The 54919-nt window shown below is 60.0% G+C and carries 62 protein-coding genes and 1 tRNA gene; 34 read left to right on the forward strand and 29 right to left on the reverse strand.

Translation table 11 applies throughout. The features are described from left to right. Window positions 1-496: ParB N-terminal domain-containing protein (locus tag CAG25_RS26705; protein WP_158090096.1), on the forward strand; the 496-nt coding region annotated here is incomplete at its 5' end. Further along, window positions 493-921 carry a hypothetical protein gene (locus CAG25_RS26710; RefSeq protein WP_085613477.1) on the forward strand — a complete coding sequence of 143 codons (429 nt, stop codon included), beginning with the start codon at window positions 493-495 and terminating at the stop codon, window positions 919-921. The genes CAG25_RS26705 and CAG25_RS26710, both read left to right, overlap by 4 nt. A gap of 28 nt (window positions 922-949) precedes the next feature. Here CAG25_RS26710 and CAG25_RS28705 read toward each other — a convergent pair whose 3' ends face one another. From CAG25_RS28705 to CAG25_RS26725, 4 genes are all read right to left on the reverse strand, one after another. Next, window positions 950-1114 (reverse strand): hypothetical protein, encoded by a 165-nt coding sequence (locus tag CAG25_RS28705; protein ID WP_169429543.1) that lies wholly within the window; start codon window positions 1112-1114, stop codon window positions 950-952. A 122-nt stretch (window positions 1115-1236) separates the two neighbouring features. Then, window positions 1237-1659, reverse strand: a complete 423-nt coding sequence (locus tag CAG25_RS26715; RefSeq protein WP_039769957.1) for a YMGG-like glycine zipper-containing protein — start codon at window positions 1657-1659, stop codon at window positions 1237-1239. Between the two features lie 138 nt (window positions 1660-1797). Then, the gene (locus CAG25_RS26720; protein WP_007952176.1) at window positions 1798-2166 is read right to left on the reverse strand and encodes a glycine zipper domain-containing protein; all 369 of its coding nucleotides are present in this window, start codon (window positions 2164-2166) and stop codon (window positions 1798-1800) included. Window positions 2167-2477: 311 nt separating this feature from the next. Continuing rightward, entirely contained in the window at window positions 2478-2666 is a 189-nt protein-coding gene (locus CAG25_RS26725) for a hypothetical protein (protein WP_039769953.1), read from the reverse strand. A 242-nt stretch (window positions 2667-2908) separates the two neighbouring features. On the opposite strand from CAG25_RS26725, the gene CAG25_RS26730 reads away from it, so the two are divergent. Then, entirely contained in the window at window positions 2909-3187 is a 279-nt protein-coding gene (locus tag CAG25_RS26730) for a hypothetical protein (protein WP_064594653.1), read from the forward strand. 42 nt (window positions 3188-3229) lie between these two features. Here the strand turns inward: CAG25_RS26730 and CAG25_RS26735 are convergent, their stop codons facing one another. After that, on the reverse strand, window positions 3230-3550 hold the full coding sequence (locus CAG25_RS26735; RefSeq protein ID WP_039769949.1) for a YbjQ family protein: 321 nt from the start codon (window positions 3548-3550) through the stop codon (window positions 3230-3232). Between the two features lie 151 nt (window positions 3551-3701). Continuing rightward, window positions 3702-3791 (reverse strand) — tRNA-Ser (locus CAG25_RS26740). A 307-nt stretch (window positions 3792-4098) separates the two neighbouring features. Between CAG25_RS26740 and CAG25_RS26745 the strand changes: the two genes are divergently transcribed. The 3 genes from CAG25_RS26745 to CAG25_RS26755 all read left to right on the forward strand — a co-directional run bounded on the left by CAG25_RS26745 (window position 4099) and on the right by CAG25_RS26755 (window position 6833). After that, window positions 4099-4788: a crotonase/enoyl-CoA hydratase family protein gene (locus CAG25_RS26745; protein WP_085613478.1), complete on the forward strand. Its 690-nt coding sequence runs from the start codon at window positions 4099-4101 to the stop codon at window positions 4786-4788. Between the two features lie 216 nt (window positions 4789-5004). Then, on the forward strand, window positions 5005-5727 hold the full coding sequence (locus tag CAG25_RS26750; RefSeq protein WP_085613517.1) for a 1-acylglycerol-3-phosphate O-acyltransferase: 723 nt from the start codon (window positions 5005-5007) through the stop codon (window positions 5725-5727). A gap of 134 nt (window positions 5728-5861) precedes the next feature. Beyond that, entirely contained in the window at window positions 5862-6833 is a 972-nt protein-coding gene (locus tag CAG25_RS26755) for a magnesium and cobalt transport protein CorA (RefSeq protein ID WP_064594647.1), read from the forward strand. Between the two features lie 42 nt (window positions 6834-6875). On the opposite strand, the gene CAG25_RS26760 is transcribed toward CAG25_RS26755, so the two are convergent. The 3 genes from CAG25_RS26760 to CAG25_RS26770 all read right to left on the reverse strand — a co-directional run bounded on the left by CAG25_RS26760 (window position 6876) and on the right by CAG25_RS26770 (window position 11061). Beyond that, window positions 6876-7598, reverse strand: a complete 723-nt coding sequence (locus CAG25_RS26760; RefSeq protein WP_085613479.1) for an amidotransferase — start codon at window positions 7596-7598, stop codon at window positions 6876-6878. Window positions 7599-7693: 95 nt separating this feature from the next. After that, window positions 7694-9838, reverse strand: coding sequence for a 3-hydroxyacyl-CoA dehydrogenase NAD-binding domain-containing protein (locus CAG25_RS26765; RefSeq protein ID WP_085613480.1), 2145 nt, complete (start codon window positions 9836-9838; stop codon window positions 7694-7696). 17 nt (window positions 9839-9855) lie between these two features. Further along, the gene (locus CAG25_RS26770) at window positions 9856-11061 is read right to left on the reverse strand and encodes an acetyl-CoA C-acetyltransferase (RefSeq protein ID WP_085613481.1); all 1206 of its coding nucleotides are present in this window, start codon (window positions 11059-11061) and stop codon (window positions 9856-9858) included. 284 nt (window positions 11062-11345) lie between these two features. On the opposite strand from CAG25_RS26770, the gene CAG25_RS28530 reads away from it, so the two are divergent. Continuing rightward, complete coding sequence (locus CAG25_RS28530) at window positions 11346-11549, forward strand: hypothetical protein (RefSeq protein WP_143491825.1); 204 nt, start codon at window positions 11346-11348, stop codon at window positions 11547-11549. Window positions 11550-11686: 137 nt separating this feature from the next. Continuing rightward, on the forward strand, window positions 11687-12466 hold the full coding sequence (locus CAG25_RS26775) for a cytochrome c (protein ID WP_085613482.1): 780 nt from the start codon (window positions 11687-11689) through the stop codon (window positions 12464-12466). A 109-nt stretch (window positions 12467-12575) separates the two neighbouring features. On the opposite strand, the gene CAG25_RS26780 is transcribed toward CAG25_RS26775, so the two are convergent. From CAG25_RS26780 to CAG25_RS26830, 10 genes are all read right to left on the reverse strand, one after another. Then, on the reverse strand, window positions 12576-13379 hold the full coding sequence (locus CAG25_RS26780; protein ID WP_085613483.1) for a transglutaminase family protein: 804 nt from the start codon (window positions 13377-13379) through the stop codon (window positions 12576-12578). After that, window positions 13376-14326 (reverse strand): alpha-E domain-containing protein, encoded by a 951-nt coding sequence (locus CAG25_RS26785; protein WP_007959974.1) that lies wholly within the window; start codon window positions 14324-14326, stop codon window positions 13376-13378. The genes CAG25_RS26780 and CAG25_RS26785 overlap by 4 nt, the downstream gene beginning before the upstream one ends. Before the next feature lie 12 nt (window positions 14327-14338). After that, on the reverse strand, window positions 14339-15748 hold the full coding sequence (locus CAG25_RS26790) for a circularly permuted type 2 ATP-grasp protein (protein WP_039769936.1): 1410 nt from the start codon (window positions 15746-15748) through the stop codon (window positions 14339-14341). 476 nt (window positions 15749-16224) lie between these two features. Continuing rightward, on the reverse strand, window positions 16225-16572 hold the full coding sequence (locus CAG25_RS26800) for a ribonuclease E inhibitor RraB (protein ID WP_007959978.1): 348 nt from the start codon (window positions 16570-16572) through the stop codon (window positions 16225-16227). Window positions 16573-16782: 210 nt separating this feature from the next. Then, window positions 16783-17016 (reverse strand): hypothetical protein, encoded by a 234-nt coding sequence (locus CAG25_RS26805; protein WP_085613485.1) that lies wholly within the window; start codon window positions 17014-17016, stop codon window positions 16783-16785. Between the two features lie 215 nt (window positions 17017-17231). Then, window positions 17232-18107 (reverse strand): polyamine aminopropyltransferase, encoded by an 876-nt coding sequence (speE, locus tag CAG25_RS26810; protein WP_011333216.1) that lies wholly within the window; start codon window positions 18105-18107, stop codon window positions 17232-17234. Between the two features lie 134 nt (window positions 18108-18241). Beyond that, window positions 18242-18433 (reverse strand): PLDc N-terminal domain-containing protein, encoded by a 192-nt coding sequence (locus tag CAG25_RS26815; RefSeq protein WP_007959984.1) that lies wholly within the window; start codon window positions 18431-18433, stop codon window positions 18242-18244. Window positions 18434-18504: 71 nt separating this feature from the next. Next, the gene (locus CAG25_RS26820; RefSeq protein ID WP_085613486.1) at window positions 18505-19035 is read right to left on the reverse strand and encodes a hypothetical protein; all 531 of its coding nucleotides are present in this window, start codon (window positions 19033-19035) and stop codon (window positions 18505-18507) included. Between the two features lie 90 nt (window positions 19036-19125). After that, window positions 19126-19644, reverse strand: coding sequence for an ankyrin repeat domain-containing protein (locus tag CAG25_RS26825; RefSeq protein WP_039769928.1), 519 nt, complete (start codon window positions 19642-19644; stop codon window positions 19126-19128). Window positions 19645-19740: 96 nt separating this feature from the next. Beyond that, on the reverse strand, window positions 19741-21579 hold the full coding sequence (locus CAG25_RS26830) for a long-chain-acyl-CoA synthetase (RefSeq protein ID WP_085613487.1): 1839 nt from the start codon (window positions 21577-21579) through the stop codon (window positions 19741-19743). A 389-nt stretch (window positions 21580-21968) separates the two neighbouring features. Between CAG25_RS26830 and CAG25_RS26835 the strand changes: the two genes are divergently transcribed. Continuing rightward, a complete protein-coding gene (locus CAG25_RS26835) occupies window positions 21969-22247 on the forward strand; it encodes a DUF3509 domain-containing protein (protein ID WP_039769924.1) in 279 nt (92 codons plus the stop codon). Between the two features lie 78 nt (window positions 22248-22325). On the opposite strand, the gene mtnC is transcribed toward CAG25_RS26835, so the two are convergent. From mtnC to aroC, 5 genes are all read right to left on the reverse strand, one after another. Then, on the reverse strand, window positions 22326-23009 hold the full coding sequence (gene mtnC, locus CAG25_RS26840; RefSeq protein WP_085613488.1) for an acireductone synthase: 684 nt from the start codon (window positions 23007-23009) through the stop codon (window positions 22326-22328). Between the two features lie 4 nt (window positions 23010-23013). After that, a complete protein-coding gene (locus CAG25_RS26845) occupies window positions 23014-23559 on the reverse strand; it encodes an acireductone dioxygenase (protein ID WP_039770173.1) in 546 nt (181 codons plus the stop codon). A 91-nt stretch (window positions 23560-23650) separates the two neighbouring features. Next, a complete protein-coding gene (locus CAG25_RS26850; RefSeq protein WP_007959997.1) occupies window positions 23651-24277 on the reverse strand; it encodes a methylthioribulose 1-phosphate dehydratase in 627 nt (208 codons plus the stop codon). Continuing rightward, entirely contained in the window at window positions 24274-25419 is a 1146-nt protein-coding gene (locus CAG25_RS26855; RefSeq protein WP_085613489.1) for an MFS transporter, read from the reverse strand. The genes CAG25_RS26850 and CAG25_RS26855 overlap by 4 nt, the downstream gene beginning before the upstream one ends. Window positions 25420-25450: 31 nt before the next feature. Continuing rightward, window positions 25451-26542, reverse strand: a complete 1092-nt coding sequence (gene aroC, locus CAG25_RS26860; protein WP_085613490.1) for a chorismate synthase — start codon at window positions 26540-26542, stop codon at window positions 25451-25453. A 130-nt stretch (window positions 26543-26672) separates the two neighbouring features. Here aroC and CAG25_RS26865 point away from each other — a divergent pair, with 130 nt between their 5' ends. Next, window positions 26673-27626: an alpha/beta hydrolase gene (locus CAG25_RS26865; protein ID WP_085613491.1), complete on the forward strand. Its 954-nt coding sequence runs from the start codon at window positions 26673-26675 to the stop codon at window positions 27624-27626. Between the two features lie 96 nt (window positions 27627-27722). Then, window positions 27723-28514 carry a hypothetical protein gene (locus CAG25_RS26870; RefSeq protein WP_085613492.1) on the forward strand — a complete coding sequence of 264 codons (792 nt, stop codon included), beginning with the start codon at window positions 27723-27725 and terminating at the stop codon, window positions 28512-28514. Window positions 28515-28600: 86 nt separating this feature from the next. Here the strand turns inward: CAG25_RS26870 and prmB are convergent, their stop codons facing one another. Beyond that, window positions 28601-29509 (reverse strand): 50S ribosomal protein L3 N(5)-glutamine methyltransferase, encoded by a 909-nt coding sequence (gene prmB / locus CAG25_RS26875; protein WP_085613493.1) that lies wholly within the window; start codon window positions 29507-29509, stop codon window positions 28601-28603. Window positions 29510-29748: 239 nt separating this feature from the next. Between prmB and CAG25_RS26880 the strand changes: the two genes are divergently transcribed. The 5 genes from CAG25_RS26880 to CAG25_RS26900 all read left to right on the forward strand — a co-directional run bounded on the left by CAG25_RS26880 (window position 29749) and on the right by CAG25_RS26900 (window position 32518). Next, entirely contained in the window at window positions 29749-30339 is a 591-nt protein-coding gene (locus CAG25_RS26880) for a cysteine hydrolase family protein (RefSeq protein ID WP_011333204.1), read from the forward strand. 131 nt (window positions 30340-30470) lie between these two features. Further along, window positions 30471-30791 carry a hypothetical protein gene (locus tag CAG25_RS26885; RefSeq protein ID WP_007960009.1) on the forward strand — a complete coding sequence of 107 codons (321 nt, stop codon included), beginning with the start codon at window positions 30471-30473 and terminating at the stop codon, window positions 30789-30791. A 73-nt stretch (window positions 30792-30864) separates the two neighbouring features. Beyond that, window positions 30865-31422, forward strand: a complete 558-nt coding sequence (locus tag CAG25_RS26890) for a Smr/MutS family protein (RefSeq protein WP_039769915.1) — start codon at window positions 30865-30867, stop codon at window positions 31420-31422. A gap of 77 nt (window positions 31423-31499) precedes the next feature. Continuing rightward, window positions 31500-32045 carry a GTP cyclohydrolase I FolE gene (folE, locus tag CAG25_RS26895; protein ID WP_003204506.1) on the forward strand — a complete coding sequence of 182 codons (546 nt, stop codon included), beginning with the start codon at window positions 31500-31502 and terminating at the stop codon, window positions 32043-32045. Window positions 32046-32146: 101 nt separating this feature from the next. Next, on the forward strand, window positions 32147-32518 hold the full coding sequence (locus tag CAG25_RS26900) for a glutathione S-transferase N-terminal domain-containing protein (protein ID WP_085613494.1): 372 nt from the start codon (window positions 32147-32149) through the stop codon (window positions 32516-32518). A 34-nt stretch (window positions 32519-32552) separates the two neighbouring features. On the opposite strand, the gene CAG25_RS26905 is transcribed toward CAG25_RS26900, so the two are convergent. Beyond that, on the reverse strand, window positions 32553-33719 hold the full coding sequence (locus CAG25_RS26905; protein WP_085613495.1) for a PLP-dependent aminotransferase family protein: 1167 nt from the start codon (window positions 33717-33719) through the stop codon (window positions 32553-32555). Window positions 33720-33801: 82 nt separating this feature from the next. On the opposite strand from CAG25_RS26905, the gene CAG25_RS26910 reads away from it, so the two are divergent. The 4 genes from CAG25_RS26910 (at window position 33802) to CAG25_RS26930 (ending at window position 38243) form a co-directional block, all read left to right on the forward strand. Further along, window positions 33802-34245 (forward strand): MarR family winged helix-turn-helix transcriptional regulator, encoded by a 444-nt coding sequence (locus tag CAG25_RS26910; RefSeq protein ID WP_085613496.1) that lies wholly within the window; start codon window positions 33802-33804, stop codon window positions 34243-34245. Window positions 34246-34441: 196 nt separating this feature from the next. Beyond that, window positions 34442-35791 carry an NCS2 family permease gene (locus CAG25_RS26915; RefSeq protein WP_085613497.1) on the forward strand — a complete coding sequence of 450 codons (1350 nt, stop codon included), beginning with the start codon at window positions 34442-34444 and terminating at the stop codon, window positions 35789-35791. Between the two features lie 87 nt (window positions 35792-35878). After that, the gene (locus tag CAG25_RS26920) at window positions 35879-36508 is read left to right on the forward strand and encodes a LysE family translocator (RefSeq protein ID WP_085613498.1); all 630 of its coding nucleotides are present in this window, start codon (window positions 35879-35881) and stop codon (window positions 36506-36508) included. 142 nt (window positions 36509-36650) lie between these two features. Next, window positions 36651-38243: a hypothetical protein gene (locus CAG25_RS26930; RefSeq protein ID WP_143492999.1), complete on the forward strand. Its 1593-nt coding sequence runs from the start codon at window positions 36651-36653 to the stop codon at window positions 38241-38243. A 107-nt stretch (window positions 38244-38350) separates the two neighbouring features. Here the strand turns inward: CAG25_RS26930 and uraH are convergent, their stop codons facing one another. Next, window positions 38351-38704: a hydroxyisourate hydrolase gene (gene uraH / locus CAG25_RS26935; protein WP_011333195.1), complete on the reverse strand. Its 354-nt coding sequence runs from the start codon at window positions 38702-38704 to the stop codon at window positions 38351-38353. 429 nt (window positions 38705-39133) lie between these two features. Here uraH and puuE point away from each other — a divergent pair, with 429 nt between their 5' ends. From puuE to CAG25_RS26975, 8 genes are all read left to right on the forward strand, one after another. Next, entirely contained in the window at window positions 39134-40060 is a 927-nt protein-coding gene (gene puuE / locus CAG25_RS26940; RefSeq protein ID WP_085613501.1) for an allantoinase PuuE, read from the forward strand. After that, the gene (uraD, locus tag CAG25_RS26945) at window positions 40057-40572 is read left to right on the forward strand and encodes a 2-oxo-4-hydroxy-4-carboxy-5-ureidoimidazoline decarboxylase (protein WP_085613502.1); all 516 of its coding nucleotides are present in this window, start codon (window positions 40057-40059) and stop codon (window positions 40570-40572) included. The genes puuE and uraD overlap by 4 nt, the downstream gene beginning before the upstream one ends. 90 nt (window positions 40573-40662) lie before the next feature. After that, window positions 40663-41658 (forward strand): allantoicase, encoded by a 996-nt coding sequence (gene alc, locus CAG25_RS26950; protein ID WP_007960036.1) that lies wholly within the window; start codon window positions 40663-40665, stop codon window positions 41656-41658. Window positions 41659-41793: 135 nt separating this feature from the next. Then, the gene (locus CAG25_RS26955; RefSeq protein WP_027613342.1) at window positions 41794-42297 is read left to right on the forward strand and encodes an ureidoglycolate lyase; all 504 of its coding nucleotides are present in this window, start codon (window positions 41794-41796) and stop codon (window positions 42295-42297) included. Between the two features lie 51 nt (window positions 42298-42348). Beyond that, window positions 42349-43662: a urate hydroxylase PuuD gene (locus tag CAG25_RS26960; RefSeq protein ID WP_039769892.1), complete on the forward strand. Its 1314-nt coding sequence runs from the start codon at window positions 42349-42351 to the stop codon at window positions 43660-43662. 168 nt (window positions 43663-43830) lie between these two features. Further along, the gene (locus CAG25_RS26965; protein WP_064594592.1) at window positions 43831-45189 is read left to right on the forward strand and encodes a nucleobase:cation symporter-2 family protein; all 1359 of its coding nucleotides are present in this window, start codon (window positions 43831-43833) and stop codon (window positions 45187-45189) included. Window positions 45190-45348: 159 nt separating this feature from the next. Continuing rightward, window positions 45349-46134, forward strand: coding sequence for an outer membrane protein OmpK (locus CAG25_RS26970; RefSeq protein WP_085613503.1), 786 nt, complete (start codon window positions 45349-45351; stop codon window positions 46132-46134). Window positions 46135-46506: 372 nt separating this feature from the next. Then, window positions 46507-47292 (forward strand): outer membrane protein OmpK, encoded by a 786-nt coding sequence (locus CAG25_RS26975; RefSeq protein ID WP_064594588.1) that lies wholly within the window; start codon window positions 46507-46509, stop codon window positions 47290-47292. 123 nt (window positions 47293-47415) lie between these two features. Here CAG25_RS26975 and CAG25_RS26980 read toward each other — a convergent pair whose 3' ends face one another. Further along, window positions 47416-48588, reverse strand: a complete 1173-nt coding sequence (locus tag CAG25_RS26980) for a patatin-like phospholipase family protein (protein ID WP_085613504.1) — start codon at window positions 48586-48588, stop codon at window positions 47416-47418. A 36-nt stretch (window positions 48589-48624) separates the two neighbouring features. Then, complete coding sequence (locus tag CAG25_RS26985) at window positions 48625-49557, reverse strand: lipid A biosynthesis lauroyl acyltransferase (protein WP_064594584.1); 933 nt, start codon at window positions 49555-49557, stop codon at window positions 48625-48627. A gap of 117 nt (window positions 49558-49674) precedes the next feature. Here CAG25_RS26985 and minC point away from each other — a divergent pair, with 117 nt between their 5' ends. The 6 genes from minC (at window position 49675) to CAG25_RS27015 (ending at window position 54887) form a co-directional block, all read left to right on the forward strand. Then, the gene (gene minC / locus CAG25_RS26990) at window positions 49675-50412 is read left to right on the forward strand and encodes a septum site-determining protein MinC (RefSeq protein ID WP_085613518.1); all 738 of its coding nucleotides are present in this window, start codon (window positions 49675-49677) and stop codon (window positions 50410-50412) included. A 169-nt stretch (window positions 50413-50581) separates the two neighbouring features. After that, window positions 50582-51394, forward strand: coding sequence for a septum site-determining protein MinD (minD, locus tag CAG25_RS26995; protein WP_039769880.1), 813 nt, complete (start codon window positions 50582-50584; stop codon window positions 51392-51394). Continuing rightward, entirely contained in the window at window positions 51394-51648 is a 255-nt protein-coding gene (gene minE, locus CAG25_RS27000) for a cell division topological specificity factor MinE (RefSeq protein WP_007960071.1), read from the forward strand. The genes minD and minE overlap by 1 nt, the downstream gene beginning before the upstream one ends. A gap of 91 nt (window positions 51649-51739) precedes the next feature. After that, window positions 51740-52375, forward strand: a complete 636-nt coding sequence (locus CAG25_RS27005; protein ID WP_039769876.1) for an RluA family pseudouridine synthase — start codon at window positions 51740-51742, stop codon at window positions 52373-52375. A 45-nt stretch (window positions 52376-52420) separates the two neighbouring features. Further along, entirely contained in the window at window positions 52421-53521 is a 1101-nt protein-coding gene (locus CAG25_RS27010; RefSeq protein WP_085613505.1) for a hypothetical protein, read from the forward strand. Between the two features lie 76 nt (window positions 53522-53597). Then, entirely contained in the window at window positions 53598-54887 is a 1290-nt protein-coding gene (locus CAG25_RS27015) for a M18 family aminopeptidase (protein WP_085613506.1), read from the forward strand. Window positions 54888-54919: the final 32 nt, after the last annotated feature.

Consider the following 54919-nt stretch of genomic DNA (forward strand, 5'->3'; position numbering starts at 1 on the left):
GGCGGGTGGACTGAACCAGTACCAGTACGTGCCGAATCCGACGGGGTGGGTGGATCCGTTGGGGTTGACCTCCAATTGTCCGCCGCCGAACAAGCCGGGATGTACGGTGCCGGATAACGTTAGTGGCAGTATGGCAATCGAGGGCAACCCACCGTTGCCTATCGTTAATCACGGTGTTGACCCAAAATCTTTAAAGCGGACGCATGCGATTTCAGGAAAAACCTCAACTAAAGAAGTCGAGAAAATGGTGAATACAATGCGAAGCACGGGCTACGACAATCGATACCCCATAGACGTAGCGGAACACCAAGGCGAACTCTACATTTTGGATGGCCACCACCGCGCCGCCGCCGCTAGACAAACCTCCACCAACGTCAGTATTAAGCTAATAACAAATATTAGAGAGCACCACGGCACTCTAAACACCATTGAAGAGGTGTTGGAATCAGCACAAAGTATCGGAAACGACAGACTAGAGCACCGTAGAAGAAAATGACCAGACCTGAAATCACACTTGAAGATCTGATAACCGACTTCCTATCTAAAGTAGATATCGGCACGAAGCTATTAGAGGAAAAATTCGGCACCCGCAATATTCTGAGACTATGGCGCTCCAAACAAATAGAACGATGCGGAGAAATAAAGAATGGCGTTCAGTATGAGCTCCACGGCATTGGGTGCTTCATAATTTTTGCCACAGAGTCCGTGAATTTTGACTACGGGTCAGGCGATAGAATTGATGGATTTGATATTTGGCGCCTCTATTCATATGCCACCGACCGACCATTCAGATACAAAAAGTATTGTGACAAACAAACTCTCGAAAAAGAATTTAGAGAATATTTGTCCTCAAAAAAAATAGAAAAAATGTCTCCAATGGATGACCTGTATGTCCTGACAAGTCCTAATCAAACCCAATAAAACCCGGATGCGACAAGCATGCACCCCATTACTCATCATCATCAAAATCCTCATACTCAAGCTCCTCCTCACCCTCCATAAGCGGAACCGTCGCATCATCCATCAACGACCCCGGATCTTCATTCCCCGGATCATTGATAAACGGCAATCCGCTCGGGCCTTTTTCTTCCTTGCCTTCGGTTTCGGGGGTCATGGCGCACCTCATTAATCTCAAATGTGTAAACGTTCGAAAAGTATGGCCGCTAATCGTTCCAGCGCATGACGCGCAGGCGCAAAAAACCCGGCATAAAGCCGGGTTTCCGTAGAACCGATCACTCAACGATGACGATTCTTGTGTTTGTACTTGTGCTTATGACCACCGCCGGAGTGCGACTTGCCGCCATCGTCACCCAGGTTGTTGCCGACCGCGCCACCCGCCGCGCCGCCCAAGCCTGCGCCGATGGTCGAACCGGTGGAGCCGCCGAGGCTGTTGCCGATCACTGAACCGCCAGCGGCACCGAGGCCACCGCCAATGGCGGCTTCCGTGCGATTGCGTTTGTTCGCGCCGACGGCACTACCGGCCGCGCCACCAACGCCAGCACCCACCGCAGCACCGGTGCTGCCGCCGAGTTGGCCGCCAACCACGTTGCCCAGCGCGCCACCCAATCCGCCACCCACGGCGGCTGTGCCATCACCAGCGGCCATGGCGCCTTGGGCCACCAGTAATCCCAAAACCAATGCGGATAATGTCAAGCGCATACAGACCTCACAGGTCCCGGATCGGGACGGTTCGCCCGCGGAGGGGGGCTATGTGGCATTGGAGGCGAATTCGGGAAAAACGTTCAGCAACGAAAAGGCCCGGCATCAAACCGGGCCTTTTCAGACATGCGTTGGCAATCAGTGACGTTTGTGACCCTTGGACAGATTGCTGCCCACCGCGCCACCGGCTGCACCACCCAGACCAGCACCGATAGTGGCGCCCGTTCTGCCACCCAGGCTGTTGCCGATGACCGAACCGCCCGCCGCACCGACACCGCCGCCGATGGCTGCTTTGGTACGAGCACCTTTCTTGGCAGCCAGTGCACTGCCGGCCGCACCCGCTACACCAGCGCCAATCGCTGCACCGGTGCTGCCGCCCATTTTCTGACCAACCACGTTACCCAATGCGCCGCCCAGACCACCACCCAGTGCGGCAGTACCATCGCCAGCCATTGCACCTTGAGCAACCAGAAGCCCCAGAACCAGAGCAGGTAGAGTTAAACGCATGACGAAAACCTCAACAAAAGGAATTAAAAAAGGGCGCAGATTGAATGCTGTTGCCGCGGCGATGTCCAGCGTTGCAGCGCACTTGGCGCCGATTGGACAGCGAATACGGAAAAGGTTTAATGACGGGCAAAAAAAAGCCCGCTGGGGAGACGGGCTGGAGACTTGCTTTCTAACGGATGGCTTCACCCTACTCAGGCGGGTGTGAAAAGTTTGTGAAAAAACCGGACAAAAGCTTCAATCAATGTAGGACGCTTCTCTACCAGGCAGGCATAAAAAACCCCGTTCAATGACGGGGCTCTCCGGGATAGAACTCACTTTCTGGAGCGGGTGGTGACCTTGGGCAGAAACTTCGCCTTCGGGCCCTTGGGTGCCGTGGACTTGATCTTGCCGGTCTGCACCGGATCCTCGCCAAACCCGGCCTGATACTCCGTCTGGCCGCAGCGCACGCAATTGTTGAATGAAAATTCAGCCCCGTCGTCTTCGATGTACGGATCAGTCATCTTTGCTCCCCTTCTCAAATGCGGGCCGACACTGGCAAACCCTTTTGCCTGAAAAAATATCGACCTCCAAGGCTTTTGAGACTAGCCGGTCATTCCTAGACTTGTGGTTCAGACCACCCGGAGCCCGACGAATGGCCTACGGAAATTAAACACATTGGGGAACCGTTGGTCCCATGCGGCTAAAGATTTGCGGCGACCGGCCGCTGCCCTTTTTCCTACGCAATGAATCTCAAGGAGAGAACATGGAAATCAAAGGATTCCCGACACTGCCTGTTGTAAAACTCACGGATGAACAGATCGCCGCCGGCAAGGCCGGGGCGGAGAAACTCAAGGAAAAGATCGCTTCGGGTGAAATCGTCATCAAGCAGCCGACCGGACCGAGTCCGTTGCAGCCTGGCGTGATCTACCACCCGGACCCCGTTCAGCCAGTTCAACCCGGCGATACGCCGCCTCTCGTCGCGATCGACACGCCGCTGACCTACGATTCGAAAGGCACTATCCTGCTCAAACCGCAGGGCTGATTATCAGCACAGAGCCCATTCCGTTGAATGGGCTCACTAGCCTCAGCGCAACTTGACCGCCGTACCGGTCGCAAACACCACCACCATGCCACCCTTCCCTGCCGGCATGCTGATCTCGAAATCCACCCCGACCACCGCATCCGCCTGCAAAGCCCGCGCACGTTCCTTGATCTCGTCAGTCGCCTGGATACGCGCTTCCTTCAACGCCCGCTCCAGCGTCTGCGAACGCCCGCCAAAAAAGTCCCGCATACCGGCGAACATATCGCGAATCACATTCACGCCCTGCACCGACTCGGCACTGACGATGTCCAGATACGCCGTAATCTGCCGGCCTTCGATGGAGTGGGTGGTGGAAATGATCATGGAGGTCGTCCTTTTACATACCGGATAAAACCGCGATTGTAATGCCCTGGCAAAGGGAAGCCGAAGCAATCTCTGTGACCAAAAACCAGACGCCAGAATGCACAAAACCCCTGGCTTCTTTCGAAACCAGGGGTTTTGTTTACATCGAATTTGGCGGTGAAGGAGAGATTCGAACTCTCGATACAGTTTCCTGTATACACACTTTCCAGGCGTGCTCCTTAAGCCACTCGGACACTTCACCGTATCTCTTCAAACATGTTCTGTCTGTCGAGGCGCGCTAATGTAGTCGAAAGCTTTTCTGATGGCAAACTTTTTTTCAGAATTTTCATGCGGTTAAGCGAAAAAGCCGCGACCGCCATCGAGAGTCCATGACGATCCGGCCAATCTCGGGTAAACGCGGCCCTTCTATATAGGCGCGCAGGCGTCAGGCACCGGGCGCGTTGCAGCGCATCGGCCAGTAAACAGTGACTGGCGGGTCAGTCACAGTGCTTTACCTGACCGGCGACGGTGGGTAACGTCTGCCCATCTTTCTTATAAGGAATTGCGCCATGAGCGACCTGATTGCCTACCACCTCGAAGACGGTATCGCGACCCTGACCCTGAGCAACGGCAAGGTCAACGCCATTTCCCCGGACGTGATCGCGGCCTTCAACGCGGCGCTGGATCAGGCGGTGGCGGATCGTGCCGTTGTGATCATCACTGGCCAGCCGGGCATTCTCTCTGGCGGCTACGACCTGAAAGTAATGACCGCCGGCCCTAAAGAAGCCGTGTCTCTGGTGACTGCGGGTTCGACTCTGGCCCGTCGTCTGCTGTCGCACCCGTTCCCGGTGATCGTTGCTTGCCCGGGCCATGCCGTGGCCAAGGGCGCGTTCATTCTGTTGTCCGCCGACTACCGGATCGGTGTCGACGGCCCGTTCAGCATTGGTTTGAACGAAGTGCAGATCGGCATGACCATGCATCACGCCGGTATCGAGCTGGCTCGTGACCGCCTGCGTCGCTCGGCCTTCCATCGTTCGGTGATCAATGGTGAGATGTTTGATCCGCAAAGCGCAGTGGATGCCGGTTTCCTCGACAAGGTTGTAGCGGCCGAAGAGCTGCAAGGCACCGCCCTCGCCGCTGCGCGTCAGTTGAAGAAGATCAACATGACCGCGCACAAGAACACCAAGTTGAAAGTGCGCAAGGCGCTGCTGGAAGCCCTGGACAACGCGATCATTCAGGATCAAGAGCATCTGGGCTGATAGCCGGCTTGCACCGATTCAGAAAAGCCCGACCGTCGTGTCGGGCTTTTTCTTACACGCCCAGTTAAAAACTCTGCGGCAGCTCTAGGACGCCTCTGACCAACAAGTCGGAAACATGCGCTTAAACATCGCCCATCTCCGGACTCTATAGCGGCAATTGCCGAAAACAGTGCACATCCGTACACTGCGCCACCTTTTGTCCCGATGGGCCTGAAAATGCTGTTCGTGTTTCGTATGTTGTTGATGGGCCTGCACTTTATTCTGGCGGGAATCCTCGGTGTGATCCTCGGGCTGTGCCGCCCATTCAATCCGGACAACAGTCGCCTGTGCGCCCGTCTCTATGCACTGCCGGCCATGTGCATTTTGCGTTTGCGGGTGAAAGCCGATGTCGGGCCGTTGATGAACAAACCCGACAGCTGCGTGATCATCGCCAACCATCAGTCCAACTATGACCTGTTCGTGTTCGGCAACGTGGTGCCGCGCCGTACCGTGTGCATCGGCAAAAAGAGCCTGAAGTGGGTGCCACTGTTCGGGCAACTGTTCTGGCTGGCGGGCAACGTGTTGATCGATCGTGGGAACGCGCACAAGGCGCGTCAGTCGATGCTGACCACCACCGACACTTTGCAGCACAAAGACACCTCGATCTGGGTCTTCCCGGAAGGCACCCGCAACCTGGGTGAAGAACTGCTGCCATTCAAGAAAGGTGCGTTTCAGATGGCCATCGCCGCCGGGGTACCGATCGTTCCGGTGTGTGTCAGCAGCTACATCAAGCACATGCGCCTGAACCGCTGGCACAGCGGGAAAGTTCTCATACGCTCGTTGCCGGCGATTCCTACCGCTGGCCTGACCATGGATGACATGCCCATGCTCATCAACCAGTGCCGCGAACAGATGCGCGAATGCATCGATGCGATGGACCGGCAGCTGCAAGCTGCGTGAAAAAGAAGCCCGCCCTGTGCGGGTTTTCTTTTGCCCGGTGAACTGTGCAGATTTCACTGACTCTCAAGCAGCGACACGGCTAAGCTGAAGCCATGTCTCCCCTGCCATCTGCCAAGAAGAAGTGAATCACCACCATGGGTCGAGTTGTTGCTGCTGCGGTTTACAGCGCTGGTAAGAAAGTCACCAACATTTCCCTCGACGAAGGCGCGGCCTGGGCCGCCAAGACCGGCCACTTCGTCTGGATCGGCCTCGAAGAGCCGAGCGCCCAGGAACTGTCCAACCTGCAACGCCAGTTCAACCTGCATGAACTGGCCATCGAAGACGCTCTCGAAAAACACAGCCGGCCGAAGCTGGAAACCTTTGGCGACGCGCTGTTCATCGTCACCTACTCGCCGGTGCGCGAACACGGGATTCTGCAGTTCATCGAAACCCATATCTTCGCCGGTAACGGCTACATCATCACCGCCCGCAACGGTCATTCGGCGTCCTACGCCCAAGTGCGCCAGCGCTGTGAGGCACGGCCGCTGCTGCTGGAACACGGGGAAGATTTCGTACTGTATGCGCTGCTGGATTTCGTGATCGAGAACTATCAGCCGGTGGGCGAAGCGATCCACGCCGAGATCGATGAGCTGGAACGCAACGTGCTGTGCAGTGCGCTCAATGAACACGACATCCAGAAACTCCATGGCCTGCGCCGAGACGTCTTGCGTTTGCGCCGTTACGCGGCGCCGATGGTGGAAATCGGCGAGGAGCTGCAGAAGCTGAGCTTCCCCTTCATCGACAAGAACATGCGCCCGTATTTCCGTGATGTGCAGATCCATGTGACGCGGCAGATGGAAGACCTGACCACCTTGGCCGACATTGCAAGCCAGACCATCGAAATCGGCGTGCTGCTGGAAGCCTCACGACAAAGCGTGGTGCAACGAAAATTCGCTGCGTGGGCGGCGATTCTGGCGTTCCCCACGGCAGTGGCGGGGATCTACGGGATGAACTTCCAGAACATGCCGGAGCTGAGCTGGCACTACGGTTATTTCGGCGTGCTGGGCTTTATCACGGTCGGCTGCGTGAGCCTGTGGGCAAGCTTCAAGAAATCGGGCTGGTTGTAAGTTAAAAAAACGCCCCCGTGCAAAGCACGAGGGCGTTCGAATTCAAGCGGCGGTCGGCTTGTGCGACACGAAGCGCATCATCCATTCCGCCACGGTGGTGCCGTGGTGCTGATGCTCAAGGCTGGCCACACCCTTGCTGTACACCTGCTCGCCCAGCGCTTCCTGACGCAGATCCAGCAGCGCTCGCGAATAGTCGTGAATGAATTCCGGATGACCCTGGAAGCACAGCACCTGATCGTTGATGTGGTACGCGGCGAACGGGCAGAAATCGCTCGATGCAATCACCGTCGCGTTTTCCGGCAACGCCGTCACCTGATCCTGGTGGCTGATCAACAGCGTCAGCTCTTCACGCACCGGGCTCATCCACGGCGCCTTGGCCGCCAGTTTGTAGTTGTGGATGCCGACACCCCAGCCCTGCGTGGCGCGCTCGCTCTTGCCACCCAGCAGCAGCGCCAGCAGTTGATGGCCGAAGCACACGCCGAGCAGTTTGTCGCCGCGCTCATAGCGGTTCAGCAAGTATTGCTTGAGGGTCTGGATCCACGGATCGGTGCCGAACGAGTCGGCCTTGCTGCCGGTGACCAGGTACGCATCGAAGGTCAGGTCATCACTCGGATAATCGCCCTGCATCACGTTGTACACCGTGAACTCGGCGGCGATCGGCTGTTGCGAGAACAGGCGCTGGAACATCTGCCCGTAACCCTGATATTCATCGACCAGTTCCGGACGCAGGATGTCGGTTTCCAGAATGCAGATGCGTAGCGACATAAAAAATACCTGACACGTGATGGGAATAATGCACACGCCAGAGCCTGCCTTGAAACCACCCGGCAAGGCAAGCCCCGAAATGCGTCCCCGCCCCGTTAGAACAACTCGCCCTTCGCGGCTTTTTCCAGTAGCAACGCAGGCGGTGCGAAACGCTCGCCGTACTGTTCCGCCAGGTACTGCGCCCGCGCGACAAAGTCCTTCACGCCATATTGGTTGATGAACTGCAACGCGCCGCCCGTCCATGCCGCAAAACCGATGCCGAAGATCGAGCCGACATTGGCGTCCGCCGTCGAAGTCAGCACGCCCTCCTCCACACAGCGCACGGTTTCGATGGCCTGCACGAACAGCAACCGATCACGTACATCCTTCGGCGAAATCTGCCCATCGGCTTTTTCGAAACGGGTTTTCAGTTCGGGCCACAGATGTTTCTGCCCCCCCGCCGGGTACTCATAAAAACCGCCTCCCGCTGCCTTGCCCGGCCGCTTGTATTCGTTGAGCAGCAAGTCAATCACGGCGAACGCCGGGTGCTCAATCAGCGGTTTCCCTTCTGCCTGCAGGTCTTTGGCCGTTTGCTGACGGATATGGCTCATCAGGCTGAGGGAAACTTCGTCGGAGATCGCAAGAGGCCCGACAGGCATCCCGGCCTTGCGGGCTTCGGTCTCGATCATCGGCGCACTGACGCCCTCACCCAGCATGGCAATGCCTTCATTGGTAAAGGTGCCGAATACTCGAGAAGTAAAGAAGCCGCGACTGTCGTTGACCACAATCGGGGTTTTCTTGATTTGCAGTACGAAATCGAACCCGCGTGCGAGGGTTTCGTCGCTGGTTTGCGCGCCTTTGATGATTTCCACCAGCGGCATCTTTTCCACCGGGCTGAAGAAGTGCAGGCCGATGAACTTGCTTTGATCCGGCACTGCGGTCGCCAACCCCGTGATGGGCAAGGTCGACGTGTTGGAAGCAATCACCGCGTCGGCGCCGACCACCTGCTGTGCTGCTGCCGAGACCTTGGCCTTGAGATCACGATCCTCGAATACCGCCTCAATGATCAGATCGCAACCTGCCAGATCGGCGTCGCTTTCGGTCGGATGGATGCGCGCCAGCACCGCTTCACGCTGCTGCGCAGTCATCTGCCCGCGAGCGACTTTCTTGTCCAGCAATGCCGCCGAATGCGCCTTGCCCTTTTCCGCAGCCGCGAGGTTGACGTCCTTAAGCACCACGTCGATCCCGGCCACAGCGCTGACGTAGGTGATTCCCGCCCCCATCATTCCGGCGCCGAGGACGCCCACGCGCTTCGTCACATAAGGCGCAAAACCCTGTGGCCGCGATCCGCCGGCGTTGATTTCATTGAGCTGGAACCAGAACGTGCCGATCAGGTTTTTCGAGATCTGGCCGGTGGTCAGTTCGGTGAAGTAGCGGGTTTCGATCAGGTGCGCCGTGTCGAAATCCACCTGCGCGCCTTCCACAGCCGCGCACAGAATCTTCTCCGGCGCCGGCAACGTGCCCTGGGTTTTGGTGCGCAGGATCGACGGCGCAATCGCCAGCATCTGAGCAACTTTCGGGTTCGACGGAGTGCCGCCGGGAATCTGATAACCCTTCACATCCCAACGCTGCACGGCCGCAGGATTGGCCAGAATCCAGGCCCGGGCCTTGGCCAGCAGCTCATCGCGATCCGCCGCCAGCTCATCGATCAACCCGGCCTGCAACGCCTGCTGCGGACGGACTTTCTTGCCTTCAAGCAAATACGGCAAAGCCTTTTCGATGCCAAGCATCCGCACCATCCGCACCACGCCACCGCCACCCGGCAACAGGCCGAGGGTCACTTCCGGCAAACCGAGTTGCACCGATGCATCGTCCAGCGCCACGCGGTGGTGGCAGGCCAGGCAGATTTCCCAGCCGCCGCCGAGCGCCGCGCCGTTGATCGCCGCGACCACCGGTTTGCCGAGGGTTTCCAGGGTGCGCAACTGGCCCTTGAGGGTCAGCACCATGTCATAGAAGGCCTTGGCTTCGGGCTTGCCGACCTTGATCAGTTCATTCAGGTCGCCGCCAGCGAAGAAGGTCTTCTTGGCCGACGTGATGATCACCCCGGCGATCTCATCTTTTTCCGCCTGCAATCGGGCGACGCTTTCGGCCATGGCCTCGCGGTACACCGCGTTCATGGTGTTGGCGCTCTGGCCCGGCATGTCGATGGTCAGGAGGACGATGCCGTCCTGGCCTTTTTCGTAACGAATGGCTTGGGTCATGACAGGATTCCTTGGGGTCAGAGGCGTTCGATGATGGTGGCGATGCCCATGCCGCCGCCGACGCACAGCGTCGCGAGGCCGTAGCGCAGGCGTCGGGCTTCCAGTTCATCGAGCAAGGTGCCGAGGATCGCGCAACCGGTGGCACCCAGCGGATGGCCCATGGCGATCGAGCCACCATTGACGTTGACCTTGTCCGGATCTACGGCCATGTCCTTGATGAATTTCAGCACCACCGAGGCGAACGCCTCGTTGACTTCAAACAGGTCGATGTCTTCCACCCGCAGCCCGGCCTTGGCCAACGCCTTGCGAGTGGCCGGCGCCGGGCCGGTGAGCATGATGGTCGGATCGGTGCTGGTGACCGCCGTGGCGACAATCCGCGCCCGGGGTTGCAGGCCCAACGCGCGTCCCTTGGCCTCGGAGCCGATCAACATCAGCGCCGCGCCGTCGACGATCCCCGAGCTGTTGCCCGGCGTGTGCACATGATTGATCCGTTCGACGTGGCTGTAGACCCGCAGTGCCGTGGCGTCGAAGCCCATCTGGCCAATCATTTCGAAACTCGGTTTGAGCTTGCCCAGACCTTCAAGGGTCGACTCAGCTCGGATGAACTCATCGTGATCGAGCAGGATAATGCCGTTCTGGTCCTGCACCGGCACCAACGACCTGTTGAACGAACCGTCGGCCCGGGCACGGGCGGCTTTCTGTTGCGAGTGCAGCGCATAGGCATCGACGTCCTGCCGGCTGAAGCCTTCAAGGGTGGCGATCAGGTCGGCGCCGACGCCTTGTGGCGTGAAGTGGCTGTGCAGATTGGTCTGCGGGTCCAGCGCCCAGGCGCCGCCGTCGCTGCCCATCGGCACGCGGGACATGGATTCGACGCCGCCGACCACCACCAGCTCTTCGAACCCGGAGCGCACTTTCATCGCTCCCAGGTTCACCGCTTCCAGCCCGGAAGCGCAGAAGCGGTTGATCTGCACGCCGGCGACGCTGACGTCCCAATCGGCCACCTGCACGGCGGTCTTGGCGATGTCCGAGCCCTGATCGCCAATCGGCGTAACACAGCCAAGCACCACGTCATCGACCTGGCTGGTGTCCAGCGCCGTGCGTGCCTGCAAAGCGGTCAGCAGCCCGGCCACCAGGTTCACCGGCTTGACGCTGTGCAGCGAACCGTCGGCCTTGCCCTTGCCACGGGGCGTGCGTAACGCGTCGAAAATCAAAGCTTGGGTCATGACGTCCTCGAACCTGTGCGGTGAGTGAAATTCGTGCTGTCACTGTTGTCTTCGCAGGCGACGGATTCAATGACCACAGCGCTCAATGACGTTGACGCGCACGCTCAGACGGACGGTCATCCATGGCTTGGTTAACCGGTTCAGGTGCGCGAGCTGTCTAGCAAACGGGCGGCAAAGAAGCTGGCAATGGGCCTCATGCCTTTTTAATCGCGACCAGCAGCAAGTACATACGAAATGGATCTAAGCGAAGCGTGACGCGGGCCCTAAGGTGAAGATGTACGTTGTTGTCGTCGGGTTTTGCCGAGGCAGACGTTCTTCAACAGGAAGTGCAGCGCTTGCCATCATGGATATGCAGGCAGGCATCAGGAAATAACAAAAAAGGCGGTCAAGCCATGTTCAAACAACCGAAAGTACGGCAAGCAGGGCTCATTCTTTTCGCCACGACGCTGTTGTTGATTCTGCCAAACCTGACCAAGGTCATCGGCTGATTCAAGCGGCAGGTATTGTTTATCGCCACTGAAAATGTGACTGGCCCGCTACCCGGGCCAGCGTGGCTGTGCCAACCTTTGCGCACTTCCACGACACGGACGGCGATCACTTGAAAACGCTCATTCTATTCGGGGCCATGCTGCTGAGCATGCCTCTGTCTGCCGCGCAGCTGAACCTGGAGCTGGGCGCGAACAGCCGCACCTGGCAGACCGAGGAGCTGCTCAAGCATCCTCAGGTACAAACCCTCACGGTCAAGAATGATGTGTCCTACAAGAAGGACATGACTTATCGCGCCGTGCCGATGGCCGCGCTGCTGACCGGCATCAAACCGGACGATCACCTGCAAGCCGTAGCGCTGGACGGTTTCGCCGCCGAGCTGTCCGCCGCGCCGCTACTGAACAATAAAGGCTCGCGCGCCTGGCTGGCCATCGAGGATCCGGCGCAGCCCTGGCCGCCGCTGTCGGAAGGCAAGCACAGCGCCGGGCCGTTTTATCTGGTGTGGACCGATCCGCAGGCCGGCAATATCAGCCCGGAACAATGGCCATTCGAAGTGGCGAGCATCAAGCGCATGGCACCGGTGGCCGAGCGCTTCCCTGCCCTGTTGCCGGACCCTGCGTTGAAGGCCGATGACCCGGTGAATCAGGGGTTTGCGCTGTTCCAGAAGAACTGCCTGGCCTGCCATCGCCTGAATGGCGCGGGCGATGCGCAGTTTGGGCCGGATCTGAATATCCCGTACAACCCGACGGAGTACTTCGGCGCGGATTTCCTCAAGCGCTACATCCGCGATCCTCAAAGTCTGCGCCAGTGGCCGCAGGCGAAGATGCCGGGGTTTACCGCCGAGGTGTTGCCGGATGCGGATCTGCAGAAGCTGATCGGGTATTTGCAGCATATGGCCGGGCGCAAGGTTAAGCCTTGATGCCTTCCTTGTGGGAGCGAGCCTGCTCGCGATGCGGTGTCTCAGTCATGCACGTGCCGGCTGAAAGATTGCCATCGCGAGCAGGCTCGCTCCCACAGGAGTAGTGCGGTTATTGCTGCTGAACCGAGATCACAGGTGTCGGCGACACCAGCACTTTCGCGTGCATCTGCTCTGACCCGCCGCCCCGGCGCATGCCGCGCACCGGGCAGGCATCCAGATAATCCAGACCCACCGCCAGTTTCAGGTGCCGCTCCGGCCGCGCCAGTTCATTGGTCACGTCAAAGCTGTACCAGGCGTCATCGATCCAGGCTTCGGCCCAGGCGTGACTGGCGAGATGCTCGCAATCCTCGCTGTACAGATAACCCGACACATAACGTGACGGCACACCAAGGCTGCGCGCGCAGGCCAGAAATGCGTGAGCGTGATCCTGGCAAACACCCGCCCGCCCGGCAAACGCCTCGGCGGCGCTGGTATCGACTTCGGTGGCGCCCGGTTTGTAGGTCATGTGCTGGTTCAGCCCGTGCATCAGGTCGATCAGTGCATTGCGGTCACGTCGTTGCTTGCAGGATTTTTCGGCAAACGCGCGCAGCGCCTCATCAGCCTCGGTCAGCCGGGTGAAACGCAGGAACGGCAGCGCCGACTGACTCTCGTGCTCCGCTTCGCGCAACTCGTCGATATCAACCTGCCCCCGGGCGCCGATGATGATCGCTTCGTGGGGCTCGTCCATGGTCAGCACGTGCAGGATGTTGCCGAACGGATCGAGCTGGGCGCGCACCGGGCGCGGCAGGTCAAGCTGCCAGCTCAGCACGTGCTGACGCTCGCTGTCGTGGGGTGTCAGGCGCAGGTACTGGATGCTCGCGCGCACCTGATCTTCGTAGTGATAGGTGGTCTCGTGGCTGATGGAAAGTCTCATGCGGCCTCCAGGTAGGAACTGTGAATGGCGTTGCCCAACTGGCGCACCAGCGGGATGAATTCGGTGAGCCAGGCGTGCAGCCCTTCCTCGAGAATTTCTTGAATGCCGGTGTAGCGCAGACGCGCGTCCATTTCCGCCGCCAGTCGTTGCGCGGGACGACCGTTGGCCCCTGGCAACTGCGCCAGAATCTGGTCGATCTCTTCGGTGCAGGCCCGCAGCGAGCGCGGCACATCGGCGCGCAACAGCAGCAATTCCGCCACATGCCGGGCGCCGGGCGCGTCGCGATAGATCTCGGTGTACGCCTCGAACGACGACAGCGCCCGCAACAACGCACTCCACTGGTAATAGGCGTGAGCGGTGCCGTCGCTGACTGCTTCCGCCTGATCGCCAGCCATTTCGTAACGCGCATCGAGCAGGCGCAACGTGTTGTCAGCGCGTTCGATAAACGTACCCAGCCGAATGAAACGAAACGCGTCGTTGCGCATGATCGTGCCGTAGGACGCGCCCCGAAACAGGTGCGAACGCTCCTTGATCCACTCGCAAAAGCGGCTCATGCCGTAGCGGCTGAGGCCCTGATTGGCGATCCCGCGGATCTCCAGCCAGGTGGCGTTGATGTTCTCCCACATGTCGGCAGTGATTCGCCCGCGCACCGCGTGGGCGCTGGCCCGCGCCGCACCGAGGCAGCTGTAGATGCTCGCCGGGTTCGCCGCGTCCAGTGCGAAGAAATGCAGCAGTCGCTCGGCGTGCAGCTCGCCGTGACGTTCCAGGTAATCATCCAGCGTGCCGGTGATCAGCAGCGGCATCGCCAGTTCATGCAGACCGTCGCCACGGCCGTCCTGCGGCATCAGCGACAGCGAATAGCTGACATCGAGCATCCGTGCGAGGTTTTCCGCCCGCTCCAGGTAACGCGACATCCAGTACAGATCCGAGGCAGTTCTACTTAACATGGCAGGCTTCCTTCAATCCTCGACCACCCAGGTGTCCTTGGTTCCGCCGCCCTGGGATGAATTCACCACCAGAGAGCCTTCACGCAGGGCGACACGGGTCAAACCGCCGGGCACGACCCGGGTTTCGCGGCCGGACAATACAAACGGGCGCAGGTCGATATGGCGCGGCGCAATGCCGTTTTCGACAAAGGTCGGACAGGTCGACAGCGACAGCGTCGGTTGCGCGATGTACGCGTGGGGCTTGGCCTTGATCCGCTCGCGGAACGCATCGATTTCCGCGGTCGTCGCCGCCGGCCCCACGAGCATTCCGTAACCGCCGGAGCCCTGGGTTTCCTTGACCACCAGATCTGGAAGATTGGCCAGGACATGGGAAAGCTCGGACGGGTTACGGCATTGCCAGGTCGGCACGTTCTTCAGGATCGGTTCTTCGTCGAGGTAGAAACGGATCATCTCGGTGACAAACGGATACACCGATTTGTCATCCGCCACGCCGGTGCCGATGGCATTGGCCAGCACCACGTTGCCGGAGCGATAGGACGACAGCAGTCCCGGCACGCCGAGCATCGAGTCCGGGCGGAAGGCCAGCGGATCGAGGAACGCGTCGTCGAGCCGGCGGTAGATCACGTCCACCGCTTTCGGGCCGTCGGTGGTGCGCATGAAGACTTTGTCGTCGCGCACGAACAGGTCCGCGCCCTCCACCAGTTCCACGCCCATTTCCCGGGCGAGAAACGCATGCTCGAAAAACGCGCTGTTGAACCGTCCCGGTGTCAGCACCACCACGCTCGGGTCGTCAATCGGGCTTGAGCTTTTCAGGGTGTCGAGCAGCAGGTTCGGGTAATGGTCGATCGGGGCGATGCGCTGGGCCGCGAACAGCTCGGGAAACAGACGCATCATCATCTTGCGGTCTTCGAGCATGTAGCTCACGCCGCTCGGCGTACGCAGGTTGTCCTCGAGCACGTAATACGTGCCGTCGCCGTCACGCACCAGATCGACGCCGGAGATGTGCGAATAGATATCGCGATGCAAATCCAGCCCCTGCATCGCCAATTGGTATTGCTCGTTGGCCAGCACTTGTTCGGCGGGAATGATCCCGGCCTTGATGATGCGCTGCTCGTGGTAAAGGTCGGCGAGGAACATGTTCAACGCCTTGACTCGCTGAATGCAGCCGCGCTCGACAATCCGCCATTCGCTGGCGGGAATGCTGCGCGGAATGGTGTCGAAGGGAATCAGACGCTCTGTCCCCTGCTCGTCCCCGTAGAGCGTGAAGGTGATCCCGGCGCGATGGAACAGCAGATCGGCCTCGCGTCGCCGCTGGGCCAGCAGCTCGTCAGGTGTCTCGGCCAGCCAGCGGGCAAACTCCCGGTAATGCGGGCGGATCTGGCCGCCGGCATCGTACATCTCATCAAAATAGGTGCGGATCATGCCGTACTCCTTGTCACTCCGGACATACAGGCCTTCGCAAGGCCCGTGCCATCGGCATAAACGCTTTGATTTCAATCGGTTGGATATTCACGCCACACGCACCGCACCATTCCTGTGCGGCAAATGCTCCAACCTGATCGCCCCCGCTTCATTGCGACGCAGTCCCGTCGCCTATCACCAGCATAGTCAGAGTTGATTTCACTGCCCGCAGGCCACTGCGGATAATCCGCGCATCCGCTGCAAAAACGTCGTTGACGAAGTATGCAGCCTCACTGATCCGGCTTGCCTCGGCAGCCCTTTCGGCCGTAACCCTGACCGGTTTCCTCTCCTTCCGGTCTTCCCTTTCAGCCACCTTTTCAGGTGGCTTTTTTTTGCGCCGGTTTCTTGTTTCAGGGTTTTGCCATGCGCTTTCGGGCCATAGAAACGACAACGGCCGACCCGAAGGTCAGCCGTAGCTCGACGTGTTGCGAGAGTGATCAGTTCAAACGGTGCCGGTTGCGGATCTCCTGTTTCACGCCCCAGCCTTCGATGATGCCGCCCAAGGGCTCGACCACCGCCGAGAAGCCCTGCTCGAAATCGCCAATGTCGTCGTAGGTTGCGTACATCACCTTGCTCAATTCCAGAGACCAGGCGCCGTCGTCGCGCGCACTGACCTGGGCATTGATGGATTCACCGCGAAATTTGCCTGCCGCCCTGCGCGCCCGCTCCTCGTCCGGGAAAATGGCGTAGAACTCGATGGGATGGAATCGGGAAAAATCGAAACCGCCTTCTTTCATGCGGCGCAGCACGCTGCTGCTGATGTCTTCTTGATAGGCTGTGCTCATGAATCGTCCCCCTCGCATAGATGGATAGACTTTCCGTATTCCCTGCACTGGCCCAAAGGGCCCGGGTGCTTACGGCAACCGCGTTGCCGGCGGGAAACAAGCATGTAGCTGACAAGACCAGACCTTAGCGATCCGTTCGCTGATCTCGCTTGCAGAGTAGCCCCAAGATAGAGCTGCTGCCAAGGCTTGGTACATGAAGAAAATGAAGATTCAGATTGGGGTGATGCTGCGGATTTCGATGCTGTTCTGGGTTTTCAGGCTTTTTACGCCGGCATCGGCGGTGCGCCCTTCCAGATCGTTCAGGTCAAGCTCGGCGGCGACAGGAAGCAGTCGTTCCTTGATCAGTCGTGCGGCCTCATCGTCGCTGGGGCATTCCGCACGCTCGAAGACTTCATCGACAATTTCACCGTGATCATCCACGAAAGTGACTTTCCACTTTTGCATTGGAGCCTCCTCGAACAAACCCGCAAATGGGCTTACCTCTATCTCGACTTTTGTCAGGATTGATCGTTCAAAAGGTTTACATCCGCCGAACATGAAAAAAAGTTATCCATGTGGGAGCGGGCTTGCTCGCGAAAGCGAACGACCAGTCAACTCTACATTGAATGATCAGGCGCCTTCGCGAGCAAGCCCGCTCTCACAGGGGTTTTACAGTGCTTTTAGTCGTTGCTTGGCTTGTTCACCGCTTGCAGCACGTATTGCGGCAAGGCGAAAGCACCGATGTGGATTTCCGGGTTGTAGTAGCGGGTGACGATGCCGCTGCCGATGAAGCGCTGTTGCAGAACTTCGCGGCTCAGCTTGCGGTAGGCCGGGTTGGTCGAGCCCCAGGCGAAGGTCATCGAACCGCCGATGTAGGTCGGTACGGCCGCCTGATAGAAGTGCCAGTCCGGGAACAGGCTGCGCAGGCGCCCGGCAGTGGTTTTCACCTCTTCGATCTGCATGAACGGCGTGCCGTTCTGGGTCACGAGGATACCGCCCTCGTTCAGGCAGCGGTGGCAGGCCTGGTAAAAGTTTTCCGAGAACAGCACTTCGCCCGGACCGATCGGGTCGGTGGAGTCGGAAATGATCACGTCGAACTTTTCGGTAGTGGTCGCGACGAAGCGCATGCCGTCGTCGATCACCAGGTTCAGGCGCGGATCGTCGTAAGCACCGCTGGAGTGGTTCGGCAGAAACTCTTTGCACATGTCGACCACGGTGCCGTCGATCTCGACCATGGTGATGTGCTCGACGCTGGCGTGTTTGGTCACTTCGCGCAGCATGCCGCCGTCGCCGCCGCCGATGATCAGTACACGCTTGGCGGTGCCGTGGGCGAGGATCGGCACGTGGGTGAGCATTTCGTGGTAGATGAATTCATCGGCTTCGGTGGTCTGGATCACGCCGTCCAGCGCCATCACCCGGCCCATGCGCGGGTTCTGGAAGATCACCAGGTGCTGGTGTTCGGTGCGCACTTCGTGCAGCAGTTTTTCCATGCGAAAACGCTGGCCGTAGCCTTCGTAGAGGGTTTCCAGGTATTCGCTGGTCTTGGTGACGGTCATGGTGAAGTGCTCCGATGAATGCGCGGGCGCCAATCGTCAGGTTCGATTGCCCGGGAAAGGCGCGCATTCTACGTTGCCGAAGATGACAGGTCGAACCTCAGTTCATCGGTCCGACCCAATCACGGTGCGAACGGTCAGATCCGCACATTGCCCCGCGGCCCGGCAATCGCCCAGATAATCAGGCCCAGCACCGGCAGGAGGATGATCAGCAGTACCCAGAGGATTTTCATCCCGGTCTCGGCGCCGCTTTTCAGCACATTGATGATCGCCCAGATGTCGAGCGCAAGAATGATCAGGCCGACCAGGCCGTTGAACGTGGAACCCATGGTGTCGCTCCAGAATAGTGGCATGCACTTTTAGGATAGACGGTCGCGCACAGGGTTCCCTTTTATTGCGTTCAGACGTGAACGGCGACCTTCAGGGCTTCCAGCGACGGCGCGGCGGCAATGCCGACTTCGGCGCACAGTTCCAGTACGCGCGGCACATCGTTGCCGTAGACCAGCACCACTTGCAGCTCGTCGTCGAGCAACTGGCTGAAGTTCATCAACGTGTAACCGCCGTTTTCCTTGTTCAGGCTGCTCATCTGTACCTGGATGCGGTTGAGCGCGGTCAGCGCCTCGGTTTTGGCCAGTTGCTTGGACTTGAGGTTGAATTCGACGCCCGGGCCGAACGAGGCAACGATCTGCGCGAACAGGTCGGCGTAGGTGTCGGCCTGGAACAGCACGGTCTCCGGCAGGCTGCCGACCACGACCCACTCGCCCAGCGGAATCGGGAAAGTGTCGTCGTAGTTGATGTCCGGGTTGGCGGTCAGAAATGCATCGGCATCGGCGTAGGCCTGTGCCGCTTCGTCAGCGACCTTCAGGATCTCGTCTTCGCCCATGCAGCCGGAGCTGATTTTGCTGATGAGTTCGGCGAGTGCGGCTTTCATGGGGGCGGATCCTGTGGCGAAGAGAATTTTGAGGGCGCGAAGGATAGCGCATTCTCGCCTTCGCCACAGAACAGGTTCCGGCCAGCGGCCTCAGCCCAGCAGTTTTTCCAGCTGCGCGGTGGTGTCCACAGCGCCCATGGTGCGGGCCGCGTCCAGCGCGGTGACGCCATTGGCATCCTTGGCTTTCGGGTCGGCGCCCTGATCGATCAAGTAGTCGACGATTTCAACGCGGTTGAACATCGCCGCCATCATCAGCGCCGTGCGGCCATCGAAGGAGGCGCCTTCAATCTGCGCCCCACCCTCGACCAGGGCCTTGACCACGGCCAGATCACCCTTGAACGCCGCGCCGGCAATCGGGCTCTGGCCGTTGCCATTGCGTTGTTCCGGATCGGCCTTGTGCTTGAGCAGCACCTGCACCGCGTCCACGTGACCGTAATAGCTGGCGAGCATCAGCAGGGTGTCGCCTTTGCTGTTGGTCAGGTTCACCGGCAGACCGGCAGTGATCAGGCGATCGAGCATCACCGCGTCGCCCTCGCGCGCCTTGTTGAACACCTGTTCAGTGAATTCGGCGGCTTCTTCGGGGGTCATCTGGCGGCTTTGGTCAGACATGGTTCACTCCACTTTCGGTCAATCGGAAAGCCGATAGTTTCCCGAGCGCGGCGATAGCTGTCATCCCCTTTTTTCCAAGTCCGCCGATAGCCAATATCAATAGCGGTATTTGCCTGCCCGAATGTCGGCAAGAATTTCATCCGTCACCTGCACGTAGGTTTCGGTCCCCGGCAGCCAGGCATAAATCGGGTCATCCCCCGTCAGGCTGGGGTCGAAGCCTTCGTTTTTCAGGCGCGTCTTCTGGTACTTGAAGGTGCCGGTGGTTTCCATCTTGACCTTGACCCGCAGGAACAGCGGCACCGCGTAGGCCGGCATGCGTTGGCGGGCGAAGGCCAGCAATTCGGCGAAATCCAGGGTCGCTAAAGACTCGGCCGGGGTGATCGCCGCCATCCCGGCGCGACCATTGGTGTTGGGGATTTCCACGCCATAGGCCACGGCTTCGGAAATGTGCGGATGCTGGAGCAGCAGGTTTTCGACCTCGGTGGTCGAGACGTTCTCGCCCTTCCAGCGGTAGGTGTCGCCGAGGCGGTCGACAAACTGCGCATGGCCGAAACCGATGTTGCGCAGCAGATCGCCGGTGTTGAAGAAGCGGTCGCCCTTGGTGAACACGTCCTGCAACACGACCTTGGCGGTTTTCTGTGGATCGGTGTAGCCGTCCAGCGGTGCCTTGTCGTCGATCCGCGCCAGCAGCAGGCCCCGCTCGCCCCGGCCGACCTTGCGCATGAATCCGTCATCGCCGCGAATCGGCTCGCCGCTGTCCTGGTCATAGGCGACCAGTTCCCAGGCCATCAGCGAGAAACCGATGGTGTTGTCGAAATTGAGGATGTTGGTGAAGCCGATATTGCCGTCGCTGGCCGCGTACAGCTCGCAAATGTGATCCACGCCGAAGCGGGTCTTGAACTCGGCCCACGCGCCGGGCCTCAGGCCGTTGCCGATCATCTTGCGCACGTCGTGACGGCTGTCGTCGGCGCTGAGCGGCTGATCCACCAGATACCGGCACAACTCGCCGACGTAGCCGATGGTGGTAGCGCGGTAACGACGCACATCGCTCCAGAACTGGCGGGCGCTGAACTTGCGGCGAATGGCGAAACCCGACGCGCCATTGACCGCCGACCCCCAGCACACGCAAAGCCCGGTGGCGTGGTACAGCGGCAAGGTGCAATAGACGATGTCGTCCGGGCGCATATCGAGGGCGATCATGCCGAAGCTCGCCGAACTGCGCATCCAGCGTCCGTGCTTGAACACGCCGGCCTTGGGCAAACCGGTGGTGCCGGAGGTGTAGATATAGAAACAGGGGTCATCGAAAAAAATCTGCCGGCTGCTGGCCGGGTTATCGCCCGAGGCGTCGGCACTGGCGCTGATCAGATTGACGTAGCCTTCGGGCGCGATGCCCGGATGGCTGAAGGTATCCTGATCGGCAACGAACCAGGCGCGCGCTGCCGGGATCGACACTTGCTCGCGTACCGCCGCAAACGCCGGCAACAACTCTTCACCGACGACAATCGCCGCCGGCGTCACCAGATTGATACTGTGGATCAGCGTATCGCGGGTCTGCGAGGTATTGAGCAGCGCGCTGACCGCGCCGACCTTGGCCAGCGCCAGAATCGTCACCAGCAGTTCCGGGCGGTTTTCAATGAACACCGCCACCACATCGCCCTTGCCGATGCCCTGCCCGTTCAGATAGTGGGCGATGCGGTTGGCCCACTGGTTGACCTGTGAATAACTCAGCACCACCTCGCCTGACAGCAGCGCGGGGCCCTCGGGATTGCGCAGGGTCGCCTGCTCGAATGTCCAGCCCAGGCCACAGGTTTGGGTCGGATCCGTGACGTTGGCCACCTTCATGCCTTTCACCACCCGAGGGATGGCTTTGGCAATCATCGGTAGCTTGCGGAGCATCATGCCCCAGGTAATCGTGTCGCTCGGCGCGTGGCGCATAGCAGCTCCCGTTCGACCTTGACGTGCAGGCCGGATTTTTATTGTCGGGCAATCGGGTGACGCGACCGGCGCTTCTCGAGCGAGGGTCGAGGCCGAAAATACGTCAGGGCTTCTCAGGCTGTACACGCGGTTTTTGCAATGTTTTGTATCCGCCCGGCGCTGCAACGCACAGCGGGATTCCGGCCGCAGATATTGGTTCCATCGGATCGACAGTGATCCCGCAAAATGCAGGATGCACGATGGCCATTCATGCAGATTGCACGACGGGCAAAATTCTACTTAATCATAAGTCATTGATTTATAAAGATTTTAAAAAACATAAATGCTGGCACAATCGCTGCAACTCCCTATACATGCTTGCCATTCAAGTGCATACGGAGCTGAAAGACATGAACCTGATCCAAGAAAAATTTACCTCCCTGTTCTCCAACTTCGCCGTCACCACCCAGCCCCGTCCCGATGGCGGGATTCTGCTGACGCTGAAGAGTGCCGACGGCAAAGTGTTCAAGCGTGCACTCACCTATCAGCAATTGCATACCGGTGACCAACTGTCGTGGGCGATCAGCGCGATCCGTCGTGATCTGGCAGAACAAGCCAGCGAGCTGCCGCAGATCGGCATGTTGCAAAGCCAGCAGCGTTTCGCCCTGCCGACTTATCACTCGATGTAATTCGAACACCGTATAAACAGACAGGCCGTGGAGCTTTCGCTTCACGGCCTGTTTTTTTTGCGCGTCGATTGGATGTACTCAGAACGCTTCCGGTTCGATCCCGGTAAAGCTGTCGACGGTCACATGCCCTGCCAACTCCCCGCCTTCACGGGCCAGCCCGCAGGTTTGCAGGCCGGCAGCCTGGGCGGCATCGAGTTCCTGGACGATGTCGGACAGGAACAGGATCTCCTGCGGCTCGACCCCGATGGCCTGCTGGATGTTGCTGTACGACTGCGCTTCGCGCTTGGGGCCCGACGTGGTGTCGAAGTAGCCGCTGAACAGCGGTGTCAGGTTCCCTGCTTCGGAGCAGCCGAAAATCAGCTTCTGCGCCTGAATAGAACCGGACGAATAAACAAACAGTTGATAACCGGCCTGATGCCAGCGCTGGAGCGCTTCAACAGCGTCCGGGTAAACATGCCCCTTCAACTGCCCGGCCTGATAACCCTGCTCCCAGACCATGCCCTGCAACGCTTTGAGCGGCGTGGCTTTGCGGTCTTCGGCGATCCACGCCAGCAGAATTTCCACGACCCGCTCGACGTCAGCCTGCGGTTCGTTGCTGTCGCGGCGCACGGCGTCCAGTTGCTCGGCAACGTCGGCACGCTGGGAGTTCTGGCGAACGAAGTCCGGCAGATGTTTCGCCGCATACGGGAACAGCACGTCGAACACAAAACTCACCGCGCTGGTGGTGCCTTCGATGTCGGTGAGAATGACCTTGATCGACATCGGCTCAGTCCTCCAGACGCGGGAAGCGGCCGGCGATGTCTTCGCCAGTGAAGTTGGCGACCCAGCCTTCAGGGTTGTTGAACAGACGAATTGCCACGAAATGCGGGTTCTCGCCCATGTCAAACCAGTGTTTGGTGCCCGCCGGCACCGAAATCAGGTCGTTTTTCTCGCACAGCACGGCGTAGACGTAATCATCGATGTGCAGGGTAAACAGACCGCGACCGGCGACGAAGAAGCGTACTTCATCTTCGCCGTGGCGATGTTCTTCGAGGAACTTGGCGCGTAACTCGGCTTTTTGCGGGTGATCGCTGTTGAGGCTGATGACATCGACGGTGATGTAACCGCGCTCGGTCATCAGTTTATCGATCTGCTCTTTATAGGCACCGATCACTTCTTCCTGGCTGGCGCCCGGCTGGATCTTCGCGGCGGCTTGCCAGCGGTCGAAGCGCACGCCCTGCTCGGCCAGGGTCGAGGCGATGTCTTCGAAATGGGTCAGCACCTTGTTCGGAATTTCGGGGCTGGAAACGTGATAGACGGACAGGCTGCTCATGGGGCATTCCTCGGTATCGGCCTTGCCGTCCGGTTCTTTCAGACCGGTCGGGCACTGCATTCATCAGGCAATGGGGCTGGTTCTGGTGAAGTCAGCCTTGGCGGTTCATGACGCTGCGGGTCTTCAACTCGCATTCAAACAGGAATTCAAAGGCCTCGATCTGACGCAGCGCGTCACTCATCTGCGCGCCCCAGGTGTAGAGGCCGTGGCCGCGAATCAGATAACCCACGCAATCGGGATGGGCGTCGAGCCAAGGCTGCACCTTGGCGGCGAGGCGCGCAATGTCCTGATCGTTGTCGAAGATCGGCACGCGCACCCGGGATTCGTGGGTCGAGATGCCGCTGAAGGCTTTTTGCAATTCGTAATCTTCGAACTCGATGAAGTCTTGCGGCGTCAGGCGCGACAGCACCGTGGCGTTCACCGAGTGGGTGTGCAGCACCGCGCCGATCTCCGGGCGCCAGCTGTAGAGCTGGGTATGCAGGAGGGTTTCGGCGGACGGTTTTTTGCCGGGCTCCAGGCTGTTGCCGGACAGGTCGGTGGCGAGCACGTCGTCCAGGCCCAACTGGCCCTTGTGCTTGCCGGACACCGTCAGCAGCGCTTCGCTCGGCGACAGGCGCGTCGAATAATTGCTGCTGGTGGCCGGCGACCAGCCGCGACCATAAAGAAAACGCCCGGCGTCGACAATTTGCTGGGCAAGCTGTTCACGGGTAAGGCTCATGGCCTGTCCTCTTGCATTCGAATGGCAATGATAACGGCAGCGGCGAGCGCTGCGAGACTGGCAATACTAAAGGTCAATGTCGCGCCGAGGGCATTCCAGCTGTAGCCGGAATACAACGCGCCGAGCGCGCCACCGGTGCCGGCCAGCGCCGCATACAGCGCCTGGCCCTGCCCTTGCTGACGCGCGCCGAAGCTACGTTGCACGAATGCGATGGCAGCCGCGTGAAAGCTGCCGAACGTCGCCGCGTGCAGCACCTGGGCAAACAACAGGACCCACAGGAATTCGGCGAACGAACCTAGCAGCAACCAGCGCAACGCCGCCAGCAGAAAACTCGCCATCAGCACCCGCCGCAGGGAAAAACGCGCGAGGATCCGGCTCATGGCCATGAACATCAGCACTTCCGCCACCACGCCGACCGCCCAGAGCATGCCGATCACGCCACGGCTGTAGCCCAAGCGTTCGAGGTGCAGGGTCAAAAATGTGTAATACGGCCCGTGGCTCAGTTGCATAAGCGCCACGCAACCATAGAACGCCAGCACCCCGGGATGGCGCAACTGCTTGAGAAAGCCCTCGCCCGCCGGCCGGTTGCCCTGGGCCGGTTGCGCATTCGGCACCCACAGGCTGCTGAGCACGATGCCGGCCATGATCAACACCAGCGCCGCCGGGTAGATATCGAGGCTGAGCCACTCGAACAGGCGACCGAGGGCGACCACGGTGATGATGAAACCGATCGAGCCCCAGAGGCGAATCTGACTGTAGCGGGAGGTCTGGCCCTGCAAATGCGCCAGGGTGATGACTTCGAACTGCGGCAGCACCGCGTGCCAGAAGAATGCATGCAAGGCCATGACCATCGCCAGCCAGGCGTAGGTCTTGCTGACGAAAATCAATGAGAACGTCAGCAGCGTGCACACCGCGCCGAAGCGCACGATGGCCAGGCGCCTGCCGGTGTAATCGCCGAGCCAGCCCCAGATGTTCGGCGCCACGCAGCGCATCAGCATCGGGATCGCCACCAGCTCGCCGATGCGCGCGGCGCTGAATCCGAGATGATCGAAGTACAGCGCCAGAAACGGCGCCGTCGAACCGAGCAAGGCGAAATAGAACAGATAGAAACTGGACAGCCGCCAGTACGGGAGCGCCGCCACGGTCAGACCGCGGCGGCTTTGAGATCACCCATCAAAGCTGACCCAGCACCGGGGTGCTCACGCGCACATCGGCGTTCTGGCCACGGTGGCGCAGCAGGTGATCCATCAACACGATGGCCATCATCGCCTCGGCAATCGGCGTGGCGCGGATACCGACACATGGGTCGTGACGGCCCTTGGTAATGACATCGACCGGGTTGCCTTCGATGTCGATCGAACGGCCCGGGGTGGTGATGCTCGAAGTGGGCTTCAACGCCAGATGCGCGACGATCGGCTGCCCCGAGGAGATCCCGCCAAGGATGCCGCCCGCGTTGTTGCTGAGGAAACCTTCCGGAGTCATTTCATCGCGGTGCTCGGTGCCACGCTGGGCGACGCAGGCAAAACCGGCGCCGATTTCCACGCCTTTGACCGCATTGATGCTCATCAGCGCGTGGGCCAGTTCGGCGTCGAGACGGTCGAAGATCGGCTCGCCCAGGCCCGGCATCACGCCTTCGGCAACCACGGTGATCCTGGCGCCGACGGAGTCCTGATCGCGACGCAACTGGTCCATGTAGGCTTCCAGCTCCGGCACCTTGTCCGGGTCCGGGCTGAAGAAGGCGTTCTGCTCGACCGATTCCCAGGTCTTGAACGGGATTTCGATCGGGCCGAGCTGGCTCATGTAACCGCGAATGACGATGCCCTGGCTGGCCAGGTATTTCTTGGCGATGGCGCCGGCCGCGACGCGCATGGCGGTTTCCCGCGCGGAGCTGCGACCGCCGCCGCGATAATCGCGCTCGCCGTATTTGTGGTGGTAGGTGTAGTCGGCGTGGGCAGGGCGGAACAGATCCTTGATCGCCGAATAGTCCTTGGACTTCTGGTCGGTGTTGCGGATCAGCAGGCCGATGGAGCAACCGGTGGTGCGGCCCTCGAACACCCCGGAGAGGATCTCGACTTCGTCGGCTTCCTGGCGCTGGGTGGTGTGGCGGCTGGTGCCCGGCTTGCGACGGTCAAGGTCGCGTTGCAGGTCTTCAAGGGAAATCTCCAGGCCCGGCGGGCAGCCGTCGACAATGGCGACCAACGCCGGACCATGGCTTTCGCCCGCGGTGGTGACAGTGAACAGCTTGCCGTAGGTATTGCCGGACATGCAGGACGCTCCGTTAAATCGAACCCAGATTCGTGATGCGCGCCAGTATACGCAGGCTAACCGAGTAGTTCATCCTCGAACCTTAGCGGTGTGGGTGAGTCCAACCGGCACCTTGGCAAATGATGGCGTGATGATGCTGCGAGTTTTGATCTTGAGCCTTTCCCTGTTTACCGGCTTCGTCCAGGCGACTGTCCTGCAACGTCCGGTCACGTTGACGACTGACAACGGCGAACTTTTCGGCTCGCTGTTGCTGCCCAAATCCGACAACCCCGTGCCGGTTGTCCTGATCCTTTCTGGCTCGGGTCCTACCGATCGTGACGGAAACAACCCCGACGGTGGACGCAATGACAGCCTCAAGCGACTGGCCTGGGTGCTGGCCAAACACAACATCGCCAGTGTGCGCTTCGACAAGCGCGGCGTGGCCGCCAGCCTGGCGGCAACTCCGGACGAGCGAAACCTGTCGGTGGAAGCCTACGTGGCGGACGCCGTGGCCTGGGGGCAGAAGCTGAAAGCCGATCCGCGCTTCGGTCCATTGATTTTGCTGGGCCACAGCGAAGGTGCATTGATCGCCAGCCTGGCGGCGCCGAAGGTGGACGCCGCTGCGGTGATCTCTCTCTCTGGCACAGCCCGGCCCATTGATCAGGTGCTGCGTCGGCAACTGGCCCGCAGCCTCCCTCCTCCGCTGATGCTGCGCAGCAACGAATTGCTCGACAGCCTCAAGGCCGGGCATACCGACGACAATGTGCCGGCGCCGTTGCAGGTGATTTTCCGTCCGAGTGTGCAGCCGTACCTGATTTCGCTGTTCCGTCAGGATCCGGCGGCGGCCTTCGCTCAACTGCAAATGCCGGCGCTGATCGTGCAGGGCAGCAACGACATTCAGGTTCAGGTCGATGATGCGAAATTGCTCAAGGCTGCCAAACCGGACGCGCAACTGGCGCTGATCGAAGGCATGAACCACGTGTTGCGCATCGTGCCCAATGACGTGAAGCGGCAATTGGCCTCCTACAAGGACCCGAATTTGCCCTTGGCGGCTGAACTGGGGACACGCGTCCTTGAATTTATTGACGGACTTCGCACCCGTTAAGCTCTTTTACCCTCCAGTCTTGCAGAAAACGGCCGATAAGCCTTTGTCGCCAGCGTACTGGCTGGCGGCAAGCAGCTTGGACAGGATCTCGCCGTTATGACCGATACCCAGACTTCACCCGACACCACCGCTGAAAAAGACGCACCGCCAGCGGTCGAGCTGCCATGGGCGGATGTCCACGTCGAGCACCACAAGATGCTCCGCCTGGCGCCGTTGCAGACCGACCGCAACACCGGCGGGCGGCCGCTGCGTTTCGTTGAATTCGGATACGCCGAGCGCAACGGCAAAGAACACAGCCTGATGCGCATGGCGATCAAGTTGCCTGCTCAGCGTGTGCGCAAAGAACAGAATCATCTGGACGTGTGGGTCGATCACACGACCAAACGCGTGCATTTCGGCCCGGACAGCGGTCTGCAGATCGAACCGATGAACCGTGGCATCGGCCGCTTCATGGCCGCCCAGGGCATCAACTGGGCGAAAAAACGCTGGCCCACCTACACCGTCGACGGCATGGACTTGAACAACAAGGACGCGCTGAACGAAGACACTCGCTTGCGCCGCGATCACTTTTTGCGGGTGCATGGCTTTGATGTGGCTTACGCCGACGCCCAGCATTTGAAGGGCAGCGTCAAGGAAGTAAAGGTTGGTGACTTGCTGGGCGACTGGAACAGCGAAAAGCTGCAGATCGTCGAGATTCTTGAAGCCGCGCAGATGTTGCAACAGGCCGAGCAGAATCTGGCCGAGCAGGAAGTGAAGCTGAAGAAGCAGGAAGACAAGGTCAGCAAGTTCAAACGCGAAGACGCCGGTTTGCGGTTCACCATTACTTGTCTGGTGGCGTTTGCGGTGTTTCAGGCTGGGTTGCTGATCTGGATTGCAACGCACCGTTGATGGCTTGAGACCACGGTACCGCCATTCGCGAGCAGGCTCGCTCCCACAGGGGAATGCATTTCAGCTGTGGGAGCGATTCATGCCATTTAGACGCGGGAAGCGAACAGTGCCTGATGGGCGCGGCACTGTTCGGCGGTCAGCATGAACACGCCATGCCCGCCGCGCTCGAACTCCAGCCAGGCGAAATCGACTTCCGGGTACAGCGCTTCGACGTGTACCTGGCTGTTGCCCACCTCGATAATCAGCAAACCCTTCTCGGTCAGATGATCCGCCGCTTCGGCGAGCATCCGGCGTACCAGGTTCAAACCGTCGTCGCCGCAGGCCAGGCCCAGTTCCGGCTCGTGCTGGTATTCGTCCGGCATGTCGGCGAAATCTTCCGCATCGACGTAAGGCGGGTTCGACACGATCAGGTCGAAACGCTGGCCCGGCAGGCCATCGAAACCATCGCCCTGCACGGTGAACACCCGCTCATCGACGCCATGGCGCTCAATGTTCTGGTTCGCCACTTCCAGCGCTTCGAACGACAGATCCGCCAGCACCACTTCGGCATTCTGGAACTCGTAGGCGCAGGCGATGCCGATGCAACCGGAGCCGGTGCACAGGTCGAGAATCCGCGCCGGCTCGTCGCCGATCCATGGGGCAAAACGGTTTTCGATCAGTTCGCCAATCGGCGAGCGCGGGATCAGCACACGTTCATCGACGATGAATGACATGCCGCAGAACCAGGCTTCGCCCAGCAGGTAAGCGGTCGGAATGCGCTCTTCGATGCGGCGCTTGAGCAGGCGCTGAAGATTGACCAGCTCATCGTCCTCCAGCGCGCAATCCAGATAGCTGTCGGCGATTTCCCATGGCAGGTGCAAGGCACCGAGCACGAGCTGCCGGGCTTCGTCCCAGGCATTGTCGGTGCCATGGCCGAAAAACAGATCCTCCCCATGGAAGCGGCTGACGGCCCAACGAATGTGGTCGCGCAGGGTACGAAGTCGGGAAGTGATCACGGGGCAGAACTCCAGAAAAAACGACTGGCGATTCTAGCAGCCAAAACGCGCCGCGACGACGCAGGAAAGATCCCGGGGCGACGGTAGGACTCTTCCGATTTTCCCCTCGGCTATTGAACAGATCGTGTAACTTGACAAGGCTGCAGGCCAGCAACGACGGTGTCTACGATGGTAGCGATTCACAGAACCGCTCAGCCAGAGGACAATGTCGCAAAAGCCCCACCCGAAGGAGCCCCAGAATGTCCGTTCCAAAAACGATGTTTCAACTCAGCGGTCGCGGTTACGCAGCGGCCACGTTGAGCCATGCCACCGTGGTCATCATCGATGCCCAGAAAGAGTACCTCAGCGGCCCGCTGGCCCTGAGCGGCATGGACGCGGCTGTCGCGAACATCAAACAACTGGTTGCCGCCGCCCGCGCGGCCGGCCGGCCGATCGTGCATGTGCGCCACCTCGGCACCGTCGGCGGTCTGTTCGACCCGCAGGGCGAACGCGGCGAGTTCATCCCCGGCCTGGAACCCCAGGGCGATGAAACCATCATCGGCAAGTTGCTGCCGAGCGCCTTTCACGGCACCGAACTCTACGATCGTCTGCAAACCATCGGCTCGCTGGACCTGATCGTCTGCGGTTTCATGAGTCACTCCAGCGTCAGCACCACCGTGCGCGCGGCGAAGAACCTGGGTTTCCGCTGCACCCTGGTCGAAGATGCCTGTGCCACCCGCGATCTGCCATTCAAGGGCCGCGTGCTCAGCGCCGAACAGGTGCAGGAAGCGGAAATGGCGATCATGGCTGACAACTTCGCTACCCTCGCCCTGACCCAGGATCTGATCTGATCTTCCGTAAATGAGCGGCTCAGCCCGCCGCTCATCTGCAAAAACCTCGCATTTGCTTCAATTACCCTAGCCTCAGGAACAACCCGGTCAACTCCCGGTCGAAGGGCCGATACCCATTGAGGAAGGTCGGAATGAAGTTATCCGATGGATTTGACGCACGCCGCTTGCGGCCCAAAGGCCAAAGCAACTGGCGATTTCGATTCGGCGCGGCGATTGCGGCCATACTGGCGACGTTCGGCGTGCTGCTGGCGATGGCCGGGGCCGCCAGCCTGCTGGGGCGCCCACCGGCGCTCGGCGACCTGAACGCAACCCCGCTCGGCTCCGCAATCATTCTCGCAGTCGGCCTGCTGTTCCTGTATTTCGGCGTGGCCCTGTGGCGTCGTTGCCGGCGTCGCGCACGGCAATCGCGAGAATTGAACATGTCCCCGCACCTGATGAAAAAACACGATTGATCGACGGCCTGGCTTTTTGCCGGGCCGTTTTGTATCCGTTTGGGTAAACTGGCCGCCCTTCGCGGAGGCTGATATGCAAGACGACGATTTTTCCCTGTTCAAAAGTGCGATCCAAGGCGTCAAGCCGATCAAGCACGACCGCGCCGACACCGGCAAACCCAAGGCTGACCGAGACCGGATCGCCAAGCTGCGCCAGTCCGCCACCGTGCGCACCGACACCACCACCGTTGACGGCCTGTCCGATCAGTTCGTGATTGACGTCGGCCCCGAAGACGAGCTGATGTGGGCCCGTGACGGCGTGCAGGAAAGCCAGATGCGCAAGCTCAAGATCGGGCAGATCCCGTTCGAAGGCAGCCTCGACCTGCACGGCATGAGCGTAGAAAAAGCCCGCGAAACCCTCTGGGCGTTTCTCGCCGAAGCGACCAAATTCGAAATCCGCTGCGTGCGCGTCACCCACGGCAAGGCTGTGCGTCTGGACGGCAAGCGGCCGATGATCAAAAGCCACGTCAACACCTGGCTGCGCCAGCATGCGCAAGTGCTGGGTTTCTGCTCGTGCCAGGCGAAACATGGCGGCGCCGGCGCCGTGTATGTGATGCTCAAACGCACCATGATGGAAGGCCGCGACGAATAATCCCGTCACACCGAACTTGCAGGGTCGTGTCCGCCACCGTACCCTTGCCCTTTGCGAAAATCCCCACAGGTAGTTTCATGTCCCTGGAACAGAATTACACCGCGATTCTCGGCCAACTGGGCGAGGACGTCTCCCGCGAGGGCCTGCTCGACACGCCAAAGCGTGCCGCCAAAGCCATGCAGTACCTCTGCCGCGGTTATGAACAGACGCTCGAAGAGGTCACCAACGGTGCCCTGTTCAGCTCCGACAACAGCGAAATGGTGCTGGTCAAGGACATCGAGCTCTACTCGTTGTGCGAACACCACCTGCTGCCGTTCATCGGCAAGGCCCACGTCGCGTACATCCCGAGCGGCAAAGTGTTGGGCCTGTCGAAGGTCGCGCGGATCGTCGACATGTACGCCCGTCGCCTGCAGATTCAGGAAAACCTCAGCCGCCAGATCGCCGATGCGGTCCAGCAGGTCACCGGCGCGCTGGGCGTGGCCGTGGTGATCGAGGCCAAGCACATGTGCATGATGATGCGCGGTGTGGAGAAACAGAATTCGTCGATGATCACTTCGGTGATGCTCGGTGAGTTCCGTGAAAACGCGGCGACCCGCAGCGAGTTTCTCAGCCTGATCAAGTAATGCGTGACAGAAAAAACCGGCGTTGATCGCCGGTTTTTTTTCGTCCGTGAAAAATCGGGTAAGCTGCGCGCCTTCTTCAATGTCCCTGTGAGGCTTGTAACGTGTTCGTCAAAGCGCTTCGTGTCGGCCTCGGCCAACTGATCATCTTCCTTGATTTCCTCACCCGCCCGGGCAAGAAGCAGCGCCCCGCCGCTGCCCAGGCTCAGGTTGATGCCGCCGCCAGGAGCCTGACCCTGTATCAGTTCCACGCCTGCCCGTTCTGCGTGAAGACCCGCCGCAGCCTGCGCCGCCTGAACGTTCCGGTGGCCCTGAAGGATGCGAAGAACAACGAGCAGGATCGCCAGACCCTGCTGGAAGAGGGCGGCAAGATCAAAGTGCCGTGCCTGCGCATCGAAGAGAACGGCCAGACCACCTGGATGTATGAGTCCAACACCATCATCGAGTATCTGAACCAGCGGTTCGCCGCAGTCTGAATCAAAAAAACCGGCCTGATGAAGGCCGGTTTTTTCATGCGGCCTCGGCGGCCTGCGCCTGGCGCACCACCGCTGCCAGGCGTTTGAGCCCTTCGTCCAGTCGAGCCGGGTCGATGTGACTGAAGTTCAGGCGCAGATGACCGGGGTTGCGATCCGGATCGGGGAAGAACGGTTCGCCGGGCATGAACGCCACATCGTTGGCCAGCGCGGTGTTCAGCAACGTGCGGGTGTCCAGCGGTTGCTTCAGGGTCAGCCAGAAAAACAGCCCGCCCTGCGGCGTGTTCCAGTCCGCCAGATCGGCGAAATGGGTTTCCAGCGCCAATTGAAAGGCATCGCGGCGCTGACGATAGAAGCCACGCAATTCACTCAAGTGCTGCTGATATTTCTCATTGCCAATCCACTGCAACGCCTGCCATTGACCGATGCGATTGGTGTGCAGATCCGCCGATTGCTTGAGTTTGAGCAGGTGCGGGAACAGGTCCGGGCTGGCAATCAGGTAGCCGACGCGCAGGCCTGGCAGCAGGGTTTTCGACACGGTGCCGGTGTAGATCCAGCTGGATTTCTTGAGGCGCCCGGCAATCGGTTGAGCGCTGCCGCCGTCGAAGGTCAGTTCGCGGTAAGGCTCGTCTTCGATCAGGGTCACGCCGAATTCGTCGAGCAATGTCGCAACGGCTTCGCGCTTGGCTTCGCTGTAGCGCACGGCCGATGGGTTCTGGAAGGTCGGAATCAAATAGATGAACGCCGGGCGGTGCTGCTCCAGACGCTGGCGCAACTGTGCGAGGTTCGGGCCATCAGCCTCCAGCGGCACGGTCAGGCAATCGGCGCCGAACAGCTGAAAAATCTGCAAGGCCGCCAGATAGGTCGGTGCTTCGAGCAGGATTTCGGTGCCCTTGTCGATGTACAGCTTGGCCGCCAGGTCCAGAGTCTGCTGGGAACCACTGACTACCAGCACCTGACTCGCCTCACACGGTAAACCCAACGCCCTCGCCTCTGCCGCCAGCGCTTCGCGCAGTGCCGGCTCACCTTCACTCATGCCGTACTGGCCGAGAGAAACTGGCATCTCAGCCCACTCGACCTTCGGCAACATGGCTTCAGCCGGCAAACCGCCAGCGAAAGACATCACTTCCGGACGCTGGGCCGCGGCAAGGATTTCACGGATCAGAGAACTTTTGAGGCGCGAGACACGTTCGGAAAAAGCCATGGAAGTCACCGCTAGCGAGGCATGGGAAAAATGAGTCAAACTTGTTGACTGAAATTACGACACCTCACCCGGAAACGTCAACATGCTTGACCTTAAAAACTGCGCCAGCCAACAACAGGCCATGGAAGCCTTCTTCTTTGGTTACCAGGCGTTCACCGCCAAAGCCGACGAAATGCTCGAACGTCGCGGCCTGTCCCGAGTGCATCAACGCATTGTGTTTTTCATTGCCCGCTATCCGAACCTGAGCGTCAAGGAATTGCTCGCGCTGCTCGGCGTCAGCAAGCAGGCGCTGAACATGCCGTTGCGGCAATTGCAGGAAATGCACCTGGTGAACAGCGTGGCGTCCGAGACCGATAAACGTAAACGCCTGCTGGAGCTGACCGTCGAAGGTGCGAAATTCGAGCAGGCGCTGCGTCGTGAACAGGTGAAATTGCTCGAGCGCGTCTTTGCCGAAGCCGGCGAAACGGCGGTCAACGGCTGGCTGACGGTGAATCTGGCGCTGGGAACCAATCGCCCGGCCGAGTGATATAGCTCGATCACCAGTCTTTTCGTCTACAAAACCAAAAACAATATTTGCTTTATTTGTACACAAAAGCATAATCCACAGCGTGCGAGTTCCTGACTACACGGTCAACAAATTCGCGTATGCCTCAAAGGACCGCTGCCACCCCTCATGGGTCCGGTCCTGGAAATAACAATAAAACTCTTGAGGAGTACTCGCTGTGGAAAGCCGCAAATCCGAAGCATCGACGCTGGAACTCTCGCCGCCGTTACGCACTGGCCTGCTTGAGCGCATCTTCAAACTCAGCTTGCATGGCACCACGGCGAAGACCGAGCTGATTGCCGGTCTGACAACCTTCATCACCATGGCCTACATCATCTTCGTCAACCCGAACATCATGGCCGATGCCGGGATCGATCACGGTGCAGCCTTCGTCGCCACCTGTATCGCCGCCGCGCTGGGCTGCCTGCTGATGGGCCTCTACGCCAACTGGCCGGTGGGCCTGGCGCCGGGCATGGGCCTCAACGCGTTCTTCACCTACACCGTGGTCGGCACCATGGGCTACAACTGGGAAACCGCGCTCGGTGCGGTGTTCGTCTCGGGCGTGCTGTTCATGATCCTGACCTTTTCGCGGATTCGCGAATGGCTGCTCAACAGTATTCCGGTCAGCCTGCGCTATGCGATGGGCGCCGGCGTGGGTCTGTTCCTCGGGCTGATCGGCCTGAAAACCGCCGGCATCGTCGTCGATAGCCCGGCCACCCTGATCAAGCTTGGCTCGCTGCGTGAACCCGGTCCGCTACTTGCCGCCATCTGCTTCCTGATGATCGCGATCCTCAGCTATCACAAAGTGTTCGGCGCAATCCTCATCAGCATCATCACCGTGACACTGGCCGGTTGGGGAATTGGTCTGGTGCACTACGAGGGCATCATGTCCGCGCCGCCAAGCCTGGCGCCAACCTTCATGGCCATGAACGTCGCCGGCGTGTTCAACGTCAGCATGATCAGCGTGGTGCTGGCCTTCCTGTTCGTGCACATGTTCGACACCGCCGGCACCCTGATGGGCGTCGCCCAGCGCGCTAACCTGGTGAACCCTGACGGGCGCATCGAAAACCTGTCCCGCGCCATGAAAGCCGACTCCGCCTCCAGCGTATTCGGCGCGGTGGTTGGTGTCCCTCCCGTCACCAGCTACGTGGAAAGTGCCGCCGGCGTGGCCGCTGGTGGTCGGACTGGTCTTACCGCCGTCACCGTGGGTGTGCTATTTATAGCCGCGATGTTCTTTGCACCGCTGGCCGGCATGATTCCCGCCTATGCCACCGCTGGCGCGCTGATTTATGTAGCGATGCTGATGATGGGCGGCATGGCGCACATCGAATGGGACGAAGCGACCGACAGCATTCCGGCGATCGTCACCGCGATCATGATGCCGCTGACCTTCTCGGTCGCCGACGGTATCGCGCTGGGCTTCATTACCTATGTCGCGCTGAAGGCCGGCACCGGTAAATACAAGGAAATCTCCGTCAGCCTGTGGGTGCTCTGCGCGATCTTCATCGCCAAGTTCATCTTCCTGTAAGCACTACGCGGTTCATGCTTCAAAACAGCCTCACCTCACCGGGTGGGGCTTTTGCACATTCTTGATAACGATAAAAAGGAGCAAGTGATGAGTCTGGAAACCTGGCTGCTGTTCAGCGGCGCTGCGCTGGTGGTGATCCTGATTCCGGGGCCGCTGTCGTTGCTGATGATCAGCAACAGTCTGAATTACGGTCTGCGTCGTTCGTACCCGGCGTTTCTCGGTGGCGTGTTCGCCTCGATCTGCCTGCTCAGTGCCTCGGCGCTGGGGCTGGGTGCTCTGCTGCTGGCGTCCGAAAAACTGTTCAGCGCCCTGAAGATCGTCGGCGCGATTTATCTGTTCTACCTCGCCTGGCAGAGCTGGCAGCAATCGCGCCAGCCGTCGGTGGGTGCCGAAGTGCCGAATGCCGCACCGGTTCCGCGCTTTCGCGCACTGTTCGGGCGCGCCTTTGTACTGGGCGCCAGCAATCCAAAAGACATCCTGTTCTTCGCCGCTTTCCTGCCGCAGTTCCTCAACGCCGGGCAGCCGTTTCTGCCACAACTAATGGTGATGATCGCGACCTGGACCGTACTTGATCTGCTGTGCAAGCTGACCTACGGCCTCGGCGCCCACGGTGCGGCGCGTTACCTGCGCAGCGGCAGGGGTCAGAGCTGGTTTAACCGCATCAGCGCCGGACTGTTTGGCGGTGCCGGAGCAGCTTCGATGCTGAGTAGCTACTGATGCCCTCAAGGGGCGAGTCATACAACGCAACGTTTCGCCCCACGAGTAGATATATGTACCGCACCTCCCAAGGTTGATTCACCGAAGATCCGGCTTCTTTTGACCCGATCAACGTGAATCGACTTTGCGAGTGAAATGCCCCATGAGTCCCAAACGACCGATAAAACCCGGCGCTCCAACCACCTCACCCGAAACAGCTTTTCCCATTCCCGATGTGCTGGCTCCGAAACTGCACAGACTGCCTCTCAACATCGCTCTCAATACGGCAGAAAGCTCACCCGACGCCCAATCCCGAGCGTCTACTCAATCATCATCCTTTCAGCACGTTCCTTTGGAGATCATCGACCTTCCGATAGAGACCCATATCGCGTCTGTCATCGCACATGCACCGATAGAGCACTTCTTCCTCCCTCCCAATCAACTCTCCAGACTCCCGCCACCGAATGCGCTTTCCGGCATTCGAGAGTTCGGGACGCAAAGGCACTTCGTGGACCTTCAGGAAGGAGGAACCGTACAGCTGGGCATAGACCCGGAGAACCATTATCGAGCCAGATTGAACAGTGACTACATGCCTTCCGGTCCACGAGTCGAACAGGTGGAAGGAACCCTCACCTGGCGCGTGAAGCCCGCCGACGAGAGCACCGGCGGCAGCGACTCCAGATTGACGCTCAAGCGCCTGCGAAATCCAAATGGCGATCCTGAAGAAGTTATCGCGCCCAAACGCACCTCTTTCTCGACGGGCTCCGAGTGGTCCGATCCCTGGAAAAAATGGGCAGCACCACTTCAACAAACCTCCCTGACAACCATTGAAGTCGAGGGCACCCGATACCTGCTCTTGCCACAGGGTACCGACCCTGATCATCCAATCGCTTACATCAAGAATCCGCAGCACTGGCTTTACGACTTTGATTACATGGAGCGGATCCTCGGCACAGATTTGATGCAACAACCCAGAGGTGCAATACGCATTCCGCCAGCGAATCAATGGGAGGTCGATCCGAACCTGCCCTTTCAGCACCCACTGAAGCAATATATCGCCACCTATTTTCCGCAGCTGTCGGAAACTTCAATGAACAAAGTGGCCAGGCACCAGTTCGACCTGGCCAACGATGGGGATATGGCAACCGGCGTTGGCCTGACCCGCCTCAGACAAACCTTCAACGACTGGAAAAGTGGCAACAGCGCACCTCGCCCGCAGCTGGCTGATCCACTGCTGATGCTTCCGATACTGACAACTTCCAGCAGCGGTCCGGGACTCGCCCGGACTCTGGATTTACCGAGCGCATCCCCGGAAGGCCCTCTCCAGCGACTGGACTTCGATATGACGAGGCAAGAATGGGATTATTTCAAGACGACGCACTCAGGCGTTGAGCTGAAGCGGCTCATGAACGGCATCCTGAGCCGCCAGGGCTATGATGTTTTTGCGCCGACCATTGCGACTACCTTTCCGGCTCTGGTGTTTCGTCGCAAGAATCATCCCTTCGTCTTTTTTATCAGTTTGTATCGTGTCAGGGGGCGGAAGATTCACCAACCGTTGAATTCAGCCCCTGATGCAGCCGACTCCCGGCTAAACACCCAGGTCGGATACGCAGCACTTCAGGAAATCCTCCAGGCTCACGCTGAAAAGAGGCTGGTCTGGCTCAAGGGTGGGTCACAGATCCATGCTTCGCAGCCGGATACCATTTTTATCGTCAGGGATGATGAATCCAGGCTCGGAACCATCGCCGACCTGTAATAGGGAACTCCTTTCACGTGACGAAAAAAAGCCCGCAGTGTGAGCGGGCGAAAGACCAAAGAAGCTATATGCGCAGTCGCTTCCCGGTGGGGGCAGCTGCTTGGGGGTCAGCTGCCCCGATAGGTGGAATAGCTGTAAGGCGAGATCAGCAACGGCACGTGGTAGTGATCCTGTTCGGCAGAGATGCCGAACCGCAGCACCACCACGTCCAGAAATGCCGGCTCCGGCAACTGGACGCCACGGGCGCGGTAGTAATCGCCGGCGTGGAACTGAACCTGATAGACACCGGTACGGTAGTCATCGCCTTGCAGCAGCGGCGCATCGACCCGGCCATCGCTGTTGGTAAGCGCGCTGGCGACCAATTCCAGGTGCGAACCTTCAACGCGGTACAGCTCGACCTTGATCGAGCTGCCCGGGCAACCGTGTGCAGCGTCCAAAACGTGTGTTGTCAAACGTCCCATTGATTCTGCGCGCCTGCCTGCGTGGAGCAGTCAGACCTCGCGCCTCCCGAAGTCAGTTGAAAAGGAGACCGCACCGTTTCGGAGCACGAAAAGCTGCGGCGAGCGACTGATTAAGACACTTTTCAAAAAAATTGTACACAATAAAAACGACATTTTTCCTCCCACCCCCAGCCTCCGCCGATTTTCCGCTGCTCAGGCCTCGAACCATGCATTCATTGAACCTCTGATCCATTAGCTGACTGATCAGGCAGATTTCTTGCAGGCTCTCGCCTTTATCAGCAAAAGAGGACGGCCGGTGAAAAATGCGAAAATTCAGGCTTACAAATTGAGAATAAAGTTGTATACAATCAGCCCATCGCTGTGACGCCAGCTGCCATCCCATCTTCAAGGCGCCACACAATCTGTCAACGAATAAGAAGGAAGACTGCAGTGAGCGCTGACTACCCACGCGACCTGATCGGTTACGGCAGTAACCCTCCTCACCCACACTGGCCGGGCAATGCCCGGATCGCCCTGTCCTTCGTACTCAATTACGAAGAAGGTGGCGAGCGCAACATCCTGCATGGCGACAAAGAATCGGAAGCCTTCCTCTCGGAAATGGTCGCGGCCCAGCCTCTGCAAGGCGCGCGCAACATGAGCATGGAATCGCTTTACGAGTATGGCAGTCGCGCCGGCGTCTGGCGGATCCTGAAACTGTTCAAGGAATTCGACATTCCGCTGACCATCTTCGCCGTGGCCATGGCCGCCCAGCGCCACCCGGACTTGATCCGCGCGATGGTCGCGGCCGGTCACGAGATCTGCAGCCACGGCTACCGCTGGATCGACTACCAGTACATGGACGAGGCGCAGGAACGCGAGCACATGCTCGAAGCGATCCGCATCCTCACCGAACTCACCGGCGAGCGCCCGCTGGGCTGGTACACCGGTCGCACCGGCCCCAACACCCGCCGCCTGGTGATGGAAGAAGGCGGTTTCCTCTACGACTGCGACACCTACGACGACGACCTGCCCTACTGGGAACCGAACAACCCGACCGGCAAGCCGCACCTGGTGATCCCGTACACCCTGGACACCAACGACATGCGCTTCACCCAGGTCCAGGGTTTCAACAAGGGCGACGATTTCTTCGAATACCTCAAGGATGCGTTCGACGTGCTTTATGCCGAAGGCGCCGAAGCGCCGAAGATGCTGTCGATCGGTCTGCACTGCCGTCTGATCGGCCGTCCGGCGCGTCTGGCTTCGCTCAAGCGCTTTATCGAATACGCTAAAAGTCATGAACAGGTGTGGTTCAGCCGTCGCGTCGACATCGCACGTCACTGGCACGAAACCCACCCGTACCAAGGGGCTGCCAAATGAGCACCTTTCAAACCCTGCAACCGTCGACCCTGAGCCGCGACGCCTTCGTCAACGCCTTCGCCGACATCTACGAACATTCGCCATGGGTGGCCGAGAAGGCCTTCGATCTGGGCCAGGACGCGTCGATCGACCAGATCGAAACCCTGCACCAGCGCATGAGCGACATCCTGTTGAGCGCCGATCACGCCAGCCAGCTGGCACTGATCAACGCTCACCCGGACCTGGCCGGCAAAGCTGCCGTCCAGGGCGAGTTGACCGAAGCCAGCACCCATGAACAGGCTGGCGCCGGTATTCACCAATGCACGGCCGAAGAGTTCCAGCGCTTCACCGAGCTGAACGACGCCTACAAAGCCAAGTTCAAGTTTCCCTTCATCATGGCGGTAAAAGGCAGCAACCGGCATCAGATCCTCGCGGCGTTCGAAACGCGCATTCACAACCCGGTCGACACCGAGTTCAAATGCGCGCTGGCGGAGATCAACAAGATCGCCCTGTTCCGATTACTGACTCTCTAGCAAGCCTGGCCCGAGAAACCTCTAGAACGCTTGCGTTTCCCAGGGCCTTGCAAGCATCCCCAGCCACTTATTTAAAGGCAGACAAGAAGAATGAAAGCTTACGCCGTACCTTTCGAGAAGTTCGTCAACCTGGCCGATGCCCGTCTGGGCACCAAAATCATCTCGGTCACCGATGACTGGTTCGCAGACGCCAATCGTCTGTTTCAGCCGACCCCGGCCGTGTGGAAGGAGGGCGTGTTCGATGACAACGGCAAGTGGATGGACGGCTGGGAGTCCCGCCGCAAGCGCTTCGAAGGCTACGACAGCGCGGTGATCCGCCTGGGCGTACCGGGTTCGATCAAAGGCGTGGACATCGACACTTCATTCTTCACCGGCAACTTCCCGCCATCGGCCTCGCTGGAAGCGTGCTTCCTGGCGTCGGGCGAGCCGGACGAAAACACCCAGTGGACTGAAGTGCTGTCGGCCGTCGAGTTGCAGGGCAACAGCCACCACTACCACGAAATCAGCAACGACAAGGCATTCAGCCACCTGCGCTTCAACATCTACCCGGATGGCGGCGTGGCCCGTCTGCGCGTATACGGCATTCCGTTCCGCGACTGGTCCGCTGTTGGCGACAACGAGCAAGTCGACCTGGCCGCAGCCCTCAACGGTGGCCGCGCCCTCGCCTGCTCCGACGAACACTTCGGCCGCATGAGCAACATCCTCAACCCGGGCCGTGGCATCAACATGGGCGACGGCTGGGAAACCGCACGTCGTCGTACCCCGGGCAATGATTGGGTGATCGTCGCACTGGGCCACCCGGGCGAGATCGAAAAAATCATCGTCGACACCCTGCACTTCAAAGGCAACTACCCGGACACCTGCTCGATCCAGGGCGCGTTCGTCAAGGGCGGCACCGACAGCCAGATCGAAACCCAGTCGCTGTTCTGGCGTGAACTGCTGCCAAGCCAGAAGCTGGAAATGCACGCCGAACACACCTTCGTCGAGCAGATCAAGGCACTGGGCCCGATCACCCACATCCGTCTGAACGTGTTCCCGGATGGTGGTGTGAGCCGCCTGCGCGTTCTCGGCAAGGTCGCTAAATAAGCGGTGCGCCCTTCGCGAGCAAGTCGAATCGTCGCACCGCCGCTCCCACAGGGGAATGCGATCGAATGTGGGAGCGGGCTTGCTCGCGAAGGCGTCAGAACCAACAACACAGAACTCAACGAAAAGAAGAACAGCATGCGCACACTGACGATTGAACCGCTGACCAAAGAAGCCTTCGCCCCTTTCGGTGACGTGATCGAAACCGACGGCAGCGATCACTTCATGATCAACAACGGTTCGACCATGCGCTTCCACAAACTGGCGACGGTCGAAACCGCGACGCCTGAGGACAACGCGATCATCAGCATCTTCCGCGCCGACGCGCAGGACATGCCGCTGACCGTCAGCATGCTGGAACGCCATCCGCTGGGCAGCCAGGCTTTCATTCCGCTGCTCGGCAACCCCTTTCTGATCGTGGTCGCGCCACTTGGCGATGTACCTGTATCAGGCTTGGTCCGCGCCTTCGTCACCAACGGCAGGCAGGGCATCAATTACCATCGCGGCGTCTGGCACCACCCGGTGCTGACGATCGAAAAGCGGGATGACTTCCTGGTGGTTGATCGCAGTGGCACAGGCAATAACTGCGATGAGCATTTTTTCAAAGAGGATGAGCGTTTGATCCTCGCCCCCCACCAATAAGAGAAGGTCTGATCACTCGACAACAAGAGTGACAGGCGAGAGGTAAAGACTGTGGAAGCACATCTGTTGGAATGGCTGAACCTGAGCGTGCGCTGGGTTCACATGATCACTGGCGTGGCCTGGATCGGCGCGTCGTTCTACTTCGTCTGGCTGGAGAACAACCTCAACCGCGTCAACCCGAAAACCGGTCTTGCCGGTGATCTGTGGGCGATCCACGGCGGCGGAATCTATCACCTGGAAAAATACAAACTGGCCCCTCCGTCGATGCCGGAGAACCTGCACTGGTTCAAATGGGAAGCCTACTTCACCTGGATGTCGGGGATCGCGCTGCTGTGCGTGGTGTTCTACTCCAACCCCGTGCTCTACCTCGTGGCACCCGGCAGCGGCCTGACCGGCCCTGAAGGCGTGGCCATCGGCATCGGTTCGCTGATCGCCGGCTGGTTCATCTACGACTTCCTCTGCGACTCGCCTCTGGGCAAGAAACCGGCCCTGCTCGGCTTCATCCTGTTCGTGCTGATCATCGGCGCGGCGTATGGCTTCAGCAAGGTATTCAGCGGTCGCGGTGCCTACCTGCACGTCGGCGCGATCATCGGCACCATCATGGTCGGCAACGTGTTCCGCATCATCATGCCGGCCCAGCGCGCACTGGTGGCCGCGATCGCCGAGAACCGCACGCCGGATCCGGCCCTGCCGGCCAAAGGCCTGCTGCGTTCGCGTCACAACAACTACTTCACCCTGCCGGTGCTGTTCATCATGATCAGCAACCACTTCCCGAGCACCTACGGCAGCCAGTACAACTGGCTGATCCTGGCCGGGATCGCCGTGCTGGCGGTGTTGGTGCGTCACTACTTCAACACCCGTCACGACAGCCACAAGTTTGCCTGGACCCTGCCGGTTGCAGCGGTGGGCATGATCAGCCTGGCGTACGTCACCGGCCCGGCGCCGATGTCGACCGCGCCGGACGTGGCCAAGGCCCCTGCGAAAATCGAGTACCAGCCACTGCCGGAAACGGCGCTGGGTGGTGGCGCGAAACCGGCTGAAGCGGCACAACCGGCAGCCCCTGCCGCTCCTGCTGCCGCTCCGGCCCAGGCGTCCAATGCCGGCCCGGGTTTCGACAAGGTGCACTCGGTGATCCAGGAACGCTGCGCGGTCTGCCACTCGGCCAAACCGACCAGCCCGCTGTTCAGCGCTGCTCCGGCCGGTGTGATGTTCGACACCCCCGAGCAGATCCGCCAGAACGCGGCACGGATCCAGGCGCAAGCCATCACCACGCAGATCATGCCACTGGGCAACATCACGCAGATGACCCAGCAGGAACGTGACCTGATCGGTGCATGGATCGCCCAGGGAGCCCAGACCAACTAAGCAGTAAAAGCATCGCTGGCAAGCCAGCTCCCACAGGGTTTGCACTGCCTGTGTGGGAGCTGGCTTGCCAACGATTAGCCGCAACGCGGTTTACCTGATGCAAAGAAACAGCTGTGAGCAACCCGGCAGCTGTTCAATCACAAGAATAAAAAAGATCCGAGGTGTTGCATGTCCGAGCTGTCCAAAGCGCGCATCCCCGACGCACCCGCCATTCAGCGTTTGCCCCTTTTGCAACTGATCCTGGTCGGTTTGCAACATGTACTGCTGATGTACGGCGGCGCCATCGCGGTACCGCTGATCATCGGACAGGCCGCTGGCCTGAGTCGTGAAGAAATCGCCTTCCTGATCAACGCCGACCTGCTGGTCGCCGGCATTGCCACCATCGTGCAGTCCTTGGGCATCGGCCCGATGGGCATCCGCATGCCGGTGATGATGGGCGCCAGTTTCGCCGCCGTCGGCAGCATGGTCGCCATGGCCGGCATGCCGGGCATCGGTCTGCAGGGGATTTTCGGCGCGACCATCGCCGCCGGTTTTTTCGGCATGCTCATCGCGCCGTTCATGTCCAGGGTCGTGCGCTTCTTCCCTCCTCTGGTGACTGGCACGGTCATCACCTCGATCGGTCTGTCGCTGTTTCCCGTGGCCGTGAACTGGGCCGGTGGCGGCGCCGCCGCTGCGCAATTCGGTTCACCGATTTACCTGGCCATCGCCGCACTGGTGCTGGCCACCATTCTGTTGATCCACCGCTTCATGCGCGGTTTCTGGGTCAATATTTCCGTGCTGATCGGCATGTGTCTGGGCTACGTGCTCTGCGGCGCCATCGGCATGGTCGACCTGAGCGGCATGGCCAACGCGCCGTGGGTTCAGTTCGTCACCCCGCTGCATTTCGGCATGCCGAAATTCGAACTGGCACCGATCCTGTCGATGTGTCTGGTGGTGGTGATCATCTTCGTCGAGTCCACCGGGATGTTTCTGGCGCTGGGCAAGATCACCGGCCAGGAAGTCTGCCCGCGCATGTTGCGTCGAGGCCTGCTGTGTGATGCCGGCGCGTCGTTCTTCGCCGGATTCTTCAACACCTTCACCCACTCCTCCTTCGCGCAGAATATCGGCCTGGTGCAGATGACCGGCGTGCGCTGCCGCTCGGTGACCATCGTCGCCGGCGGTCTGCTGATCGTCCTGAGCCTGCTGCCGAAAGCGGCGTTCCTGGTGGCGTCGATTCCACCGGCGGTGCTGGGTGGCGCGGCGATTGCGATGTTCGGCATGGTCGCGGCCACCGGCATCAAGATTCTGCAGGAAGCCGACATCGGCGACCGTCGCAATCAATTGCTGGTAGCCGTCAGCATCGGCATGGGGCTGATCCCGGTGGTGCGTCCGGAGTTCTTCGCCCACCTGCCATTGTGGATGAGCCCGATCACCCACAGCGGGATCGCCATGGCCACCCTCAGCGCGCTGACGCTGAACCTGTTGTTCAACATCCTCGGTGGCGCCGAACGCGCTGCGATCAACGACTGTCACGCACACCAACATTAACAGCGACACAAAAATCCCCTTGTGGGAGCGGGCTTGCTCGCGAAAGGGTCATGTCAGTCACCATCACTGTTGAATGACCCTCCGCTTTCGCGAGCAAGCCCGCTCCCACAGGGGTAAGCAACGCCCTGCCTCAACAAAAAAAACAAGAGGGAGCAACAGATGATCCGGACTCAAACCAGCGTGTTGTTGGGCGGCGGCCTGCTGGCCGCATCGCAAGCCATGGCCGGCGATTTATTGCTGTGGCAGACCAACAGCCTGAGCTACCTGTACGGCAAGAACTTCGCGATCAACCCGTCGATCCAGCAGACGGTGACGTTCGAGCACGCCGACAAGTGGAAGTACGGCGACAACTTCCTGTTCGTCGACAAGATCTTCTACAACGGCCAGGAAGACCGCAACAAAGGGCCCCACGCGTTCTATGGCGAATTCAGCCCGCGCCTGTCGTTCGGCAAGATCTTCGACAGGAAGCTGGAGTTCGGCCCGATCAAGGACGTACTGCTGGCCATGACCTACGAGTACGGCGAAGGCGACAGCGAGGCCTACCTGATCGGCCCCGGCTTCGACCTCAAGGTGCCGGGCTTCAACTATTTCACCCTGAACTTCTACCGCCGCCAGACCGAAGGCCCGCGCCCCGGCGACGGCGTCTGGCAGATCACCCCCAGCTGGTCCTACAGCATTCCCGTGGGCAATTCCGACCTGTTGATCGACGGCTATCTGGATTGGGTGGTCGACAACGACCAGAACTCCCGTGGCACCTATCACGCCAACCTGCACATCAACCCGCAGATCAAATACGACCTGGGCAAAGCCCTCGGCTGGGGTGAAAAGCAGGTGTACGTCGGCACCGAATACAGCTACTGGAAAAACAAATACGGGGTCGAAAACACCCACAGTTTCGACACCAACCAGAACACCGCCAGCCTGCTGGTCAAGGTGCACTTCTAAGATGACCCGCAACCGTGCCCCGTACCTGTCGTCGGTGCTCTGTTGCGGGGCACTTGAGGCCTGGCCGTTGAGTCAGTATTCTCCGCGGCCTCCTGAATTCGGTCTAAAAAAAAGCCCGAATTTAATTCCTGACCGAAAAGCCAACTTATCCAGGCTTCGGTCAGTACCGAGGCATCCCGAAAACACGCTCAATCGACTGTTTTTCAGCAGCCGACGGGCTTTTTTTTGCTTTTCGAAAAGCCTTGGCTCAGCTCTTGCTAACAGCATGAAAGCTGACCGGATGGATGACTTTTGCAGCAATGAAAAAAGGCGCCACACCAGAGCGCCGACTCAAAAAAATAAACGTGGAACACCTACTTTGGGAGCAACCGAATGAAACGTATGTGCACCAGCCTGATGCTTGCGGGATCGCTGCTGGCAGGGGGTCAGGCCATGGCCGACGGCCTGCTGCAATGGCAGAACAACAGCCTGACCTACCTCTATGGCAAGGACTTCCAGGTCAACCCGCGCATTCAGCAGACCGTCACCTTCGAGCACGCCGATGCCTGGAAGTACGGCGACAACTTCGTGTTCGTCGACAAGATCTTCTACAACGGCAAGGATGACGGCGGTGTGGGTTCGAACACCTACTACGGCGAAATCAGCCCGCGTCTGTCGTTCGGCAAGATCTTCGATCAGAAACTGGCTTTCGGTCCGGTCACCGACGTACTGCTGGCCATGACCTACGAATTCGGTGAAGGCGATACCGAGTCGTACCTGATCGGTCCGGGCTTTGACCTGGCGATCCCGGGCTTCGACTACTTCCAGCTGAACTTCTACCAGCGCCACACCGAAGGCTCCCGCGCCGGTGACAACGTCTGGCAGATCACCCCGGTCTGGTCCTACACGATTCCGGTCGGCGACTCGAACATCCTGATCGACGGCTTCATGGACTGGGTGGTCGACAACGACTCCAACTCCAAAGGCGATTACCACGCCAACCTGCACTTCAACCCACAGGTCAAATACGACCTGGGCAAGGCGCTGAGCATTGGCGAGAAGCAGCTGTATGTGGGTGTCGAGTACGACTACTGGTCGGACAAGTACGGGATCAAGGACAGCCAGTACTTCAAGACCGATCAGAGCACCACGAGCTTCCTGGTGAAGTTCCACTTCTGATCCTGGTGTCAGTGGCGTCTGAAAGGACGCCTTCGCTAGCAAGCCCGCTCCCACACTGGTTTTGTGTCGTTCACAAAACCAGTGTGGGAGCGGGCTTGCTAGCGAATGGCGGCACCACAAATCTCAAGCGGGAGCCACCGCCTCGCCAATCCCGAGAAACCGGCACAGCTCATCGCGCTTGGCCAAGGCATCGCGCCGCCCCAGGTCGATCAATTCGCTGCAATACCCCGCCTCGAACAGCAAGTAACTCAACACCCCTGCCCCGCTCGTTTTGGTCGCTCCCGGCCCACGCAAGAACAGCCGCAACGCCGCCGGCAATTCCTGACGATGCCGCGCCGCGATTTCATCGATCGGCTGACTTGGTGAAATCACCAACACTTCCACCGGCGCCACACCCAGAGCGCGGGTCGGCGTGCCTTCAGGCATCAGACGGCTGAACTGGTTGAGACGCTGAAGCAGCTCAATGTCGCTTTCCAGGCTATCAATGAAGGTGCTGTTGAGCATGTGCCCGCCGATCTGCGCCAGCGTCGGCTGCTGCCCGGTATAGGCGCGTTCCAGCGGTTGCGCCGGATCGAAACCGCGCGGGTTGCCGCTGACACCCACCACCAGCACCCGGCTCGCGCCCAGGTGCAGCGCCGGGCTGATCGGTGCCGATTGCCGCACCGCGCCATCACCGAAATATTCATCGCCGATCTTCACCGGCGCGAACAACAGCGGGATCGCCGAACTGGCCAGCAAGTGTTCCACCGACAACTGCGTCGGCACACCGATGCGCCGATGACGCAGCCAGGAATCGATGGTGCCGCCACCCTGATAGAAGGTCACTGCCTGCCCGGACTCGTAGCCGAACGCCGTCACCGCCACCGCGTGCAGTTGCTTGCGCGCGATGGACTCGGCGATGCCGGGCAGGTGCAGTTTTTCGTTGAGAAGATGACGCAGCGGCGAGCTGTCGAGCAGCGCCACCGGCATTTGCCGGCCCATGCCCAGCAGGCTGTGACTGACGAAACGACTGGCCTGACGAATCACTCCCGGCCAGTCGCTGCGCAACACCCGATGGCTGCGAAAGCCTTGCCAGAACAGGGTCAGGCGTTCGATGGCGGCGCGAAAATCCGTAGCACCGCTGGCCAGGCTGACCGCGTTGATCGCCCCGGCCGACGTGCCGACAATCACCGGAAACGGATTGTCCGCCCCCAGCGGCAGCAACTCGGCAATCGCCGCCAGCACCCCCACCTGATACGCCGCCCGAGCCCCGCCGCCGGAAAGAATCAAACCTGTGACCGGTTCAGCTGGGCTCATCGCAACGCTCCGTGGTGCTTATGGGGATGGGTCAAATCAACCGCGTTTGGCGTACAGCTTCGGCTCGCCCGGAGGCCGACTCTTGAAGCGCCGGTGTGCCCACAGGTATTGCTCGGGGCACTCACGCAACACGCCTTCGACCCACTGATTGATGCGGATGCAATCTTCTTCTTCGGTCTCGCCCGGAAAACCTTCCAGCGGCGGATGAATCACCAGACGATAACCGCTGCCGTCCGCCAGACGTTCCTGCGTGAACGGCACCACCAGCGCCTTGCCCAGCCGGGCGAACTTGCTGGTGGCGGTGACCGTTGCGGCCTGAATGCCAAACAGCGGCACGAAGATGCTCTGCTTGGCGCCGTAGTCCTGATCCGGCGCGTACCAGATCGCCCGACCCGCGCGCAGCAGTTTGAGCATGCCGCGCACGTCGTCACGTTCCACCGCCAGCGAGTCGAGATTGTGCCGCTCGCGGCCCTGACGCTGGACGAAGTCGAACAGCGGGTTCTTGTGTTCGCGGTACATGCCGTCGATGGTGTGCTGCTGGCCGAGCAGCGCCGCGCCGATTTCCAGGGTGGTGAAATGCACCGCCATCAGAATCACGCCCTTGCCTTCGCGCTGGGCCTTCTGCAAATGCTCAAGACCTTCGACGTGGGCCAGTTTCGCCAGGCGCTGACGCGACCACCACCAGCTCATCGCCATTTCAAAGAAGGCGATGCCGGTGGAGGCGAAGTTTTCCTTGAGCAGTCGCTTGCGCTCGGCGGCGGATTTTTCCGGGAAACACAGTTCCAGATTGCGCTTGGCGATGCGCCGCCGGTCGCCGGCGAAGCGATACATCAGGGCACCGAGAAAACGACCGATGGCCAGCAACGCCGGATACGGCAGTTGCACGGTCAGCCACAACAGCCCGAGGCCGCACCAGAGCGGCCAGAAGCGTGGGGCAAGAAATGCTTTTCGAAAACGCGGGCGATCCATTAAAGCTTCCGTAAATACAGTGGCCGCGCATTCTACATCGTTCGACCCGGCTTGCGGCCTGCGGGCGTTCTCGTTATAAGTCTCGGCACTTTTAGTGACAAGCCGTTGTATGCCGACATGAGCCAAACCGAACCGAAAGACCAAGATCCCGTGTTCCAGCTGAAGGGCAGCATGCTCGCCATTACGGTGCTGGAGCTGTCCCGCAACGACCTGGACAGCCTCGATCGGCAATTGGCCGCCAAAGTCGCCCAGGCACCGAATTTCTTCAGCAACGCGCCGCTGGTTCTGGCGCTGGACAAACTGCCGCCAAGCGAAGGCGCCGTCGACCTGCCGGGCCTGATGCGCGTGTGCCGCCAGCACGGCCTGCGCACCCTGGCAATCCGCGCCAGCCGCATCGAAGACATCGCCGCCGCCATCGCCATCGACATCCCGGTGCTGCCGCCATCCGGCGCCCGCGAACGACCGCTGGAAAGCGCCGAACCCGTCGCACCGAAGAAGCCGGAAAAGCCGTCGGAGCCGGCCGTCAAACCGACCCGCGTCATCACCACGCCAGTACGTGGTGGCCAACAGATATATGCGCAAGGTGGCGATCTGGTGGTGGTTTCCTCGGTCAGCCCGGGGGCGGAACTTCTCGCCGATGGCAACATCCATGTATACGGCCCGATGCGCGGTCGTGCGCTGGCCGGGGTCAAGGGCGACACCAAGGCGCGGATTTTCTGTCAGCAATTGAGCGCTGAACTGATCTCCATCGCAGGCCATTACAAGGTTTCCGAAGACCTGCGTCGCGATCCGATGTGGGGTTCGGGCGTACAGGTCAGCCTGTCGGGCGACGTGTTGAACATCATTCGGCTTTAACGGATACTGCCGCATTTTCCAAGCATCTCTAAAACGTAGCGAAAACGGCTCAAACGAAGTAGGAAAAAGGCCAAAAGCCGAATTCCAGCCAAGGCTGTCCGACTGCAGTAGTTTTCTAGAGATGTTTTTCAGGGGCTGAACAGTCCTTCTTCCTTAGGGGTGAAACACCTTGGCCAAGATTCTCGTGGTTACATCCGGCAAGGGTGGTGTGGGTAAGACCACCACCAGCGCCGCTATCGGTACCGGCCTCGCTCTGCGCGGCCACAAAACAGTGATCGTCGACTTCGACGTGGGCTTGCGTAACCTCGACCTGATCATGGGTTGCGAACGCCGCGTGGTGTATGACTTCGTCAACGTCGTCAACGGCGAAGCCAACCTGCAACAGGCCCTGATCAAAGACAAGCGCCTGGAAAACCTCTATGTACTGGCCGCCAGCCAGACCCGCGACAAAGACGCGCTGACCGTCGAAGGCGTGGAAAAAGTCCTGATGGAGCTCAAGGAACAATTCGACTTCGTCGTCTGCGACTCCCCGGCGGGTATCGAGAAAGGCGCGCACCTGGCCATGTACTTCGCTGACGAAGCGATCGTCGTGACCAACCCGGAAGTCTCCTCGGTACGTGACTCCGACCGCATGCTCGGCCTGCTGGCCAGCAAGTCCCGTCGCGCCGAACGCGGCGAAGAGCCGATCCAGGAACACCTGCTGATCACCCGCTACCACCCGGAGCGCGTCGAAAAAGGCGAAATGCTCGGTGTCGAAGACGTCAAGGAAATCCTCGCCGTACGCCTGCTGGGCGTCATCCCGGAATCCCAGGCCGTGCTCAAGGCCTCCAACCAGGGCGTACCTGTGATCCTCGATGATCAAAGCGACGCCGGCCAGGCCTACAGCGATACCGTTGATCGCCTGCTGGGCAAGGAAAAAGAACACCGGTTCCTGAATGTCGAGAAGAAGGGATTCTTCGAGCGTCTGTTTGGAGGTAGGTAATGAACCTTTTTGACTTCTTTCGTGCCAACAAAAAGCCAAGTACCGCCTCGGTCGCGAAAGAGCGTCTACAGATCATCGTGGCGCATGAACGCGGCCAGCGCAGCACCCCGGACTACCTGCCCTCCTTGCAGAAGGAACTGGTGGAAGTGATCCGCAAGTACGTCAACATCGGCAACGACGACGTGCACGTGGCACTGGAGAGCCAGGGCAGCTGCTCGATTCTGGAACTCAACATCACCCTGCCAGACCGCTGAGTCGATCCGGCAGGAACGACGGCGGCTCAGGGCCCTTCCGACACCGGAGGGGCCCTGAGCCGCCGTTGGCATTTGTTACGAGGCTGTTTTAATGCCGTTGTCCAACGTCCAAATCATTCATCAGGACGCCGCCGTTCTGGTGGTGAACAAACCGACCCTGTTGCTCTCCGTCCCCGGCCGGGCCGATGACAACAAGGACTGCCTGATCACCCGCCTGCAGGAAAACGGCTACCCCGAAGCACGTATCGTCCATCGTCTGGACTGGGAAACATCGGGGATCATTCTGCTGGCCCGCGACGCCGACACCCACCGTGAACTGTCGCGCCAGTTTCACGATCGTGAAACAGAGAAAGCCTACACTGCGCTCTGCTGGGGTCAGCCGGAACTGGACAGCGGCAGCATCGATCTGCCCCTGCGCTACGATCCGCCGACCAAGCCGCGCCACGTGGTCGATCACGAACACGGCAAGCACGCCCTGACCTTCTGGCGTGTGCTGGAACGCTGCGGCGACTGGTGCCGCGTCGAACTGACACCGATCACCGGCCGTTCGCACCAGTTGCGGGTGCACATGTTGTCCATCGGTCATCCGTTGCTCGGTGATGGCCTTTACGCCCACGAACAAGCCCTGGCCGCCTGGCCGCGTCTGTGCCTGCACGCGAGCATGCTCAGCTTCACCCATCCTCAGTCCGGCGAACGCTTGCGTTTCGAATGCCCGGCACCGTTTTAAGCACTGTCGGACCGACAGCTGCCGATTTATAGGATTTTGTTCCGGATGAGTTGTACTGATTCCCTGGCAACACCCGTCAAGAAGACCCGTCATCAACTGCTCTACCTGATTTACGGCAATCAGGATGTCTACCGGCGCGAAGCCAAGTTCAGCATCCTGACCGCCCTGTCCCAGGCCAAAAACGGCAAGCGCCCGGCGATCAGAATCCTCACTGACCGGCCGCAGGATTACGAAGGCTGGCCGGTCGACACCGTGCTGCTCGACGAAGCGACCCTGACCCGCTGGCAAGGGCAGAACGGCTATCACCATCGGCGCAAGGCCTGCGCGATCGCCGCCGGCCTGCAACTGGCCGAGAAAACCCTGTTCGTCGACACCGACACCCTGTTCACCAGCAACCCGAACAGCCTGTTCCAACACATCGATGCAAATCAGTCGGTGATGGATCGCTTCGAATACGACTGGAAAGATGTCTTCGAGCGACCGGATTACCTGAAGCTCGCTCGCGACCTCAGAGCCCATGGCGTTTGCCCGCAGAACGGTTTCAAGCTCTACAACAGCGGCCTGTGTGGTGTCACCGACCGCGATTCGGCGCTGTTCGAGGAATCGATCCGCCTGATCGATGAATGGACGGCCGACGGATTCGAGATTCACACCATCGAGCAGATCGCCCTGTCCTACGCGATGCGTGAACGGTCGGTGGTGGAAGCGCGCAAACACGTCTACCACTACTTTGCGGAAAAACGCTTCTTCCATGCGATGCAGGCATTCTTCTTCGCTCAGCACGGCGAGAAATTCAGCCAGCGACTGGTGGACCTGTGCGCTGACGTGCCTCGGGTCAAACCCTTTCCGTCCGCCTGGCAGCGCCTGAAGATCAAGTGGAAACTGCGTAACCAGAGCGGCGCCATGCGCAAGGTGGGTCGGGATCTGTTGTACGGCAGCGCCGCACCGGATCACCCGTATTACAGTGCCTGTCGTCAGGAGTGGTGGGAATGCGCCTCGCGGGAGATTCTGCGCTGGGACGAGAGCCGTCAGAAAAAGCTTCTGGAACAGAGTCGCTGGCCAAAACAGCTACCCCGTCCGGACAAGCCTGAAGACGAAAAAGTGATCATGAACTACCTGAAAAAACGCGTGGCAGCCGCTCGTTGACGCGAGCGGCACATGTCATGTCCCAAGCATCAGGCCGATGCGTTAAACTCCCGCCCATTGCTGTCTGGAGCTTCTTATGCGCGAAGAGTTGAACCAAGGCCTGATCGACTTCCTCAAGGCCTCCCCTACCCCGTTCCACGCCACCGCCAGCCTTGTTCAACGCCTGGAGGCCGCCGGTTATGTGCGCCTCGACGAGCGCGAAACCTGGCACACCGAAGCCAATGGTCGTTACTACGTCACCCGTAACGATTCCTCGATTGTCGCGATCAAGATGGGCCGCAATTCGCCGCTGCACGACGGCATCCGTCTGGTCGGCGCCCACACCGACAGCCCGTGCCTGCGGGTCAAGCCACAACCTGAACTGCAGCGCCAGGGTTTCTGGCAGTTGGGCGTTGAAGTCTACGGCGGCGCGCTGCTGGCGCCATGGTTCGACCGCGACCTGTCGCTGGCCGGCCGCGTCACCTTCCGCCGCGACGGCAAGGTCGAGAGCCAACTGATCGACTTCAAGGCTCCGATCGCGATCATTCCCAACCTCGCTATCCACCTCAACCGTGAAGCGAATCAGGGCTGGGCCATCAACGCCCAGACCGAGCTGCCGCCGATTCTCGCGCAGTTCGCCGGTGACGAGCGCGTGGATTTCCGCGCGGTGCTCACCGATCAACTGGCTCGCGAACACGGCCTCAACGCCGACGTGGTGCTGGATTACGAGCTGAGTTTCTACGACACCCAGAGTGCTGCGGTCATCGGCCTGCATGGCGACTTCATCGCCGGCGCGCGCCTGGACAACCTGCTGTCGTGTTACGCCGGCCTGCAAGCCCTGCTGACCGCCGACACTGAAGAAACCTGCGTGCTGGTGTGCAACGACCACGAAGAAGTCGGCTCCTGCTCGGCCTGCGGCGCCGACGGCCCGATGCTGGAACAGACCCTGCGCCGCCTGCTGCCGGAAGGTGAAGAGTTCGAACGCACCATCCAGAAATCCCTGCTGGTCTCGGCCGACAACGCCCACGGCGTACACCCGAACTACGCCGAGAAGCACGACGCCAACCACGGCCCGAAACTCAACGCCGGCCCGGTGATCAAGGTCAACAGCAACCAGCGCTACGCCACCAACAGCGAAACCGCCGGCTTCTTCCGCCATCTGTGCATGGCCGAAGAAGTGCCGGTGCAAAGCTTCGTGGTGCGCAGCGACATGGGCTGCGGCTCGACCATCGGCCCGATCACCGCCAGCCACCTGGGGGTGCGCACCGTCGACATCGGCCTGCCAACGTTCGCCATGCACTCGATCCGCGAACTGTGCGGCAGCCACGACCTGGCTCACCTAGTCAAAGTGCTGAGCGCGTTCTACGCCAGTCGCGAACTGCCGTAATCCTTGAAAAAGCATCGCCAGCAGGCTGGCTC

It is taken from the genome of Pseudomonas sp. B16(2017) (assembly GCF_002113205.1).
Classification (GTDB): Bacteria; Pseudomonadota; Gammaproteobacteria; order Pseudomonadales; family Pseudomonadaceae; genus Aquipseudomonas; species Aquipseudomonas pharyngis.

Excerpts from the sequence above, each read along its gene's own strand:
- CAG25_RS26710 (WP_085613477.1), top strand. The coding sequence starts at position 493 with ATGACCAGACCTGAAATCACACTTGAAGATCTGATAACCGACTTCCTA.
- CAG25_RS28705 (WP_169429543.1), bottom strand. The coding sequence starts at position 1,114 with ATGACCCCCGAAACCGAAGGCAAGGAAGAAAAAGGCCCGAGCGGATTG.
- CAG25_RS26715 (WP_039769957.1), bottom strand. The coding sequence starts at position 1,659 with ATGCGCTTGACATTATCCGCATTGGTTTTGGGATTACTGGTGGCCCAA.
- CAG25_RS26720 (WP_007952176.1), bottom strand. The coding sequence starts at position 2,166 with ATGCGTTTAACTCTACCTGCTCTGGTTCTGGGGCTTCTGGTTGCTCAA.
- CAG25_RS26725 (WP_039769953.1), bottom strand. The coding sequence starts at position 2,666 with ATGACTGATCCGTACATCGAAGACGACGGGGCTGAATTTTCATTCAAC.
- CAG25_RS26730 (WP_064594653.1), top strand. The coding sequence starts at position 2,909 with ATGGAAATCAAAGGATTCCCGACACTGCCTGTTGTAAAACTCACGGAT.
- CAG25_RS26735 (WP_039769949.1), bottom strand. The coding sequence starts at position 3,550 with ATGATCATTTCCACCACCCACTCCATCGAAGGCCGGCAGATTACGGCG.
- CAG25_RS26745 (WP_085613478.1), top strand. The coding sequence starts at position 4,099 with ATGAGCGACCTGATTGCCTACCACCTCGAAGACGGTATCGCGACCCTG.
- CAG25_RS26750 (WP_085613517.1), top strand. The coding sequence starts at position 5,005 with ATGCTGTTCGTGTTTCGTATGTTGTTGATGGGCCTGCACTTTATTCTG.
- CAG25_RS26755 (WP_064594647.1), top strand. The coding sequence starts at position 5,862 with ATGGGTCGAGTTGTTGCTGCTGCGGTTTACAGCGCTGGTAAGAAAGTC.
- CAG25_RS26760 (WP_085613479.1), bottom strand. The coding sequence starts at position 7,598 with ATGTCGCTACGCATCTGCATTCTGGAAACCGACATCCTGCGTCCGGAA.
- CAG25_RS26765 (WP_085613480.1), bottom strand. The coding sequence starts at position 9,838 with ATGACCCAAGCCATTCGTTACGAAAAAGGCCAGGACGGCATCGTCCTC.
- CAG25_RS26770 (WP_085613481.1), bottom strand. The coding sequence starts at position 11,061 with ATGACCCAAGCTTTGATTTTCGACGCGTTACGCACGCCCCGTGGCAAG.
- CAG25_RS26775 (WP_085613482.1), top strand. The coding sequence starts at position 11,687 with ATGCTGCTGAGCATGCCTCTGTCTGCCGCGCAGCTGAACCTGGAGCTG.
- CAG25_RS26780 (WP_085613483.1), bottom strand. The coding sequence starts at position 13,379 with ATGAGACTTTCCATCAGCCACGAGACCACCTATCACTACGAAGATCAG.
- CAG25_RS26785 (WP_007959974.1), bottom strand. The coding sequence starts at position 14,326 with ATGTTAAGTAGAACTGCCTCGGATCTGTACTGGATGTCGCGTTACCTG.
- CAG25_RS26790 (WP_039769936.1), bottom strand. The coding sequence starts at position 15,748 with ATGATCCGCACCTATTTTGATGAGATGTACGATGCCGGCGGCCAGATC.
- CAG25_RS26800 (WP_007959978.1), bottom strand. The coding sequence starts at position 16,572 with ATGAGCACAGCCTATCAAGAAGACATCAGCAGCAGCGTGCTGCGCCGC.
- CAG25_RS26805 (WP_085613485.1), bottom strand. The coding sequence starts at position 17,016 with ATGCAAAAGTGGAAAGTCACTTTCGTGGATGATCACGGTGAAATTGTC.
- speE (WP_011333216.1), bottom strand. The coding sequence starts at position 18,107 with ATGACCGTCACCAAGACCAGCGAATACCTGGAAACCCTCTACGAAGGC.
- CAG25_RS26815 (WP_007959984.1), bottom strand. The coding sequence starts at position 18,433 with ATGGGTTCCACGTTCAACGGCCTGGTCGGCCTGATCATTCTTGCGCTC.
- CAG25_RS26820 (WP_085613486.1), bottom strand. The coding sequence starts at position 19,035 with ATGAAAGCCGCACTCGCCGAACTCATCAGCAAAATCAGCTCCGGCTGC.
- CAG25_RS26825 (WP_039769928.1), bottom strand. The coding sequence starts at position 19,644 with ATGTCTGACCAAAGCCGCCAGATGACCCCCGAAGAAGCCGCCGAATTC.
- CAG25_RS26830 (WP_085613487.1), bottom strand. The coding sequence starts at position 21,579 with ATGCGCCACGCGCCGAGCGACACGATTACCTGGGGCATGATGCTCCGC.
- CAG25_RS26835 (WP_039769924.1), top strand. The coding sequence starts at position 21,969 with ATGAACCTGATCCAAGAAAAATTTACCTCCCTGTTCTCCAACTTCGCC.
- mtnC (WP_085613488.1), bottom strand. The coding sequence starts at position 23,009 with ATGTCGATCAAGGTCATTCTCACCGACATCGAAGGCACCACCAGCGCG.
- CAG25_RS26845 (WP_039770173.1), bottom strand. The coding sequence starts at position 23,559 with ATGAGCAGCCTGTCCGTCTATCACGTTTCCAGCCCCGAAATTCCGAAC.
- CAG25_RS26850 (WP_007959997.1), bottom strand. The coding sequence starts at position 24,277 with ATGAGCCTTACCCGTGAACAGCTTGCCCAGCAAATTGTCGACGCCGGG.
- aroC (WP_085613490.1), bottom strand. The coding sequence starts at position 26,542 with ATGTCCGGCAATACCTACGGCAAGCTGTTCACTGTCACCACCGCGGGC.
- CAG25_RS26865 (WP_085613491.1), top strand. The coding sequence starts at position 26,673 with ATGATGCTGCGAGTTTTGATCTTGAGCCTTTCCCTGTTTACCGGCTTC.
- CAG25_RS26870 (WP_085613492.1), top strand. The coding sequence starts at position 27,723 with ATGACCGATACCCAGACTTCACCCGACACCACCGCTGAAAAAGACGCA.
- CAG25_RS26880 (WP_011333204.1), top strand. The coding sequence starts at position 29,749 with ATGTCCGTTCCAAAAACGATGTTTCAACTCAGCGGTCGCGGTTACGCA.
- CAG25_RS26885 (WP_007960009.1), top strand. The coding sequence starts at position 30,471 with ATGAAGTTATCCGATGGATTTGACGCACGCCGCTTGCGGCCCAAAGGC.
- CAG25_RS26890 (WP_039769915.1), top strand. The coding sequence starts at position 30,865 with ATGCAAGACGACGATTTTTCCCTGTTCAAAAGTGCGATCCAAGGCGTC.
- folE (WP_003204506.1), top strand. The coding sequence starts at position 31,500 with ATGTCCCTGGAACAGAATTACACCGCGATTCTCGGCCAACTGGGCGAG.
- CAG25_RS26905 (WP_085613495.1), bottom strand. The coding sequence starts at position 33,719 with ATGGCTTTTTCCGAACGTGTCTCGCGCCTCAAAAGTTCTCTGATCCGT.
- CAG25_RS26910 (WP_085613496.1), top strand. The coding sequence starts at position 33,802 with ATGCTTGACCTTAAAAACTGCGCCAGCCAACAACAGGCCATGGAAGCC.
- CAG25_RS26920 (WP_085613498.1), top strand. The coding sequence starts at position 35,879 with ATGAGTCTGGAAACCTGGCTGCTGTTCAGCGGCGCTGCGCTGGTGGTG.
- CAG25_RS26930 (WP_143492999.1), top strand. The coding sequence starts at position 36,651 with ATGAGTCCCAAACGACCGATAAAACCCGGCGCTCCAACCACCTCACCC.
- uraH (WP_011333195.1), bottom strand. The coding sequence starts at position 38,704 with ATGGGACGTTTGACAACACACGTTTTGGACGCTGCACACGGTTGCCCG.
- uraD (WP_085613502.1), top strand. The coding sequence starts at position 40,057 with ATGAGCACCTTTCAAACCCTGCAACCGTCGACCCTGAGCCGCGACGCC.
- alc (WP_007960036.1), top strand. The coding sequence starts at position 40,663 with ATGAAAGCTTACGCCGTACCTTTCGAGAAGTTCGTCAACCTGGCCGAT.
- CAG25_RS26955 (WP_027613342.1), top strand. The coding sequence starts at position 41,794 with ATGCGCACACTGACGATTGAACCGCTGACCAAAGAAGCCTTCGCCCCT.
- CAG25_RS26965 (WP_064594592.1), top strand. The coding sequence starts at position 43,831 with ATGTCCGAGCTGTCCAAAGCGCGCATCCCCGACGCACCCGCCATTCAG.
- CAG25_RS26970 (WP_085613503.1), top strand. The coding sequence starts at position 45,349 with ATGATCCGGACTCAAACCAGCGTGTTGTTGGGCGGCGGCCTGCTGGCC.
- CAG25_RS26975 (WP_064594588.1), top strand. The coding sequence starts at position 46,507 with ATGAAACGTATGTGCACCAGCCTGATGCTTGCGGGATCGCTGCTGGCA.
- CAG25_RS26980 (WP_085613504.1), bottom strand. The coding sequence starts at position 48,588 with ATGAGCCCAGCTGAACCGGTCACAGGTTTGATTCTTTCCGGCGGCGGG.
- CAG25_RS26985 (WP_064594584.1), bottom strand. The coding sequence starts at position 49,557 with ATGGATCGCCCGCGTTTTCGAAAAGCATTTCTTGCCCCACGCTTCTGG.
- minC (WP_085613518.1), top strand. The coding sequence starts at position 49,675 with ATGAGCCAAACCGAACCGAAAGACCAAGATCCCGTGTTCCAGCTGAAG.
- minE (WP_007960071.1), top strand. The coding sequence starts at position 51,394 with ATGAACCTTTTTGACTTCTTTCGTGCCAACAAAAAGCCAAGTACCGCC.
- CAG25_RS27005 (WP_039769876.1), top strand. The coding sequence starts at position 51,740 with ATGCCGTTGTCCAACGTCCAAATCATTCATCAGGACGCCGCCGTTCTG.
- CAG25_RS27010 (WP_085613505.1), top strand. The coding sequence starts at position 52,421 with ATGAGTTGTACTGATTCCCTGGCAACACCCGTCAAGAAGACCCGTCAT.
- CAG25_RS27015 (WP_085613506.1), top strand. The coding sequence starts at position 53,598 with ATGCGCGAAGAGTTGAACCAAGGCCTGATCGACTTCCTCAAGGCCTCC.